At 43.2% G+C, this 57,671-nt stretch carries 54 protein-coding genes and 5 tRNA genes (1 of these 59 only partly in view); 39 read left to right on the top strand and 20 right to left on the bottom strand.

Annotated elements, in window-relative coordinates:
* The first annotated feature begins 173 nt into the window (after positions 1 to 173).
* Genes JEY82_RS06940 through JEY82_RS06970 form a run of 7 tightly spaced genes read left to right on the top strand, consistent with a single transcriptional unit; the run spans position 174 to position 7,383 of the window.
* Positions 174 to 767, top strand: a complete 594-nt coding sequence (locus JEY82_RS06940; RefSeq protein WP_092160366.1) for a TetR/AcrR family transcriptional regulator — start codon at positions 174 to 176, stop codon at positions 765 to 767.
* 13 nt (positions 768 to 780) lie between these two features.
* Entirely contained in the window at positions 781 to 2,916 is a 2,136-nt protein-coding gene (locus tag JEY82_RS06945) for a SulP family inorganic anion transporter (RefSeq protein WP_304084192.1), read from the top strand.
* Between the two features lie 12 nt (positions 2,917 to 2,928).
* Positions 2,929 to 4,143 carry a response regulator gene (locus JEY82_RS06950; RefSeq protein WP_304084193.1) on the top strand — a complete coding sequence of 405 codons (1,215 nt, stop codon included), beginning with the start codon at positions 2,929 to 2,931 and terminating at the stop codon, positions 4,141 to 4,143.
* Between the two features lie 22 nt (positions 4,144 to 4,165).
* Entirely contained in the window at positions 4,166 to 5,899 is a 1,734-nt protein-coding gene (locus tag JEY82_RS06955; RefSeq protein WP_304084196.1) for a PAS domain-containing sensor histidine kinase, read from the top strand.
* Positions 5,900 to 5,901: 2 nt separating this feature from the next.
* Complete coding sequence (locus JEY82_RS06960; RefSeq protein ID WP_092159703.1) at positions 5,902 to 6,255, top strand: response regulator; 354 nt, start codon at positions 5,902 to 5,904, stop codon at positions 6,253 to 6,255.
* A 21-nt stretch (positions 6,256 to 6,276) separates the two neighbouring features.
* Positions 6,277 to 6,909 carry a sensor histidine kinase gene (locus JEY82_RS06965; protein ID WP_304084200.1) on the top strand — a complete coding sequence of 211 codons (633 nt, stop codon included), beginning with the start codon at positions 6,277 to 6,279 and terminating at the stop codon, positions 6,907 to 6,909.
* Positions 6,910 to 6,954: 45 nt separating this feature from the next.
* On the top strand, positions 6,955 to 7,383 hold the full coding sequence (locus JEY82_RS06970) for a response regulator (RefSeq protein ID WP_304084203.1): 429 nt from the start codon (positions 6,955 to 6,957) through the stop codon (positions 7,381 to 7,383).
* 100 nt (positions 7,384 to 7,483) lie between these two features.
* Here the strand turns inward: JEY82_RS06970 and hypF are convergent, their stop codons facing one another.
* From hypF to JEY82_RS06990, 4 genes are all read right to left on the bottom strand, one after another.
* Positions 7,484 to 9,883 carry a carbamoyltransferase HypF gene (gene hypF, locus JEY82_RS06975; RefSeq protein WP_304084206.1) on the bottom strand — a complete coding sequence of 800 codons (2,400 nt, stop codon included), beginning with the start codon at positions 9,881 to 9,883 and terminating at the stop codon, positions 7,484 to 7,486.
* A gap of 49 nt (positions 9,884 to 9,932) precedes the next feature.
* Entirely contained in the window at positions 9,933 to 10,859 is a 927-nt protein-coding gene (locus JEY82_RS06980) for a DUF362 domain-containing protein (RefSeq protein WP_304084208.1), read from the bottom strand.
* A gap of 31 nt (positions 10,860 to 10,890) precedes the next feature.
* Positions 10,891 to 11,664 carry a hypothetical protein gene (locus tag JEY82_RS06985; RefSeq protein WP_304084211.1) on the bottom strand — a complete coding sequence of 258 codons (774 nt, stop codon included), beginning with the start codon at positions 11,662 to 11,664 and terminating at the stop codon, positions 10,891 to 10,893.
* 419 nt (positions 11,665 to 12,083) lie between these two features.
* The gene (locus tag JEY82_RS06990) at positions 12,084 to 13,541 is read right to left on the bottom strand and encodes a TSUP family transporter (RefSeq protein WP_304084214.1); all 1,458 of its coding nucleotides are present in this window, start codon (positions 13,539 to 13,541) and stop codon (positions 12,084 to 12,086) included.
* 187 nt (positions 13,542 to 13,728) lie between these two features.
* Between JEY82_RS06990 and JEY82_RS06995 the strand changes: the two genes are divergently transcribed.
* A complete protein-coding gene (locus tag JEY82_RS06995; RefSeq protein ID WP_304084217.1) occupies positions 13,729 to 15,210 on the top strand; it encodes an ATP-binding cassette domain-containing protein in 1,482 nt (493 codons plus the stop codon).
* Positions 15,211 to 15,323: 113 nt separating this feature from the next.
* On the opposite strand, the gene JEY82_RS07000 is transcribed toward JEY82_RS06995, so the two are convergent.
* Together JEY82_RS07000 and cysQ are read right to left on the bottom strand one after the other, a co-directional pair.
* Positions 15,324 to 15,590 carry a hypothetical protein gene (locus JEY82_RS07000; protein WP_304084220.1) on the bottom strand — a complete coding sequence of 89 codons (267 nt, stop codon included), beginning with the start codon at positions 15,588 to 15,590 and terminating at the stop codon, positions 15,324 to 15,326.
* Positions 15,591 to 15,602: 12 nt separating this feature from the next.
* Entirely contained in the window at positions 15,603 to 16,370 is a 768-nt protein-coding gene (gene cysQ / locus JEY82_RS07005; RefSeq protein WP_369681152.1) for a 3'(2'),5'-bisphosphate nucleotidase CysQ, read from the bottom strand.
* A gap of 89 nt (positions 16,371 to 16,459) precedes the next feature.
* Here cysQ and JEY82_RS07010 point away from each other — a divergent pair, with 89 nt between their 5' ends.
* The 4 genes from JEY82_RS07010 (at position 16,460) to JEY82_RS07025 (ending at position 19,602) form a co-directional block, all read left to right on the top strand.
* On the top strand, positions 16,460 to 16,684 hold the full coding sequence (locus JEY82_RS07010; RefSeq protein ID WP_304084226.1) for a MoaD/ThiS family protein: 225 nt from the start codon (positions 16,460 to 16,462) through the stop codon (positions 16,682 to 16,684).
* A 3-nt stretch (positions 16,685 to 16,687) separates the two neighbouring features.
* Positions 16,688 to 17,533 (top strand): HesA/MoeB/ThiF family protein, encoded by an 846-nt coding sequence (locus JEY82_RS07015; RefSeq protein WP_304084228.1) that lies wholly within the window; start codon positions 16,688 to 16,690, stop codon positions 17,531 to 17,533.
* A gap of 532 nt (positions 17,534 to 18,065) precedes the next feature.
* A complete protein-coding gene (locus JEY82_RS07020) occupies positions 18,066 to 18,299 on the top strand; it encodes a hypothetical protein (protein ID WP_304084231.1) in 234 nt (77 codons plus the stop codon).
* Positions 18,300 to 18,408: 109 nt separating this feature from the next.
* Positions 18,409 to 19,602, top strand: coding sequence for a PP2C family protein-serine/threonine phosphatase (locus JEY82_RS07025; RefSeq protein ID WP_304084233.1), 1,194 nt, complete (start codon positions 18,409 to 18,411; stop codon positions 19,600 to 19,602).
* Positions 19,603 to 19,606: 4 nt separating this feature from the next.
* Here JEY82_RS07025 and JEY82_RS07030 read toward each other — a convergent pair whose 3' ends face one another.
* The 9 genes from JEY82_RS07030 to flgB form a co-directional block, all read right to left on the bottom strand.
* Positions 19,607 to 19,909: a hypothetical protein gene (locus JEY82_RS07030; RefSeq protein ID WP_304084236.1), complete on the bottom strand. Its 303-nt coding sequence runs from the start codon at positions 19,907 to 19,909 to the stop codon at positions 19,607 to 19,609.
* Positions 19,902 to 20,447 carry a transporter substrate-binding domain-containing protein gene (locus tag JEY82_RS07035; protein WP_304084238.1) on the bottom strand — a complete coding sequence of 182 codons (546 nt, stop codon included), beginning with the start codon at positions 20,445 to 20,447 and terminating at the stop codon, positions 19,902 to 19,904. Before JEY82_RS07035 ends, JEY82_RS07030 begins: the two co-directional genes overlap by 8 nt.
* A 285-nt stretch (positions 20,448 to 20,732) precedes the next feature.
* Positions 20,733 to 22,058: a FliI/YscN family ATPase gene (locus JEY82_RS07040; protein WP_304084241.1), complete on the bottom strand. Its 1,326-nt coding sequence runs from the start codon at positions 22,056 to 22,058 to the stop codon at positions 20,733 to 20,735.
* The gene (locus JEY82_RS07045) at positions 22,051 to 22,800 is read right to left on the bottom strand and encodes a FliH/SctL family protein (protein ID WP_304084244.1); all 750 of its coding nucleotides are present in this window, start codon (positions 22,798 to 22,800) and stop codon (positions 22,051 to 22,053) included. The genes JEY82_RS07040 and JEY82_RS07045 overlap by 8 nt, the downstream gene beginning before the upstream one ends.
* Positions 22,787 to 23,788: a flagellar motor switch protein FliG gene (gene fliG / locus JEY82_RS07050; protein ID WP_304084246.1), complete on the bottom strand. Its 1,002-nt coding sequence runs from the start codon at positions 23,786 to 23,788 to the stop codon at positions 22,787 to 22,789. The genes JEY82_RS07045 and fliG overlap by 14 nt, the downstream gene beginning before the upstream one ends.
* A 1-nt stretch (position 23,789) precedes the next feature.
* Complete coding sequence (gene fliF, locus JEY82_RS07055; RefSeq protein ID WP_304084249.1) at positions 23,790 to 25,394, bottom strand: flagellar basal-body MS-ring/collar protein FliF; 1,605 nt, start codon at positions 25,392 to 25,394, stop codon at positions 23,790 to 23,792.
* 125 nt (positions 25,395 to 25,519) lie between these two features.
* Positions 25,520 to 25,846 (bottom strand): flagellar hook-basal body complex protein FliE, encoded by a 327-nt coding sequence (fliE, locus tag JEY82_RS07060; protein WP_092159648.1) that lies wholly within the window; start codon positions 25,844 to 25,846, stop codon positions 25,520 to 25,522.
* A gap of 66 nt (positions 25,847 to 25,912) precedes the next feature.
* Positions 25,913 to 26,353 (bottom strand): flagellar basal body rod protein FlgC, encoded by a 441-nt coding sequence (flgC, locus tag JEY82_RS07065; RefSeq protein WP_304084254.1) that lies wholly within the window; start codon positions 26,351 to 26,353, stop codon positions 25,913 to 25,915.
* Positions 26,353 to 26,763 (bottom strand): flagellar basal body rod protein FlgB, encoded by a 411-nt coding sequence (gene flgB, locus JEY82_RS07070; RefSeq protein ID WP_304084257.1) that lies wholly within the window; start codon positions 26,761 to 26,763, stop codon positions 26,353 to 26,355. Before flgB ends, flgC begins: the two co-directional genes overlap by 1 nt.
* A 311-nt stretch (positions 26,764 to 27,074) precedes the next feature.
* Between flgB and JEY82_RS07075 the strand changes: the two genes are divergently transcribed.
* The 5 genes from JEY82_RS07075 (at position 27,075) to JEY82_RS07095 (ending at position 30,845) form a co-directional block, all read left to right on the top strand.
* A complete protein-coding gene (locus tag JEY82_RS07075; RefSeq protein WP_304084259.1) occupies positions 27,075 to 27,629 on the top strand; it encodes a lipopolysaccharide assembly protein LapB in 555 nt (184 codons plus the stop codon).
* A gap of 169 nt (positions 27,630 to 27,798) precedes the next feature.
* On the top strand, positions 27,799 to 28,398 hold the full coding sequence (locus JEY82_RS07080) for an IMP cyclohydrolase (protein WP_304084261.1): 600 nt from the start codon (positions 27,799 to 27,801) through the stop codon (positions 28,396 to 28,398).
* Positions 28,399 to 28,525: 127 nt separating this feature from the next.
* Positions 28,526 to 30,124: a GTPase HflX gene (gene hflX / locus JEY82_RS07085; protein ID WP_304084562.1), complete on the top strand. Its 1,599-nt coding sequence runs from the start codon at positions 28,526 to 28,528 to the stop codon at positions 30,122 to 30,124.
* Between the two features lie 239 nt (positions 30,125 to 30,363).
* A complete protein-coding gene (gene infA / locus JEY82_RS07090) occupies positions 30,364 to 30,582 on the top strand; it encodes a translation initiation factor IF-1 (protein ID WP_304084263.1) in 219 nt (72 codons plus the stop codon).
* A gap of 53 nt (positions 30,583 to 30,635) precedes the next feature.
* Complete coding sequence (locus JEY82_RS07095) at positions 30,636 to 30,845, top strand: cold-shock protein (protein ID WP_304084266.1); 210 nt, start codon at positions 30,636 to 30,638, stop codon at positions 30,843 to 30,845.
* 70 nt (positions 30,846 to 30,915) lie between these two features.
* Here JEY82_RS07095 and JEY82_RS07100 read toward each other — a convergent pair whose 3' ends face one another.
* Both JEY82_RS07100 and JEY82_RS07105 read right to left on the bottom strand, forming a co-directional pair.
* Positions 30,916 to 31,245: a hypothetical protein gene (locus tag JEY82_RS07100; RefSeq protein WP_304084269.1), complete on the bottom strand. Its 330-nt coding sequence runs from the start codon at positions 31,243 to 31,245 to the stop codon at positions 30,916 to 30,918.
* A gap of 88 nt (positions 31,246 to 31,333) precedes the next feature.
* The gene (locus JEY82_RS07105; protein WP_304084272.1) at positions 31,334 to 32,281 is read right to left on the bottom strand and encodes a chemotaxis protein; all 948 of its coding nucleotides are present in this window, start codon (positions 32,279 to 32,281) and stop codon (positions 31,334 to 31,336) included.
* Between the two features lie 202 nt (positions 32,282 to 32,483).
* Here JEY82_RS07105 and JEY82_RS07110 point away from each other — a divergent pair, with 202 nt between their 5' ends.
* From JEY82_RS07110 to JEY82_RS07125, 4 genes are all read left to right on the top strand, one after another.
* Entirely contained in the window at positions 32,484 to 32,849 is a 366-nt protein-coding gene (locus tag JEY82_RS07110; protein WP_304084274.1) for a response regulator, read from the top strand.
* Between the two features lie 317 nt (positions 32,850 to 33,166).
* Positions 33,167 to 34,261, top strand: a complete 1,095-nt coding sequence (gene hypD / locus JEY82_RS07115) for a hydrogenase formation protein HypD (RefSeq protein ID WP_304084275.1) — start codon at positions 33,167 to 33,169, stop codon at positions 34,259 to 34,261.
* Between the two features lies 1 nt (position 34,262).
* A complete protein-coding gene (gene hypE, locus JEY82_RS07120; RefSeq protein ID WP_304084277.1) occupies positions 34,263 to 35,270 on the top strand; it encodes a hydrogenase expression/formation protein HypE in 1,008 nt (335 codons plus the stop codon).
* A gap of 131 nt (positions 35,271 to 35,401) precedes the next feature.
* Complete coding sequence (locus tag JEY82_RS07125; protein WP_304084279.1) at positions 35,402 to 36,796, top strand: EAL domain-containing protein; 1,395 nt, start codon at positions 35,402 to 35,404, stop codon at positions 36,794 to 36,796.
* A 2-nt stretch (positions 36,797 to 36,798) separates the two neighbouring features.
* Here JEY82_RS07125 and JEY82_RS07130 read toward each other — a convergent pair whose 3' ends face one another.
* The 3 genes from JEY82_RS07130 to JEY82_RS07140 all read right to left on the bottom strand — a co-directional run bounded on the left by JEY82_RS07130 (position 36,799) and on the right by JEY82_RS07140 (position 40,637).
* Positions 36,799 to 38,583, bottom strand: coding sequence for a chloride channel protein (locus tag JEY82_RS07130; RefSeq protein ID WP_304084281.1), 1,785 nt, complete (start codon positions 38,581 to 38,583; stop codon positions 36,799 to 36,801).
* Positions 38,584 to 38,605: 22 nt separating this feature from the next.
* Complete coding sequence (locus JEY82_RS07135) at positions 38,606 to 39,556, bottom strand: chemotaxis protein (protein ID WP_304084283.1); 951 nt, start codon at positions 39,554 to 39,556, stop codon at positions 38,606 to 38,608.
* A gap of 115 nt (positions 39,557 to 39,671) precedes the next feature.
* Positions 39,672 to 40,637 (bottom strand): tRNA-dihydrouridine synthase, encoded by a 966-nt coding sequence (locus JEY82_RS07140; RefSeq protein WP_304084286.1) that lies wholly within the window; start codon positions 40,635 to 40,637, stop codon positions 39,672 to 39,674.
* A 340-nt stretch (positions 40,638 to 40,977) separates the two neighbouring features.
* Between JEY82_RS07140 and JEY82_RS07145 the strand changes: the two genes are divergently transcribed.
* The 18 genes from JEY82_RS07145 to fusA all read left to right on the top strand — a co-directional run.
* Positions 40,978 to 41,053 (top strand) — tRNA-Thr (locus JEY82_RS07145).
* Between the two features lie 24 nt (positions 41,054 to 41,077).
* A tRNA-Tyr gene (locus tag JEY82_RS07150) sits at positions 41,078 to 41,162 on the top strand.
* 59 nt (positions 41,163 to 41,221) lie between these two features.
* A tRNA-Gly gene (locus JEY82_RS07155) sits at positions 41,222 to 41,297 on the top strand.
* 44 nt (positions 41,298 to 41,341) lie between these two features.
* Positions 41,342 to 41,417: transfer RNA gene (locus JEY82_RS07160), tRNA-Thr, on the top strand.
* Between the two features lie 71 nt (positions 41,418 to 41,488).
* Positions 41,489 to 42,682 (top strand): elongation factor Tu, encoded by a 1,194-nt coding sequence (gene tuf / locus JEY82_RS07165; RefSeq protein WP_304084289.1) that lies wholly within the window; start codon positions 41,489 to 41,491, stop codon positions 42,680 to 42,682.
* Between the two features lie 3 nt (positions 42,683 to 42,685).
* Positions 42,686 to 42,835 carry a 50S ribosomal protein L33 gene (rpmG, locus tag JEY82_RS07170; protein ID WP_092159631.1) on the top strand — a complete coding sequence of 50 codons (150 nt, stop codon included), beginning with the start codon at positions 42,686 to 42,688 and terminating at the stop codon, positions 42,833 to 42,835.
* 14 nt (positions 42,836 to 42,849) lie between these two features.
* Positions 42,850 to 42,926: transfer RNA gene (locus JEY82_RS07175), tRNA-Trp, on the top strand.
* 19 nt (positions 42,927 to 42,945) lie between these two features.
* A complete protein-coding gene (gene secE / locus JEY82_RS07180) occupies positions 42,946 to 43,200 on the top strand; it encodes a preprotein translocase subunit SecE (protein ID WP_304084293.1) in 255 nt (84 codons plus the stop codon).
* A gap of 25 nt (positions 43,201 to 43,225) precedes the next feature.
* On the top strand, positions 43,226 to 43,786 hold the full coding sequence (gene nusG / locus JEY82_RS07185) for a transcription termination/antitermination protein NusG (protein ID WP_304084296.1): 561 nt from the start codon (positions 43,226 to 43,228) through the stop codon (positions 43,784 to 43,786).
* Positions 43,787 to 43,859: 73 nt separating this feature from the next.
* A complete protein-coding gene (gene rplK, locus JEY82_RS07190; RefSeq protein ID WP_092159628.1) occupies positions 43,860 to 44,285 on the top strand; it encodes a 50S ribosomal protein L11 in 426 nt (141 codons plus the stop codon).
* Between the two features lie 16 nt (positions 44,286 to 44,301).
* Positions 44,302 to 45,006 carry a 50S ribosomal protein L1 gene (gene rplA, locus JEY82_RS07195; RefSeq protein WP_304084301.1) on the top strand — a complete coding sequence of 235 codons (705 nt, stop codon included), beginning with the start codon at positions 44,302 to 44,304 and terminating at the stop codon, positions 45,004 to 45,006.
* A gap of 144 nt (positions 45,007 to 45,150) precedes the next feature.
* Positions 45,151 to 45,672 carry a 50S ribosomal protein L10 gene (gene rplJ, locus JEY82_RS07200; RefSeq protein WP_304084304.1) on the top strand — a complete coding sequence of 174 codons (522 nt, stop codon included), beginning with the start codon at positions 45,151 to 45,153 and terminating at the stop codon, positions 45,670 to 45,672.
* A gap of 44 nt (positions 45,673 to 45,716) precedes the next feature.
* Positions 45,717 to 46,103: a 50S ribosomal protein L7/L12 gene (gene rplL / locus JEY82_RS07205; protein WP_304084307.1), complete on the top strand. Its 387-nt coding sequence runs from the start codon at positions 45,717 to 45,719 to the stop codon at positions 46,101 to 46,103.
* 300 nt (positions 46,104 to 46,403) lie between these two features.
* Positions 46,404 to 50,507, top strand: a complete 4,104-nt coding sequence (gene rpoB / locus JEY82_RS07210; RefSeq protein WP_304084309.1) for a DNA-directed RNA polymerase subunit beta — start codon at positions 46,404 to 46,406, stop codon at positions 50,505 to 50,507.
* Between the two features lie 60 nt (positions 50,508 to 50,567).
* Positions 50,568 to 54,725: a DNA-directed RNA polymerase subunit beta' gene (gene rpoC / locus JEY82_RS07215; protein ID WP_304084311.1), complete on the top strand. Its 4,158-nt coding sequence runs from the start codon at positions 50,568 to 50,570 to the stop codon at positions 54,723 to 54,725.
* A 159-nt stretch (positions 54,726 to 54,884) separates the two neighbouring features.
* Positions 54,885 to 55,256, top strand: a complete 372-nt coding sequence (gene rpsL, locus JEY82_RS07220; protein ID WP_085100839.1) for a 30S ribosomal protein S12 — start codon at positions 54,885 to 54,887, stop codon at positions 55,254 to 55,256.
* Between the two features lie 23 nt (positions 55,257 to 55,279).
* Positions 55,280 to 55,750, top strand: coding sequence for a 30S ribosomal protein S7 (rpsG, locus tag JEY82_RS07225; protein ID WP_092159622.1), 471 nt, complete (start codon positions 55,280 to 55,282; stop codon positions 55,748 to 55,750).
* 12 nt (positions 55,751 to 55,762) lie between these two features.
* Positions 55,763 to 57,671: the 5' portion of an elongation factor G gene (fusA, locus tag JEY82_RS07230; RefSeq protein ID WP_304084314.1), read on the top strand. Its footprint extends 161 nt past the window's final position; the window shows 1,909 of its 2,070 coding nt (coding positions 1–1,909); the start codon lies at positions 55,763 to 55,765; its stop codon lies off the right edge, out of view.

The following is a 57,671-nucleotide window of genomic DNA, read 5'->3' on the forward strand; positions in this document are numbered from 1 at the left end:
AAACTCTCATAAGGTAAAAAAGCTTAGTATGCCTTGCAAACCCCGTATCTATGGTGTTTGTGGGAGATGTAGCGGTGGAAAAAAATGGTTGTAGCGTATTGACACGAGATTGGATGGGTAATAACGTTTTTTTCCGACTGAGTGCTCAGTCAGTTTTTCTATCCGGAGGGATGATGACCAAAATGTCTAAAAAGAAGGCCGCGATTTTGGAAGCGGCTACTGTGCTTTTCGCTAACAAGGGTTTTGCTGATACTTCTATGAATGAACTTGCCAGCATGACCGGAGTAGCGGAAGGGACAATCTTTTATCATTTTACGAACAAGGAACAGCTTCTTCTTACTATTTTGTCTGCTACCAGAGACAGCATTCTGGAAGAATTCAATGCGCATATGGAAGAGCGCGAATTCAAAACCGGAATGGAAATGATGGAAGAGGTCGTTGTTTTTTATCTTCTTCTTGCAGGACGTATGGAATACCAGTTTCTTCTTTTGCATCGGCTTTTTATATATCAGCTGGCAGAAAGCAGAACTGAATTCAGAGAGAACTTGGAGGCTATCTATAATTGTCTTGTTACACTTTTTGAACAGGCAATTTTTATGGGTCAGGAAGATGGTTCCATTGGTGATGTGAATCCGAGAAAAAGTGCACTTATTGTTTTTACGATGGTCGATGGGTTGGTGAGATTTAAAAATTTTAATCTCTACGACGCGGGAGCTCTGTTTAATGAGCTTATTGAGTCTGTTCGTAGGATGTTGAAACCAAACTAGAGGTGTTTATCTGATGCTTACTCGAATTTTTCCTTTTCTGGGCTGGTTCAAAAAGTACAACAGTGCAGCTTTAAGGGCCGATGTTCTTTCCGGTCTGACTGTTGCTTTGGTACTTATTCCTCAGTCTATGGCGTATGCACAGCTTGCAGGAATGCCGGCGTATTATGGTTTGTACGCTTCCTTGCTGCCTCCTATGGTAGCGGCTCTTTTCGGTTCCAGTCGTCAGTTGGCAACTGGTCCTGTTGCTGTTGTTTCTCTTATGACTGCGGCTTCGCTGGAACCTTTGGCTACTGCCGGTAGTCCGGGGTTTATCGCCTACGCATTGCTTCTTGCTCTGCTTGTCGGTGGATTCCAGTTCCTTTTAGGAGTTCTCCGTCTTGGACTTGTTGTTAACTTCCTTTCTCATCCGGTTGTTAACGGCTTTACCAACGCTGCGGCGATCATCATCGCATCTTCACAGCTTTCAAAAATGTTCGGTGTTTATGTAGATAAAGCTGAATTGCATTTTGAAACTATCATGCGTGTTGTCACCAGTGCTATCCATTATACCCATTTGCCGACACTCGGTATGGGGGTATTGGCTTTTGCCATTATGATGGGGCTGAAAAAGGTCAATCCTAAAATACCTAACGTGCTGTGTGCGGTTGTTATAACAACTGTGATTTCCTGGGCAACTGGTTTTAACCATGATGCAATGGTTGATATCTCCGCAATTCAGGATAAAAAAGCACAGACCCTGATTGCTGATTTCAATGAAACAGTGACAGGTATTGATCAGTTGGCAACAAAGCGTACAGGTATTTCCGAAATCGAAGATGAGGCGAAAGCTTCTAAAAACGTTATCGGATATTATGATGCTGAACATGATTTGAGCGTTGTTGCTTATGAAGCAAAACTTCTTAAGCATAAATCTCATATCTACCGTGAAACTCTTAGAAATATGCTTTTCAACGGAGTTGAGCAGGCTGACGGTACTATTCTTTTTTATCTTCAGGACGCAGTTCCTGCCGGCATGACAGCTGATGGGCGTACTTGGCGTATCAAGGTCGGCAACAAGCTTCTGAAAACCGAATCCCTTAAAATGATGGGTGGCGGTGCTGTTGTCGGTAATGTCCCTTCCGGTTTCCCGGAAGTCAGCATTCCTGAGCTTGATATCAAAGTTATACTCAAGCTTCTTCCTTTTGCTATTATCATTTCCCTGCTTGGTTTTATGGAAGCTATCTCTATTGCTAAAGCAATGGCTGCAAAAACAGGGCAGAGACTTGATCCTAATCAGGAACTTATCGGACAGGGACTTGCCAACATGCTTGGTGCCTGCACAAGCAGTTATCCGGCATCAGGCTCTTTCTCCCGTTCTGCTGTTAATCTGCAATCCGGCGCTGTAACTGGACTTTCTAGTGTATTCACTACGGTTGTTGTTGCAATTACTCTTTTATTCTTTACACCATTGTTGTATAATTTGCCTCAGGCGGTTCTTGCTGCGGTTATTATGATGGCTGTTATCGGGCTTATTAATGCTTCCGGTTTCCTGCACGCATGGAAAGCTCAGAAGTATGATGGAGCTATCTCCATCATTTCTTTTGTGGCAACTCTTGCTTTTGCTCCTCACTTGGACAAGGGTATTATTATAGGAGTGGCACTCTCATTATGTGTATTCCTGTATAAGAGTATGCGCCCCCGTGTTGTTGCTCTTACTAAAAGTGATGATGATATTCTTCGCGATGCGAGTTTGCACGGACTCAGAGAATGCGACCATATGGCCGTTGTGCGTTTTGACGGACCTCTGTTTTTTGCTAACGCAAGTTTCCTTGAAGAGCAGATTTCCAGACGTTTGAGGGAAAAGAAGAATCTCAAACAACTCATATTGGTTTGTAACGGAATCAATGATATTGACGCATCTGGCGAAGAAGCTCTTTCTCTTGTGGTGGAAACTGTGCGCAGTGCCGGAGTTGATATATCTCTTTCCGGATTAAACGAAGCCGTGTTGGCAGTGATTAAGCGCACTCATCTTTACGAAAAAATAGGAAAGCAAAACATCTATTCAAATACCGAAGAAGCGCTTTGTCAGACCCATGATAAAGCTCACAGAGACGGAACTGAATTAGATTGTCCTCTTTCAACTTATTGTCGCATACACAGCAACTCCTAGTGGAGGTTAATGATGTCTGATATCCTTATATTCAGCGGCCTGTTCTGTCAGGCTGAATCAGTTGTTAAGCGCTTGCTTGATGATACAGGCTGTAGTCTGGTTACTGATTCGGACTTGGTTTCAGAAGCTGCAAAGCTCAGTGGAATGACTGAAAAAACAATTTTGAAAGCTTTCTCCCCGAAGGCTTCGATCTTTAATAAATTCAGTCACGAAAAAGAAAGATCAGTGGCATGGCTTAGACTCGCTTTGGCCGAAAAGCTGGTTAAGGGCGAAGCTCTTCTTGTTTCAGGCTTTGTTTCTCAACTGCTTTCTCAGCCGATTTCTCATGTTCTCAAAGTCTGCATTATCGATGATGTCCAGAAGAGAATTGAAATCGCACGCAATGAAGAAGGCACTTCCGAAAAAGAAGCTGTAAAATTAATGCAGCACAACGATGAAGAAAAAACTGTATGGGTCAGAGAGCTTACCGGGAAAAAAGATCCTTGGACAAGCGCTCTATATGATATGGTTATCCCTGTCGGAAAAACCGGCGTTGATGAATCTGTCGCTCTTATTAAAGAGCAGCTTGGTAATGTAGCCGTTCAGGTTACAGATGAATCCAAGCTGGCTGCACAGGACTTCCTGCTTGCTGCTAAAGTTGAAACCGCACTTGTTTCTAAGGGGCATAATGTCGAGGTTTCTGCCAAGGGCGGAACGGTTGTTCTCGCTATCAATAAAAAGGTGCTGCTTGTTGATCGTCTTGAAAAAGAGTTGCGTGAAATAGCCGAGCCGCTTGATGGTGTTAACAGTGTTGAAGTTAAGTTCGGTAAGGAGTTTTATGCGGCTGATATTTATCGTCGCATGGATTTTGAACTGCCTTCAAGAGTTTTGCTTGTTGATGACGAGCGTGAATTTGTACAAACTTTATCTGAAAGACTTCTTATGCGTGATCTCGGTTCTCACGTTGTTTATGACGGTGAAGCCGCACTTGATCTCGTTAAGGATGATGAGCCTGAAGTTATGATTCTTGACCTCAAAATGCCCGGCATTGACGGTATTGAGGTTTTGCGCAGAGTTAAAACTACCAGACCTAATATTGAAGTTATTATCCTTACCGGACATGGTTCTGATCAGGATAAGAAAGTTTGTATGGAACTCGGAGCTTTTGCCTATTTGCATAAGCCTGTAGATATTGATGTTCTTAGTACAACACTTAAAGAAGCTTACGCAAAAATTCGCGAAGTATAATTTAGTATATCCGGGGTAGGCCATGTCATTAAAAGGACTTCTTCGACCGGAATTCTGGAAAGCGGATAAAAAATCTGCGGGACCATATAAGAGTTTATTTGATTACCAGCGCATTTGGCGTTTGTGTTTTGTAATTCTTGTTGTGGTCTCTCTGGTTCCGTTGTTCATCTTGGCCTTCATAGATTTTAATGTCACCCGGGTTGCTATTAATTCTGAAAATATGCTCAGGGGGGCGAGGACAACCTCCAATACCCGCCGGGCAGTCGCATACTTTCTGGAGGAGCGGAAATCAGCGTTACAGTTGATTGTACAACTGGACGATTTCCGCTCCTTTCAGCGAAAGGAGCGGCTGGCTGAAATGCTTAAGGCATTAAAGAACAGCTTCGGCGGGTTTATTGATCTGGGTATTATTGATGAAAACGGTAAGCAGCTTGCTTATGTAGGGCCGTATAATCTGGAGGGCAAAGACTACAAAGGACAAGCGTGGTTTAAGCAGGCTACCGATCAGGGAACATACATCAGTGATGTTTTTCTGGGATTTCGTGACAGCCCTCATCTAGTCATTGCCGTAAAACATTATACGGATAATGATCATTACAAAATTTACCGGGCAACTCTGGATACAACCCAGTTCAACGGTATTCTTTCTTCTCTTGATTTATCGGAAGGGGCAGATGCTTTTCTGGTAAATAATGCAGGGATTATGCAGACTCCTTCCAAGTGGAACGGAGATGTTTTTTCAAAAATTTCGTTCTCTTTGCCGGAAAAATCATTCCGCACTAAGGTTGAAGAAATCCAAATTAAAAAAGATTTGTCTGCGATTGTCGGCTATGCGTATATTGAAGGAACTCCTTTCATTCTTATGGTTGTTAAGCCGGAAGCTGAACTCATGGGAGCATGGCAAGGTTCCCGCGATACTCTCACATGGATATCTACTATCAGTGTGGCAGTGATTCTTTTGGTTATGTGGGCTGTTGCCTCTTATATGGTTGAGCGTATGTACATGGCTGACATGACACGTTCAAAGTTGTTGCAGCAGATGGAACATCACAATCGCATGGCTTCAATTGGACGGCTTGCTGCCGGTGTTGCCCATGAAATTAATAATCCTCTTGCCATTATTAATGAGAAAGCAGGGTTATTAAAAGATTTGTTTACCTTCAATAAAGCATACGAGGTTGACGCGCGAGTCCTTGGTCTTGTTGATTCTGTGATAGCTTCAGTTGAACGATGCGGAAGGATTACTAAACGGTTGCTCGGATTTTCAAGGCAGGATGACGTTGAACTCCGGCCCGTTTACCCTAAAAAAATAGTTGAGACCGTGCTTAGTTTTCTCAATAAGGAAGCCGAATATCGCAGTATTAATGTTTCGGTTGATGTCGAGATTGGCATTTATGAAATTGTCACTGATAGAGGAAAACTTGAGCAGGTTCTGTTGAATCTGATAAGCAATGCTTTTCAGGCAATGAAAGATGGTGGGGCTTTGCAGGTAAAAGTTGCTCGTGCCGACAATAATAGAATTAACTTTTCGGTTAAAGATGATGGTTGCGGCATACCTGCAACAGATCTTAAACGGATATTTGAACCTTTCTATTCTACTAAAAAACAAACAGGCGGGACCGGACTGGGGCTTTCTATAACATATGGACTTGTTCAGGATCTCGGTGGGCTGATGGTTGTTGAAAGTGAGCTTGGCATGGGAACTGAATTTCGTTTTTCACTTCCTGTGAATCCTATAGCTAAGGGAGAAAGCTAGAAATGAGAATTTTACTTGTGGATGATGAACTTGAGCTTGTTTCCGCTCTTGCAGAACGCCTTTCGTTTAGAGGTTTTGATGCGGACTGGGTTACTTCCGGCGAAGAAGCTATAGAAAAAGTAACTGAAATTAAATATGACCTTGCAATACTTGATGTGAAAATGCCTCGTATCAGCGGACTTGAACTGCGCAAGGAGCTTGAGCAAATTTGTCCTGATCTTAAGTATATATTCCTTTCCGGGCATGGTTCAGAAGCTGATTATAAAGAAGGGACTTCCGGAGCTGATTCTTATTTGATCAAACCGGTGAAGATTGAAGATCTTGTTGAAAAAATTAACATAGCTTTGGGTATTTAAGATTTTTAGAGGGAGGGTATCATGGGATCATCTGGAAATATTCAAGGTCGGGATGGGCTTTGCTTTTTTGGAAAAGTAAGTGCTACTATTTCCCATGATGTAAAAAATGTTCTGGCTATTATCAATGAAGAAGCAGGACTTTTGCATGATTTATCGCTTATGGCGGCACAAGGAATGGAACTTGAGCCGGAACGTCTTGTCAAATTGGCTGAAAAGATACAGAATCAAATTAAACGCGGTGATTCTATAATAAAAAATATGAACAGGTTCGCTCACAGCGTAGACGTTCCTGAGTGTGAAATAGATTTATCTGAAACAGTCTCTCTGGTAATAGCTCTTTTTACGCGAATGGCAGCAGCAAAGTGTGTTACTGTTACCCTTAAGGAAGGGGAAAAGGTCACAGCGAAATGTGATCCTTTTTCAACTGAAATGCTCATAGCCAGATGTCTTGAAGTGAGCATGGACAGTGCCGGTAAGGATAGTGAAATAACAGTTGAAGTTTTAATGAAAAATAGCGAAAAGGTAATATCTGTACACGGCCTTGAACAGGATGTGGCAGAAAAAGAATTTCAGGCAATAGAAGTCCTCTCAAAGAACGCGAACGCATCTGTTAAGATGAAGACGCAGGATAAAATACTAGAAATTATTTTTTAAGTGTTGAAAGTACAAACTTAACTCTTAATGCAGTTGGAGAAAGCCATGGCTGAAAAAGTACTATTAGTTGATGATGAAAAAGAATTTGTTGAAGGTCTTGCTGAACGCATGGAGCTTCGCGGCATGAATGTAAGTACATGCACAAATCCTCAAGATGCTCTCGAAATGGTAAATAATGATTCATATGATGCTATCATTCTGGATCTGCAAATGCCCGGGGTTGATGGGATTGAAGTTCTTAAACATATCAAAAAAACTAAACCGGAAATGCAGGTGATTCTTCTCAGCGGCCATGCCACTGTAGAAAAAGGAATCGAAGCTATGAAGCTGGGTGCAATGGATTTTGTCGAAAAACCGGCAGATATCAATGTACTTACTGATAAGATCAAAAAAGCTCAGGCTCGCAAAATGATTCTGGTTGAAAAAAAGACTGAAAAAAAAGTGAAGGATATTCTGGAACATAAAGGCTGGTAGTCTTCACTTCCGGTTATTCAAATTAAAAAGTGCGGGAGAAACTTTCTTTAAAAAGTTTCTCCCGCACTTTTTTTATTTTATATATTTTAAAGGTACTTTTTTATTGTTTAGCAAGTTCAAGCATCCGCTGCCCGTAAACTGCCTGCCCTAAGGATATACACGCATCATTTGGCGGTAAAAATCTGTGAACAAGGGGATTTAATCCTCTTTTTTGGAGTTCCAGAGGGAGTTCAACTGCGAGAGTAAGGTTTTGCATTACTCCGCCACTTAATCCTACAGATTTTATTCCTGTTTGTTTTGATATTTTTTCAGCACAATCCGCCAGCCCTGAAATTAATCCTTTGTGAAATTTACGGCTGATTATTCCTGTCGAAACGTTTGCGATATGATCATTAAATGCCTGTCGGAAAAGTTCACCCGTGCAAATTTCGTTTAAGTTGTCTTCATGTTCACTAGAAGAAGTACCGGAGATTTGTTTGACAGGGCAAAAATACTGACCTTGTTCATTATGGTCCTGAATTTTTTCCAGAAGAATTGCGGCTTGTCCTTCGTAGGTAATTGTATCGCAAAGGCCGAGCATTGCAGACACTGCGTCGAAGAGTCTTCCGCAACTACTTGTGACTGGACTGTTAATGTCTTTTTCCAGCATTTGATCGAGCATTTTTGCGCCCGCTTTGAATTTTTCAGGCAGGGGAAGACTATCCACATCAAGCCCAAAATCTAGTGTTGCTCCCCGTGCTATTCTCCAGGGTTCACGCACAGCGGCTTCACCGCCCGGAAGCCTGATATGTGTGAATCTGGCCAGTCTTCGATTAATCAGCTTTTCATTGTCAACGATCAGACATTCACCGCCCCATATGGTCCGGTCATCTCCAAGTCCTGTTCCGTCCAGAGCAAAGCCTATAGCCGGTCCGGTATGTTTATTTTCAGCTAATACAGAATAAATGTGAGCATAATGATGCTGCAAAGATGTGGTCTGAATTCCTTCTGCCTGTCCAATTTCGGAAGCAAGCTCTGTGGTCATGTAATCGGGGTGCAGGTCATGTACAATCAATTCAGGTTTAATCTGTAATATGTTTTGAAGGTGCAAATGGATTTCTTTCCAGAATTGCATGGTTTCAAGATTTTGCATGTCTCCGATATGTTGACTTGAAAATGCCTGATCGCCCTTCGTGATACACAGTGTGTTTTTAAGTTCCGGTCCTGTTCCCATAACGCAGGATGTGCCATGTGCTAAAAAAACGGGTGAGGGCGTGTAGCCTCTGGCTCTGCGCATGAAGACTGTTCTGAAATCTGTTCCGGCAGACGGGGCGTCAATTTTTTCAGCCTGTTCATTGCTGAATTCCGGGACGGATCTAGTTACTGAGTCATCTACACGGATAAGGATATCCCGGTTGTGAAACAGAAAAAAGTCAGCGATTTGCGGCAATCTTTTTAAAGCTTCACGGTTGCCGATGCAGATTGGCGCGGAGCTCATGTTTCCCGAAGTCATTACTAAAGCTGCGGGTGATGCTTTCAGCTTTGAAAAATATTTAATCAAAACTTGATGCAGCGGAGTGTATGGAACCATCAGTCCAATGAAGTCGGTGTCCGGCGCAATTTCCGGTGCAAGCGAGTAGCTTGAACTTTTGGGAGCAAGAACTATCGGGCGTTGCAATCCTTCTAACAATTCATGGTCATTCTCTGAAAGATCAGCAAGTTTACCTGCCTCTGTGATATTTTTGACCATCACCGCCAGTGGTTTGTCCGGACGATGTTTACGTCTTCTAAGAGTTGCGATTGCAATGGGATTTGATGCATCGCAGACGAGATGGAATCCGCCAAGCCCTTTTACCGCGGCAATTTTACCTTCAGCTAAAAGATTTGCCAGTCTGGATATAGCATCCTGTGGACCGGAAATTTCGTTACCTTTGTTATCCGTGAGCCATACTTTGGGGCCGCAATCTTTACACGCATTCGGCTGAGCGTGGAATCTGCGGTCAAGCGGGTTTTTGTACTCTTCTTCGCAGCAATCGCATAGCGGAAAACAGGCCATTGATGTTACAGGGCGATCATAAGGAATTGAGCGGGTGATTGTATAGCGCGGTCCGCAATTTGTGCAGTTAGTGAATGGATATTCATATCTGCGGTCAGAAGGATCGTTCATTTCATTGAAACAATCTGGACATGTCGCCACATCCGGACTGATCAGAACGCAATGTCCTTCTCCGGCAGTACTTGAAAGGATACAAAATTCTTTTTCACCCTCAAGCAGCTCAATATCTTTTTTTTTAAGTGATACTATTTTTGCCAGTCTCGGTAGATCGTCTTTCAGCGCTTTGTCGAAATTTGCGTGGCTAAGAGTATTTCCTTGAATTTCTATGAGCACGCCTTCCGGGCTGTTGCGTACGTTGCCGGACAGTTCACACTTAAGAGCTGTTTTATAGATAAAAGGCCTGAAGCCTACACCTTGAACTTGTCCTGTTATCGTTAGTATTCTGCGAGAAAGACTGTCAGTCATATGCGAAATTCTCTTTGAGTATTGAGTGTTATAGATTGGAGATAAAGTGTTAGCTTATTTTGTTGAAAAGGCTTTTAACTCTACCTTTAACAAGGCGGACAACTTCGAATTCCATGGGGCTCAATATTTCAGGAAGCTGAAAATCGGTCGTGTCGAAATCGTCGGGAGGCTCAATTACATATTTAATATGATCGGGGTCGTAGCCTCGAATTTTTTGATTAGATATTTCTTTCCAGAGCAGTACTTTTTTCGGGCTTAACCCCAGCAACATGTAAATTGCTGTATCAAGAGCATAGGCATTAGGGGAACCTGCAAGCAAGCTCATGGCAAACGGTTTACCGCTTATCGGTCCAGTAACATGCATGGGATAAATGGCGTCCATCAGGTTAAAAGCAACCGGCATTTTTGCGGCAACTTCGAGGACCAGTTTTTCCATAAGTCCCTTTGTTTCGCCGAATCTGGTGTGAGCTAGGGCTTTTCTGAAACCGACAACAGTGCCGAAAAGATTTTTGACAGCTCCGGTAACTAAAAACTGACAGTGAGCTTTAAGTTTAGGGACATTGATAATCATGTCCGTTTCCAGCGCGTCGCGGGAAATTCCGATTGATTTACCGAATGAAAGTTTAAGCGGAACAGGTCGGCCAAGCGTAATGGGTGTAATTCCCAGTTCAGCAAGACCTGACGTCATACCTATGGCTTTAGAGACTTGTGCGGCAGTACCGCAACTGGGAGAGTCTCCTACTGTTACGATGGCTCCACAATTAAGCAGGTAGCGGCATAAGGAAATGGTCACATTTGGATGAGTGCAAGCAAGAGGATTTCGTGCCGAAACTAAATTCGGCTTAACCAGAACTTTTGTGCCCGGATTTATTTTGAATCCGGTTTCCTCAAGAATCAAATCAATTGCAGCGTCCATGAACGTGGATTCATATTCAAGGAGGCGGAAGTAGGCGACTGGTTCTTTGTTCTGATTCATTACTTTTATTTATTTTCTCTTGTGAAGCCACCTACTCTTTAACCTTAACAGTTTTTGGTGCGGGAGCTTTTGTTGGTGCTTCAGGTTTGGCTTTCGGCTTTGCAGGGGCTGTTTTTACAGCTGATTTATTCTTCTCTGCCGGATTAGTTACTTTTTTGTTCGGCTTTTGTGAAGCCTCAGGTGAAGTTCTTTTCTGAGCAACAGCTTTATTCACAGTTTTTTTAGGCGGTTTATCGTTTGTTGCCGGAGCGGCTTTCTTTGAACTCGCAGCAGCAGTTTTTCTGGCCGGTGCTACTTTCTTCTGCCTTTCAACTTGCTTATCGGCTGTAGAGCGTGTTTTTTTTACAGCATTATTTGAATCAGCTACTTTTTTAGCAGATTTCGTTGGCGCAGATTTGGGTTTTCCTTGTTTGGGAGCTTTTTTCGTTTGCGATTCAGCCGCTTTTTTGGGCTCAGCAGGTTTTTTTGCGACTTTTTTCTTTAAATCTGCTTTTTGTTTTGCTGCTGCTCGCTTTTCTCTTTTTTCGATGCCGCTGATTTTTTTTAGGAATGAATGATCTGTTATCGTTCTGAAAAAAAGAAGGTTTGCTAAGTCCCAAAGAGTGGCAATTAGTAAAAGGCTAAAAGTTCCAAGCGCCAGATAGGTGATTCCGGAAGTTTCACTTATTGGCGGCGCACTTCTAAGGTTATATGCTGGAACCAATACTTCTGAACGAATTTTTTTTGTAAGATTTTCCTGCGTAGTCATTTTCTGTGATGCAAGCGAAATTGCTAATTTTTTTAAAATGCGGTCAACAACAAACATGGATTGTGTTGCCGGCATTGAATATTTTTTTTCGAGTTCAATGCTTTTGTTAAAATAAAGCAATCTGATGTCGCTTATAAAAAATTGCAATGTGTATCCTAGATCTCCTTGAACATTGAGAGAACGCCCTTTCGGGGTAACCATCAGTTTGTTTCGGAGCAATATGCGTGTTGCTGCGCGGGTTATTTTAATATCACTGAAGGTAAGATCTGCTATGATATTTTTTCCAAGATTTTTTTTGTTGGCAGCAGTCAGTTCCTCAAAAGGGGGACTTATTCCCTTTCGTAGAGAGTTAAAAGTGGCCTCCATTGCATCAAATCCATTATGCCCATCAACCACCGGAAGGTACATAGCCCCGAGAGTCAATGCGCTCAACAGGAATAAAATAGCCGATAAGATGAGCGTTTTGCCGGAGTATATCATTTGGCTGCTCCTTCTTTTTTAGGCGGTTTTATGGTGCTGATGATGTCTGCTGCCAATGAGTAAAAAAGCCAGCCGCAGAAAATTACCATTCCGATAACCATGATATATAGAGCGCTTTGATCAAGAGTTGTTGTGAGATTATGAGAGATTGATGCCCCGGATTTTCTGAGTTCTCCCGGTAGAGACAGGAGTCTGTTGATAATCACAGAAATTACCAGAAGGGAAACAAGCCCCTTTATCCTGTATGGTTCAATATATCTTATTGCTTTTCCACCTAGATGTATTCCGGTCATAGTTCCGAATATCAGCCCCATTATGCAATAAATATTTATAAATCCTTTAAGGCCGAAAGTTCCAAACGTCAGCACACCGGAAGAGGCTGCTAACCCTAGAAGGTCTGTTCCCGCCACCATTGCGGCAACACATCCGAAGCCTCGGGTTAGGATTGTGAAGCTTAATATTATTCCGCCTGAGCCGGTTAGAGCCATGAAAAAACCACCGAGGGTGGCAAGGATAAGCGCAGGAATTACTGGGATTTTCGAATAAGGCTGTCCATCAGCCAGATCTGCAAGTTGTTTTGCTGCATCTTTAGGATCAGCCTCAGCACCTGTCGGAGCAAGTTCCAGCTCATCTACGTCATCCTTAACTGTTCCAGGGAAGTTTATGTAGGGAGGGAATTTCATGGTTCTGATTGTACGAGCTATTTCCCAAGGCTCTTCATCTGGAAATGAGATCAAAGTAGACTGTTTTATTTCGTTTTTTTCTGAATCCGGTTCTTTCGGTGATAGTTTCGCCGCAAAAACTCCGTCTTCTGTTGCCACCTGCTTAGTATCGGTTTCAGCCGAATTTATTTGCACAGCAGCTTCTTTTTCTTTTTCAGCGTTTTGCTTGCGTAGAAGAGCAAGTGCATATTTATGGGAAGCTTCGCGAAAATCAGGAACGATGATGAATGAATATACAATGAGCCAGAGGATTATCATCGATGAAATAAAGACATCATTTCCGGCGGGGTCAGCAAGAAAGACACTTGAAGACAGTGCGAATCCGGCAAGTCCGCCGATAGTTGTTCCTGCGGTGAGAATCAGAGCAAAAGTGTAGTTGATTCGTTTGTGGAATCCCATCCGCACAGCTTCGATTGTACTGAAAAGGAATAATCTGAATATTTCTGAGCCGACTGCATATATACCGGAAATTCCGGCAGTCATAAGGGCTGGAACAACTATAAATCCTCCTCCGGTACCAATTGAGGAACTCAGCATTCCGGCTACGAGACCGATTGCAGCTGAGATCAAAAATCTAGGTCCGGACCCGTCCGGCAGTATGTAAGGATTATTTGTGTTTCCAATAATATCAGGAGTTTTAAGGACTTCTTCGCAAAGCCCGGAAATAGGGATCAGCAAAGCAAGAAGGATAAAACATAAGATAAGTAGGCGTTTGTCGGAAATGTATTTCATAAGATTCCTGCCTGATCTATTTAATAATTTTGTTAACTATAAGAATAAAATAACTTTTTATCAACTGAATATAAATTTGATCTGTATATTGCTAAAAACTTGCACCGAATGTGCTTAAATAGTAGTTGAATTGCTCCGAAGTATTATAAAAAACAGATTTTTTTATATTTTATAAAGTGGAGTTTTTATGAGCAGTAAGATCGTTTCCATGCGCAATGTTTCCATTGAACTTGAACAGGGGTCAGTACTCCAATCAATTGACTGGAATATCAAACGAGGTGAGCATTGGGCCGTGCTTGGACCTAATGGTGCGGGAAAAACAACCCTGTTCAGAGTTCTTGCCGGGGCTGTTTGGCCTGATGATGACAAATCCCGCGAGTACTATTTCGACGGTAAAAAGACTTACAGTCCTATTGATGCTCAAGAACGTATATATATTGTTTCTCCCGAACAGCAGGATGTTTTTCTTAAAATGGGCTGGGATGTCAGCGGAGAAGAAGCTGTTTTAGCGGGAAAAGATAACACTCCTTTTCTTTATAGACTTGCAGACGAGTGGGAATATGAAGAAGTCAGATCTTTGATGAAAACTCTCGGCATGGAGAGCCTTGCCAAAAGAAGTATTGTTGCAATGTCTCGCGGTGAAGGAAGAAAAATTCTTATTGCCCGTGCGCTCATTGCCCGTGCAGAAGTGATTATTCTTGATGAATTTTTAGAAGGTATAGATCAGAAGTCGCGTGCTCAGTTGATTGAAGCCATTGATGCCGCCGCTGCCGCAGGAATAACAATTGTCTGCTCCGCTCACAGAGACGAAGAACTGCCTACTTGTATAAACAGAACTCTTCACTTAGCTGATGGAAAGATTGATCACTGTGAAGACGGACAGGGCAAAGGGGTTTCCTGTTTTATCGACGGAGCTCAGGAACGTATACCACCAGCCGTTAATCGTATTGAAGCCGGGAAAACACTTTTCAGATTGTGTGATGCAAGTGTGGTCTTTCTCGGTAATACAGTTCTGAAGAACGTCGACTGGGAAATGAACGGTGGACAAAACTGGGCTGTTCTCGGTGATAACGGAGCCGGAAAGTCAACTCTTTTACGTCTTCTTTACGGAGATGCCGCTGCCTATGCAGCTGAGAAACAGATGGAACGACTGCCTGAAAAGGGAGATTCCTTACGTTCTGTTCGCGGGCGGATGGGAATGGTTTCTGCTTCGCTTCAAGCTTCTTTCGGGGAAGCAGTGGGACGACCTATCCGTATACTGGATCTTGTTATTTCCGGTTTTTTTGCTTCAGTGGGACTTTTTGATGAAATAACTGATGAACTTCGTGAAAAAGCTTACGAATGGTTGAAGTTCTTCGGCCTCGAAGATCTGGCAGAACGAACTACAGTGCAGCTTTCATACGGACAATTGCGGAAAGCGTTTATCGCGCGAGCTCTGGTTTCAGAACCGGATGTATTGTTACTCGATGAACCTTTGGCCGGAGTTGATGCCGTTTCCCGTAAAGAAATATACAACTTGCTAGAATCCTTAGCTGCGGCAGGAGTGGCGATGGTTTATGTCACCCATCATAAAGAAGAGTTGATTCCGTCTATTTCACATGTTCTCGAAATTACTGACGGGAAGATTTCTTTCAACGGGGAGAAAGAGGAATATTTGCAAAACAGGTAATTTCGTAAAAATAGAATTTGTTTGTATTTTCAATAAATTAATTATTTGTACAAGTAAAAAGGGAGGAAGCCATAAGTGGTTTCCTCCCTTTCTTCTTAGGTATTTTTTAAATGCTATTTTTTTATCCATCCCCTTCCGGACATACAGCCCTCGTAAGCTCTGTTTTCCCGAGTGTACTCTTTCTGTTCCTGTTCATAGGTTTTAAGGAATCTAAGTTGGTTTCCGGGGGCAGATCCTGTTGCTTTTTTAGCTCTGTCTGTACATTCTTTGCGGTCTTTCGCAAATCTTTCACCCTGATTAACAGAAGGGTCTAAACCGGGGTTTTGATATGAAGTACAGCCTGCGAAAAGTAGTAAAAATATTAATATAAGTGGGCGCATGTCAGTTCCTTATCAGGCTGTTACAAAAAAGCCTTTGTTTTTTAAATTTTCTTTGTTGTAGGGGAAAGGTTTTCCGTCAAGTCCGAGCATTGAGCCTCCGGCTGATTCTACAATGGCCTGTCCTGCGGCGGTATCCCATTCCATAGTGGGGTTGAATCTAGGGTAAATATGTGCCTTTCCTTCAGCAACAAGGCAAAATTTAATTGCGCTTCCTGCTGGAGTCATTTTTGCAACTTTTTTTGTGCTGAGATATGTTTCCAGATCAGGAGAAGGGTGCGACCTGCTGCCTACAACAATCAAGCCTTCATTTTCATTAGCAGGTTTGGTTATAATTCGTTCTGGATCTTTATCGGTTCTGCTCACATAAGCACCGGTTTCTATACTGCCGGTATACAATGTGTCGCTGGTAGGTGCGTAAATAACGCCGAGAACGGGGCGGTTGTTACGCATTAACGCTATGCAGACGCAAAATTCACCGTTATCTTTGATGAATTCTTTTGTTCCGTCCAGCGGGTCAACCAGAAAGAATTCTTTCCATGTTTGCCTTATAGAGAAAGGAATGTCGGTTCCTTCTTCAGATAGAACGGGTATATCAGGATAAAGATTTGAAAGGGCAGCCATAATAACTTCGTTAGAGGCTAAGTCCGCTTGAGTGACGGGCGAGTCATCTTTTTTACTGGTGACTTCGAATCCCTTTTTTTTTACTTTCATTATAGCATCTCCCGCATCACGGGCGATTTGCGAGAGATTTATTATCATGTTTTTCATATAAACAAACATTATCAGCCTTTTTTAAGCATGTCATCCGCTCTTGCTGTGAATCCGCTGTAGGTTTTGACATAAATTTCATAGCGGACTAACTATAAACGATGAAAATTAATGTAACCTGCTTTGGTCACCTTGCCGTATTTCATGTCATCGGACAGTCTCTTGAAATTGAAAAGGGTACTGTTGCTGATGAATTACCCAATATTTTAGGCTTTTCTAAGAAAGATGCGGCCATGTTTTTTGTAGGTGAACGGCGGGTTGATCCTGACTATGTGATTACTAACGGAGATATTATTAAGATATTTCCTCCGATAACAGGCGGGTGAGACATGAGTTTAGAAAAAGATATTTCTGAAAAATTTAAAGGTAAATATACTGAAAAAATCTTTTCACCGGAGCATAGTGTAAAGATAGCTCCTCTTGCTGTTTCTAAATCCATATCAATAGAGCTAGGGCTTGATCAGAATTATGTTGAGTGTGTTGCCTTTAAACAGGGAGCTGTTCCGGAAAGGTACACCCGTAATCTGACAACCTTCAGTCAAAAGGAACAGGAAAAGCTTTTTGCTTCAAAGGTCGCGGTTGTCGGTCTCGGAGGACTTGGCGGTCATTTACTTGAATCTTTAGCCCGGGCCGGAGTGGGGCATATTGTTGCATGTGACGGTGATGTTTTTGAAGCATCAAATTTGAACAGGCAACTTTTAGCTACTGAGAATACTTTGGGACATTCAAAAGCTGATGCCGCTTATGAATTGATAAGAAAAGTTAATCCGGCAGTGTTTTTAGATGTTAAGTCTGAATACCTAGAAGCTGAGCAGTTTGACGGTTTCATAAAAGGTGCGGACGTAGTTGTTGATTGTCTGGGGGGATTGAAACATCGGGGTCAACTTAAAGATGCTGCTGCAAAGCTTGGAATTCCCCTTGTTACCGCAAGTGTTGCCGGTTGGGCAGGAATTGTTTCAACAGTTTATCCGGGTGATCCCTCTCCTTCAGATTTTTTCGGCAACAATAACGGCCTTGAGGAATTGCTTGGAACTCCTGTGTCTGCAATCTCAACTGCGGTAGGCGTTCAGAGTGCTGAAGTTCTTAAAATTCTCAGTGGTAAAGGGGCTGGTCTAACCGGTAAAGCTTTTATGTTTGACCTTGCCGGGTTATATTTTGATGTTGTAACCCTTTAGTTTTGGTAATGTTTCAAATTTACTTTCCTTTTTATCTTTTCTTCTAGATACCTCCTGATCATATTTACATTCTGAATATACTCTTCGTAAACCAATGTTTATTGTCATTCTTTTAGTCTTTTATACTATTTCTTTATTTGGGTAGTAATGGCATTAAATCTGAAATCATAAAATTTAAAAATTAAGTATTTTAAAGTCTTTAATATTAATTATTTGATTTATCGTGTTATTATTTATGTATATTACTTAGGTTTGTATTTTTTTAATTTTTAATTGTCTTTACTCATGCTTGTTGGAGAACTGAATTATATTAATTTTAAATGTAACTGTAAGTAAAATATGAGTTTTACATTAGTGTTTGTATGTAACTTTTTTCTTGTAAATTTTTTAATAATATAAAAATGGTTCAGCATCCGCAAATAGCTGAATCTATTGAAAATTATGCAGAAAAGGGTAGACATAATAGCGTTGTAAATATAGATCATTCTCCAAGTTAGGCACAATGCTGCATAAATATATCTGGAGATAGAATATGAATAAAGACTTTGAAGATGTTGTTACGGAGTTAAATTATATAGCGGCAGCTCTTGATTTTCTCGGAGAAGCCATAGAGTGCTATGAATCGGAAGGCAAAAAGCTAAATAAAGGAGGGGTCTCCTATATAGCCAAGGTCATCGGTCAGCGCTCTTCCAGAGTGGCTGATTTATGTTGGAACATTAAATCAAGTTATAAGAATTTGCCTGTAGCTGACAGTGCTGAATCCTGATATATTAGTTTATTATACTGTAGAATTATTAAAATCTATGGTAAATCCATAGGCAGTTAAAGACTCTTTTTACCTTTTTAGATGTCATAATTGTTTCGGAGGTATGCGGGTGAGCGTTAAAGTTCAAAATGATAAGCGAGAGGATGAATCTCCGATTATATTGGTTGTGGATGATTCCATTACTATGAGAAATTTTCTTACGAGAGTTCTTGAAGATGATTATCAGGTAGTGACCGCTGCTGACGGGCTTGAATGTGTTGATAAATATGTTGATATTCGTCCAAGTGTAATTCTGCTTGATTTACTTATGCCCAAAATGGATGGATTTGATGTAATTGAAAAGATACGTAATTCTCTCGGTGACCCTGAAGTAATTATAATTGTACTGACAGGGCAGGATGAACAGGACATCAAGGCGAAAGCTCTTAATGCCGGTGCAAATGATTATTTGACCAAGCCTTTCCATGTTGTCGAGTTAAAGGCTCGGGTCGGCGTAGCCATTAGGCAGGTCATGCTTACACGTCAATTGCAGTCTGCTAATTCCGATCTGCAAAAAGCCTATGATCTTATTGATGATGAAGTTAGCTTGGTAGCGAGACTTCAGGATAAGCTTTTACCGACTAATGTACCTTTTATTAAAGGGTTAGAGATTAAGAGTTTGTATAGGCCGTCAGGACGAGCCAGTGGTGATTATTTTGATGCGTTTGATCTTGAGGACGGTGTAATCAGAGTTATTATGGCTGATGTTTCAGGGCACGGACCTCAGGCTGCCTTTATTATGGCAATTGTCAGGACTTTGTTTAAAGCTGACGGCTCCGAGACTCGCGATCTGGCTCACAGTCTGTTTCAGATTAATACTCATCTGGTGGACTTGATCGGCAGAGACAGTTATTTTGTTACCCTTTTTGCTGCGGATATTGATTTCAATGCCGGAGTTATGAAATTTCTAAGTGCCGGGCATTGCCCTGCACTTATTATGCAGGATGGCATCATGGGGGAACCTTTAAAGGCCCATGTTCCTCCTTTAGGTTTTTTCCCGGTGGACTGCACTCTTGATGAGCGCCGATTTACCTCTTCACTGGATTTATTTCTTTTCACGGATGGGTGTTATGAATGGCGAATGGGGGATAAATTTTTCAGTCTTGAGCCGTTTATGGATATTGCCGGCAAGTTGATGCACACAGACAGCCTTAATCTTGATGCAATTGAAGACCTCTTGGAAAAAGAAACAGGAGTTCGTCCGGTCTTTGACGATGATGTTACGGCTCTTTCTATACGTTGGAAAAAGGGTGCTAGTGATTAAGTGACTAATTCTTTTTTGATCTAAGACCCCTGAGTATGTCTGTTTTATGAAATAATAAGATCAGGATAAAGGCTATTCCCAAAAGGATAACAGTTGCAGGGGTTGTCCATCCGGGTGAAGTTTTTTCCAGCGTGAGCCATTTATGAATAATTCTTTCCTTTTTTATTTTAGGAATTGAATTTATTCCGGCTACGATAGGTTTAAGCTTATCCATATGTTTTTTGCTTACAGCCGGGCGTATTGATTTTGTGAAAAGGTCATAATAGCAGAAATTATTTTCTGCTCCCAGCTTGTTAAGATTATACATGGCGACTGGAAAATCTGCGATAAATGCTTGAATCCGGTCTTTGGTTGCTGCATGAGTCATAAATGACGAGTGATACGTATGGGAAATTATCCTCCATAAATTTCTTTGAAAAACCTTCTTTTATTACCCCGCAGTTCAAGTTATCAAGATTGTCGATTTTGAAGTCGGTAAGTTTTTTTGAGACGAATAATCCTCCGCTAAAATTAAAGAATTTATCGCTGAAGTGCAGCTTTTCTGCCCGTTCTTTTGTGTAGAAGAGCCCTCCATGTACATCAGTATCTCCATTTGTCACTGAAGTGAGAGCTTGATTCCAGTTGCTAAGTTTAAAAACAACATCAATTCCAGTTTCTTCAGACCATAGTTTCCATATATCTATGATTATTCCTTGAGGGTTTCCTTTTTCATCGAGAAAAGAAAGTGGAGGCATTGAGGCAGAATGGGAGATTGTAAGCTGGGCTGCTGAGGCGAGCAGAGCGTTTTGCGGTATAAAAAATAGTGTAGCAATTATGAGAAATGTTATTTTAGAATGAATATTCACAGCTCTCAACCTCTGTTTAAGGTAGAATAGTCGTTAATCGCAAAGAATAAAAAAAAGACATCCCAATGTAGTCTTAATTTAAAAGTTATGATCAGTTAAATTTCCGTATAAAGCTATTATTATTCTTATATATAAGGTTCGGGGGATAAACAAGCTTTTCAGGTGAAAATATATAATATATTATAAGTGAATAGTAGGACTGTAGTGTCTTTTTTGAGATTAAGGCGGAAAGGGTAAAATTAAGCGAGGCAGAGTGAAAATCGTAAGTGAAGAGTTTAGTTCTATTTATTTAGCCTGACCGGCAGCATTCAAAGTAAGAAGAGCATTAAAGCTTTCTTCAAGAGTTTGTTTCTCGCTAACCAACTGCTGTAAAAACAGGTTTATAGCCGGAACCATTTTAATGGCTGTATCAATTTCTGGATTTGCTCCGGTTTGATAGGCTCCGATATTAACCATGTCTTCAACTTTGTTGAAGGTCGCAAGTTGTCTGAGAACTTGCCTACCGGCAGTAATCACGTCGTTTTGAGTAATATCGCCTCTTACTCGACTTACACTCTTTAATACATCGATGCATGGATAGTGGCCCTGATCGGCCAGTTCACGAGTGAGAACTATGTGTCCGTCAAGAATTGAGCGGGTTGCATCTGCGATAGGTTCCGTGAAATCGTCTCCGTCGACAAGAACAGTATAAATACCTGTTATGGAGCCAAGCTGGCTTTTACCTGCTCTTTCAAGAAGTTTTGGGAGCTGTGCAAAAACTGAAGGAGTGTATCCTCCGCGGGTAGGCGGTTCGCCTGCGGCAAGTCCCACTTCACGTCCAGCCATTGCGAAACGTGTTACAGAATCCATCATCAGGATGACATCATTTTGTTTATCCCGGAAATATTCAGCTATAGCGGTGGCAGTGTAGGCCGCTCTCATGCGTAACAGGGGACTTTTGTCAGATGTAGCGATAACAAGGACTGAGCGGGCCATGCCTTCAGGGCCTAGGTCCCGTTCCATGAATTCCACAACTTCTCGACCACGTTCGCCGACAAGAGCTATGACATTGATGTCTGCCACAGTGTATCTTGCGATCATGCCGAGCAGTGTCGATTTTCCGACACCTGAACCTGCCATGATGCCGACTCGTTGACCTTTTCCGAGTGTCAGCAAGCTGTTTATAGCTTTGACACCGACATCAAGAGGTTCATTGATGCGCGGTCGTTCAAGGGGATTAGGTGGATCACGGTGAAGAGGATTAAAGCTTTCGGGGATAATAGGTCCTTTCCCGTCAATCGGCTGTCCGAATGCGTCAACGGCTCTTCCCAGCAGATTCATCCCGACAGGAATGTGAGGCGGAGCACTTGCGCTTTTGATGAGACATCCCGGGCCGATTCCATGAAGTTCTCCGTAGGGCATGAACAAACAAGCTCCGTCACGAAACCCTACAACTTCAGCAGGAATTGGTTCTACAGAATCTTCTCCAGGCATAAGGTGGCACACTGAACCAAGAGGAGCCTTGATTCCTTTACCTTCTGCAATTAGACCGACAATCTTGGTTATTTTGCCGTAAGTGCGGCAAGGGTCAATGGATGAGAGCAGCTCGGTGCAACCTTTCATGTCAGCCATTGTTCTCTCCGGCTGTTGCGGCAAGTTGTTCCAGTATTTCCTGTACGCCATCCCAGCGGGAAGTGATCGTGTTATCGATCATGGCATCTTCGGCTTCAAGGATAACTCCGCCGTTGTCAATTGCAGGGTCTGCTTTGGTCCGCCACTTAGCAAGGCCTGGGTAATCAGCCTGAGCCTGCTCCAGAAGCTGAGCTATAAGTTGCTGATCCGCAGGTGAAACTTTTACCGTGAGCATGGTTTGCGAATCAATATGAGATAGAGCTTCATCCAGAAGCGAGGCGAGAATTTCCTGCCTGCGTTCTTCCATTTCCACTCCTAGTGTTTTTTCTATAACCATCATAACCAGAGAGATTACATCAGCGGATTGAGTTGCAATTACAGCCTGTGACTGCTCTTGAATTGCGGCCAAAGTCTGCCCTAGTTTCTGGCTGAAACCGATCATGTGTTTTTCAGCTTCCGTTGCAGCCTGAGTTTTTCCTTCGGCATATCCTTCAATCTTGGCATCGGCTTTAAGTTGTTCAGCTTCAGCCATGGCTTTAGTTATGAGACCTTTAGCCATGTCCTGAGCTTTTGCTTTAACCCTTTCAAAATATTCCAGATCGGTGTCTTTATCCCACGTAGGCTTCTTTTTACCTTCCATATCCTGAATAGTCATTTCCTGGGCATTGTTATTCGAATCAAGGCCCATGATGACTCTACCGGTGTAGAATTTATTTTCAGCTTCGGTGTTAGACAAAGACATCTCCGGATCCTCTGCTTATCATTATGCGTCCTTCGTCTTCTAAACGACGGATGCTTTTGACGATATTCTGTTGTGCTGATTCTACATCTGAGAGCTTTACCGGCCCCATGATTTCGAGATCTTCACGGATCATGTTGGAAGCACGTTCAGACATATTCTTGAAGATAAGTTCCTGAAGATCATCAGAAGCACCTTTGAGTGCTGTGGTGAGTTCTTCGTTGGAAACTTCCTTGAGAAGTTCGCGGATTGCTCTGTCGTCGAGTCCCTTGATGTCTTCGAAAACGAACATAAGGTTTCGAATTTCTTCTGCCATCTGTGTGGATTCTTCTTCGATTTCCGAAAGAACTTCTTCTTCTGTTGCACGGTCTACGGCGTTGAGAATTTCTGCTACAGCAGGGATTCCTCCCACCTTTTTACCTTCTTTACCACCCATGGCTATGAGCTGACTTTGAAGAACTCTATCAACTTCCATGAGCATTTCTTCTGCAACGGCTTCAAGTTTAGCAAGTCTCATGAGGACTTCGGCTCTGACACCTCCCGGCAGACTGGAAACTAAATCCGCTGCTTTTTCGGGGTGTAGATGTCCAATAATTAAAGCTAGTGTCTGAGGATGTTCATTCCTGAGAATCTGAGCAAGAATTTTCGGACTTACATTTTGTAATTCCTGGAATGGAGCTGGACCGCTTTCGAGGTCGAGCTTATCCAGAATGTATTTAGCGGTTTCTTCATCAAGAGATTTGCTGAGAAGTCTTCTGACCTGATCAGCTCCACCCATAAGAAGTTCTGCGCCGTAAGCCAGAGTTTCATTGAACTCTTTTAGTACTTCAAGGACTTGTTCCTTGGGGACTGAGTCCATATCAAGCATAGCTCTTGAAACTTCGGCTATTTCCATGCGGTTCATGCGCTTGAATGACTCAGCCGTAAACTTATCCCCGAGGGCAAGAAGTACTATGGCTGTTTTTTGATTCCCAGTGAATGGGGTCGACAATTTATGCTGCCTCCTGCTTCAACCAGGTCTTCAGAACCTGCACCGCCTGATCCATATTCTTTTCTGAAAGTTGCAGAGCCTGAGCCTTGGCGTTCTCCAGCTTACGTGCCGTATCTAGAGCCTCTTCGTCAAGGTCACTTTCATCAAGAGACAGTCTTTCTACACCTTCAGGAAGTCCTGCCATCTCATCAATGTCTTCTTCAGCGATGCGCGGTTTGATGAGAGCCATTACTACCGGGCGTACTACAAGGATCAGGAAGAGGAAGATGAGAAGCCCGTTAAGGAAAGGCTTTCCGAGTCTTTGAGCGTATTCAAGCATGGTGCGCATGAGTCCTTCGTCGCCGAAAGCATCCTGCATACCGAAGGTCATATTCGACACTTCAAGAGCATCTCCGCGGGTGGAATCGTAACCAACCGCCGAGCGAACTAATTCTCTGATGCGTTCCATTTCTTCTTCGGAACGCGGGATATATGTCATTTCACCTGTCTCAGCATTTTTCTCGTATGTGCCGTCGACTACGACTGCAACACTCAATCTTTTGAGTTCACCGACCGGGACAATTATCTGCTGTTCTTCTTTATTTATTTCATAGTTGGTTGTTTTGGTCTCACGGTTTGATTCCTGAGTTGTGGCTGTTCCAGTGAAACCGTCACCTCTGAAATTTGCTTCCGGGACTCCGCCGTCAACGTTGGCAGTACCCTTAGTGGTTTCTCCGCTTGACTGTTCACTGCGGGCAACCTGACTGTCAGGGTCAAATGCTTCTGTCTTGATAGTACGCTGTCTGAAATCGAGTTCTGCGTTAACTTTGGCGATAACTTTTTCTGTACCGACTATCGGCATAAGCAACCGCTGAATGCGTTGCTCTATTTTACTTTCCATTTCAGCTTTATACTGAAGCTGGCTGGAACTGACATTTAAGCCCAGTCCGCCGTCTTCTTCAGGCTGATACAGAACTTGCCCACGCATATCCGTAATAGTGACATGTTGGCCCTTGAGCCCTTCAACAGACATGACAACCAGATTAAGGACACCCTTGATCTGCTTTTCAGAAAGCTTTTCGCCATCCTTGAGCTTCAAGACAACTGAAGCTGATGGTTCAGCCTGTTCTTCAATAAATAGAGATTTAGCGGGAAGTACAAGATGAACTCTGGCTCTTTCTACCTGAGGAAATTCGCTGATTGTTCTTGCAAGTTCACCTTGAAGAGCGCGCTGATAGTTGATGCGCTGGATGAAGTCAGTTTGACCGATCTGCACTTCATCGAAAATTTCATAACCGATTCCCTGTCCGTGCATGGCTCCTTCACCTGCAATCTTGAGGCGCAGGTCATACACTCTGTCTGCAGGAACCAGAATTGTGGCACCGTTGTCCTCAATTTTGTAAGGTTCTTTAGTAGACTGCAAAATGCCTACAACGCGGGAAGCATCTTCAGTATAGAGTTTGGTGTAAAGGACTTTATAGTCTGTCTGGTTGAGCCAGAAGACCATAAGAAGGAAAGCAATTACAACAGAGGCAGCCAAACCTCCGATGAGAATCCGTTGGGATACTGTACGGTCGGACCAAAAATTTGTAAATTTAGCTAAGTACTCATTGAGGAAGTTGGGCATAATCAAACTCCTGACGATTTTTCTGAGAGAAAAGCAATAAGTGGTCCGACTTTATTAATCGTATATATTATAGTAAGTTATAAATTGCTTTTAGGCATATGCAGGAGGCCCTGCCAAAATAATGTCTAGAAAGGCATTTTGAGGACTTCCTGATAAGCCGTCATCACTTTGCTGCGGACAGTGCTGGTCATACTCATAGCCAATCCGGCTTTCTGGAGTGATATCATCAGTTCGTGAACATTCTGATTTTTTCCTGAAGCAAAATCTTCGATCATAGATTTCTTTTGAGTCTGCAGGTCATTAACAGAAGTCAAAGAGGTTTTAAGCGTTTCGGTGAAGGAGTTTTCTTCAGGTTTGCCAAGCTTCATGACCGAGTCGAACTTTTTATCAAATTTGTTCTGGGTCTGAAGTGCGTTGGAGTAAGCTTGCATTGCTACGTTTTTAATGGACATTTTCTCTCTCCTTGATTTCCGAAATTCTATCTGCTGCGTTCTGTCTTTGACGGCTGTTAAGGTTTATCAGCCCTGACCAATTCTAAGAGCGCGGTTGAACATTTTTTTGGCAGCGTCTACGGACTGTGCGTTAGCTTCGTACGATCTGCTGACTGTGATCATGTTAACCATTTCTTCCACCACGTTGATGTCAGGGTATCTGACTATGCCCTTGGCATCGGCATCCGGGTGGTTAGGTTCAAATACTTCTTTAAATGGGCGGGTGTCGGAGACGATACCTCTGACTGTTACGCCGCGTAGCTGCTGATTCATTTCACTGTTCATTGCTGTGTCAAAAGGAGAGAGCAGGGGAGTGGATTCCATGGCAACACTTTTACGGCGGTAAGGTCCGCCATCTGCGGTGCGCGTTGTTCTGGAGTTCGCCATATTCATTGATACGACGTTAAGATACTCTCTCTGCGCCTTGAGCCCGGAGGCTCCCAATTCAAGTGCTGTCATGAAGTTCATTATCTAGCTCCGTCCTGAATGATTTTTTGCATTCCCTGAAAACTTTTACTGACTATCTGAGTCAAGGCATTGTAGGCTAAAGTATTTTTGGCCATGGTTACCATTTCTTTATCAATGTCTACGGGATTTTCACCGTGGATAACTCTGGGTTCAAAATTTGAAAGAGTTCTGCCGCTGAATTTGTTCGCATCAAAAGTGGCAGGAATATGCATTTTACTGGTTTTGGTCATTTTGCCTCTGGCGTCTTTACCGATAGCTTTTTGGAGGCTGTCTTCAAATTCCAGTGTCTTCGCTTTGTAACCAGGGGTGTTAACGTTTGCGAGGTTGGATGCGACAAGATTTTGACGCTGGAGTCTTAAGTCCAAAACCTTACCTGTCAAAGCTACGTTACCTTCGAAAAGTCCTTTCATTTCTCAATCCTCCTGCAAAAATTTCCTGTTCTTCCATGATGCGGAAGCCACTTGGGGTAGTAAGTGATTATTGAATAGCAAGACTTGTTCCAAGTTTGTAAGAGTCTGTTGTTTAAGCTTATTTTGTGAAAAGAAGCGTTGCTGTAATAGATGTGCGTCGTAAAACGGGCGGTCTTTAAAAACCTATATATAATGAAGGAGGTGGTAGTTTTTGTCTTGGCATAGCAGTTGCATTATTTTTAGCAGGCCAATAATGGTCGAAAAAAATGCCACCTATTTATTAAAGGCGGTAAATATTTTCGGAGGGGATTATGAGTCATTTAGATTATGAAATTAACAAGGAACTCGGTGAGTGTTATCTGTTTATGGGTGAACTGGATAAAGCTGAAGATTACTACAAGAAGGCTGCCGGATCTAACGGTGTGCATCCCGATCCTTATATCGGGCTTGCTACCATCGCGATTCAACGCGGTGAGTATGATTCTGCCATGGCTCTTTACAAGAAGGCACATTCTGTAGAAGTTACTGATAAGAGCTTCGCAGGAATGGGACTCATTCTGATGGAAACCGCCAAAAAGAATGAAGCCTTTGAAAGTTTTTCCGATGCCTTGAAGATTAATCCGAGCAACATGGTTGCACTTTTCGGTATAATCAGAATCGGACACGAAGCTGAAATTGTTGATCAGGCAGTTCCATTTTTGGAAAATTTCCTAGCCATTGAACCTGAAAAGCACGAAGTCCGTTATTCTTTAGCCGGTTGTTTCATTTGCATGGACAAGAAAGCTGAAGCTGTAGAACAACTCGAAATGATCCTTGAAATGGATCCCGCAAATGCTGCGGCAAAGGAACTGCTCGAGCAGATTTAAGCTCCGCGGAACCTTTATATAAAGTCGACTCCCCTCCAGGTTGGTCCCGTCCTTTAATTAATGTTAATTAAAGGACGGGGGCCGATACTGGCAAAATGTAAGAGCGGGAGCTTGCCTTTGGCGGATAATTCCGGCACAACTCCACAAAAACAATAGTGGGAGAAGTGTTATGGATATGTTGCCTATAAAGCGCGGTGTTCTCAGTGTTACTGATAAATCCGGACTCGCTGCATTTGCGTCTGATTTGGCTGGTTTCGGTGTAGAACTTATAAGCACCGGTGGAACCAGAAAAGCTCTTAAAGATGCAGGTCTTACTGTTAAGTCAGTAAGCGACGTTACCGGTTTCCCTGAAATAATGGGCGGACGTGTCAAAACTTTGCACCCTAATGTGCATGGTGGAGTGCTCGCGGATAAGGATAACCCTGAACACATGTCGACTCTTGATGAACATGGAATCAAGACGATCGATATGGTTTGTGTAAACTTGTATAATTTTGCCAAGGCTGTCAGCGAAGGGCAGGATCTCAGGAGCGCTGTTGAGCAAATCGACATCGGTGGTCCTACTATGCTTCGTGCTGCCGCAAAGAATTTTCATTCCGTTCTGGTTGTCCCCAGTCCTGTACATTATCCCCGTATTCTGAAAGAAATGAAGAATAATGACGGCAAGATCTCTCTAGCACTTAGAAAAGAACTTGCCGCAGAAACTTTTGCGCTTGTTTCAGAGTACGATTCCATGATAGCCAAGTATTTGGCAGAACACGACGCGTAAATATTTAAGCGGGACGACAGATTTCTGACGTTCCGCTTTCACTGTTCAAATATCCTGCGGGATAAAGGAAGATGCAGCCATCGCTCTGAAAGTAAAAGGAAATACGCAAGGGCTTAAGCCCAGAGAAATCAAACGGATCAACCGTCTTGCGGAGCGCAGTTATAGCGATCCGTGCGGATATTCTAATGAACAGGCCCGTGAGCTTTCAATTCTCAGTAATGAGATAGGAAGGCAGATCGGTTTGCTTGTAAATCGACAGGGCCGTCCTGAGATGATTCTTGTCGGCGATCCCACATCGATTTATATTCCTGAATTGCCCAGAGCCCGACAGTCTGAAGGACGGTTGCGAGGACTCAGGCTGCTGCATACTCATATTTCAGGGGAAAATCTTTCAGAAGAAGATCTTATGGATATGGTTTTCCTGCGGCTGGACAATGTGACAGTCATCGTTTCCGATTCTCATGGTGATCCTGAGTTTGTTCAATATGGCTACCTTCTCCCTCCGGGGTCAGGAGAAAAAGCATATGAGCAGTTACCTCCGGTTCGCTGGGACACTTCGGACATGGATCTGCCGGCACAAGTCAAAGCTCTTGAAGAAGAATTTAGCCGCGCGGATAAAACCAGAGATATGGCGGATAAGCGTGAACGGGCGATTGTGGTCAGCGTATCTCAGGATTCTAAGACGATTCAGGATCGTTCTCTCGATGAGTTGGTGGATCTTGCTGATACTGCAGGTCTCAAAGTCGAAGGGCGGATGATTCAGCGGATTCGTCAGATTAATCCCAAATTTATTATGGGTAAGGGAAAGCTTGCAGAGCTTGAAATTCTGGCATTGCAGGCGGATGCAGAAGTTGTTCTGTTTGATCAGGAAATTTCTGCTGCTCAGATGCGAAACCTTGCTACTATCACCGAACGTAAAGTTCTGGACCGCACACAGCTGATTCTTGATATTTTTGCTCAGCATGCCACAACAAAAGCCGGCAGGCTGCAAGTTGAAATGGCGCAGCTCAAGTATATGATGCCCCGTCTTGTCGGAAAGAATGATGCCATGTCACGTTTGATGGGTGGTATCGGCGGTCGAGGTCCGGGTGAAACTAAGCTGGAAATTGACCGCAGACGAGTTAAAGATAAACTAACTAAGCTTGGCAATGAGCTGAAAAAAGTTAGCAAACAGAGGGGCTTTACACGGGATCGTCGCGCTCGGGCCGGTGTTCCGGTTGTTTCTCTTGTCGGTTATACAAATGCCGGAAAATCCACCTTGCTCAATACTTTGACAAACAGTGTGGTACTTGCTGAAGATAAGCTTTTTGCAACTCTTGATCCGACCAGCAGGCGCATTCGCTTTCCTAATGATCAGGAACTAATTCTTACTGACACTGTCGGTTTCATTCGTCAGTTACCTAAGGAATTGAAAGAAGCTTTCAGGGCTACTCTTGAAGAACTTGAGGCCGCAGATATTATGGTACATGTTGCTGATGTATCTCATCCTGAAGTGGAAGAGCAGATCGAAGCGGTTGAAAAGATTATTGAAGAAATGGAAATGAATGAGGTTCCCATAATTCTTGTTTTAAATAAATGGGATAGGATAAATGAAGATCAACGTGAAATGATGCAGAATTATTTTCCTCAAGGAATTCCAGCAAGCGCGCGGGACCGTAAGTCTTTAAGGCCCTTGGTTGAACTTATTCTTGAGAAGCTTGGAAAACTGTCAAAAAAAGTTAGATAGATTCTTTACTGACAGTTTGCTGATATTTTATTTATAGTTGGTAAAGGCCCATCACGGAATTTCCGTGGTGGGCCTTTTTATTTTTATATGATATAATTATAGAACTCGTTGAGATGTTTTTGACCGGGAGTGCTAAAACATTGTTGCAAGTGTTATATGAATTTTGCTAAAGCTATCTGGTTCCTGATGGAATATAAAAAAATATCGAGGGCCGTAAAGGCTGTGTGATGGAGGAAGCTGTGGCTAAAGAAGAAGCCATTGAGGTTGAAGGTCTAGTGCAGGAAGCTCTGCCTAACGCCATGTTCCGTGTTGAACTTGAGAACGGGCATATTATTCTTGGGCATATCTCGGGCAAATTACGTAAATATTATATTCGCATTCTTCCGGGAGACAGGGTCAAAGTTGAACTTTCCCCTTATGATTTAACTCGCGGACGTATAACTTTCCGAATACGATAAGTTTTTGATTATCATTTTGATCATTTTTCTAAATCCTGAGTATAGGGAGTAATATGAGCTCGAAAGGCGTTGTCAGCTGGTTTAACGAGCAAAAAGGGTTCGGTTTCATTACAGATGAAACCGGTCAGGATATATACGTACATTACTCCGAAGTTATTCGTGATGGGTTCAAAACTCTTGAGGTAGGAGAAAAAGTTGTTTTTGAGCTGGTTGATGAGAGTCTCGCCCCGAAAGCTGTATCTGTAAGGGTTATAAATTATTAGATTAAAATGCGCAAGGCCCGTTTGTTGTTACAACAGACGGGCCTTGCCTTTTTTATAAATTATGAGCTGGTTATCTTTGGCCTGCTTCATTTTTTGTAGGCTCCAGAACCGCGTCGATATTTATTTGGCGCGATGATAGTTTTCCTTCTATGATCTCATGTCTTGTCATCTGCCAATCCACATGATCGATAAAATCAACTTTTGCCCATGCTGTTTTGGGAAGTCTTTTGACCAGTTCCTCTAAAAAATCATCAATATCGATATAATGGCCTTCATAGTCTACACTTAACAGCTCATCTTTATATACGATTTTATTAAATGGAATCTCATCTTTCATTTCATCAAAATCTTTTTGTGAAAGCCCGTGGACATCTCCGTAGACTCTAACATCATCCATCATATAAGCTCCCGAATTTTTATTGCTAAGATTGAAATTGTGATTGTAAAAATTTTCATTTGGTCAGATCGGAATATTACGTGAGTTATAATTAAGGTCTGACTCCCTCAATGAGCTTAATAGCCTTGGCCGGGAGCAGGTGGAGATCTGGTTTTGATACTTGCTCGTTGGCTCCTACTGATTCGCCTTTGTGCTTAAGTTCCTTGGTAATGATCGAGGAATATAAAATAACGGGAGTATCTTTAAAATCTTCATCTTTTCTAATCCATTTAGTAAGGCTGAAGCCGTCCATTCGGGGCATTTCAATGTCTGAGATTATAATTTCGACGTAATCTTTTACAGGGCGTTTTTCCTGCTGAGCCATTTCTTTAATTTTTATAAGAGTGTTCAGGGCTTCTTCACCGTTCTGTACGATCGTATGTCTGAAATTCGCTGAAGTAAGAATTTTTTCCAACATTGCCCGAATAGTCGGTGAATCATCACAAACCAGTGCCGTATAAGCTTCAGAAGCAACAGCAGATGGTTCCGACAGATTGCCTCCGAGAGTTGGATCAAGGTCTGCTAAAATGCTTTCCAGATCTAAGAGTTGGATGAATCTGTCTTCGCGTTCTACTATTCCGATAATGCAACTATCCTTAAAACTGCTCATAAATTTGTCAGGAGAAAGCACTTGCTGCCAGCCGACCCGGTGAATTTCGGTAACTCCGCTTACCTGAAAACCGGAAACAGTCTGGCTGAATTCTGTTACGATAACAATATCATATTTTTGGTTATTTCTTTCAAGTCCCAGCCAGACGGCAAGATCAAGCACTGGTAATATATGATTTCTCAGTGGGATGGTCCCCATGAAACAGGGGTGCTCAGCTGATTCCGGATGTTCAAGATTAGGGCTTTCAATGACCTGCATTACCTTGGCAACGTTAACGCCGAAATGACATCTTTCTGCCGGACCTGCATCAGATGCTGGTATATCAATATAGAACTCTAATATCTCAAGTTCATTCGTTCCGGTTTCCAGTAAAATATCAGTTTTTGCCATTACAAAGGCTCCAGCTTTTTAAGTGTGATCTGAAATATGCTAAATAATAAATATATTAAGCATCTCATTACGCTAAATTACATGAATAGAGTAGACAGGTCTATAAAATTTGAAATAAAGGTGGTAATGATGTTAAGAATAAATTCTTTACAAATTCAAATTATTGAGTTTATTTTAACTCATAAGGAAGGGCGTAAAAAATATGTATAAAATTTTGATAGCTGAAGATGATAGAATATCACAAAAACTTGCAGCCAGATTTGTTGAAGATATGGGGCACATTCCATTCGTCAGCCCGCATGGCAAACATGCTTATGAAGCTTTAAAAGCTGAAAATAATTTTGATATGTTGATCACAGATATTATGATGCCTGAGATGGATGGCCGGCAGCTCGTTCAAACGCTCCGGGGAGATTCTCAGTTTATGGAATTGCCGATAGTGATTATGTCAGCGGTTGTCGGGGTTTCAGATATCTCAAATCTGCTTGCTCTCGGCGCTACATACTTTTTAACAAAGCCGATTGATAAAGCTGAATTTGAAGAAGTTGTTAATCGCTGCCTCCGATAGCTGTCTATTTTTGTATGTTTTTGAAATTTTTAGGTTTTAAGTACTTTTTTAAACGGATTCCGATACTCAATCGGGGTCCGTTTTTTTATTCATGAAATTATCATAGCTTTACGGGGTTGTTACGAATCGTGATTGGGTATAATGAACCCGTAAGCTTTTTTAAAAACTAAGGTTATATTTTAATTATGTTTAATAATAGCTTTGGTGGCAAAGGGGCAGATCTATTTTAAATATACGGGGTTATTTTGACCAAATGGCCTTTTTTGTCTTGAAGTTGTGATCTTAGAGCCTGAAAACGTTAATATGGGGGGTGTGCCTTGTCCCTGAAAGTTTTAGAGCAATTTAAAAATCCTGAACTCTGTAAAAAATTGCTTGATTGCTTGAACAAAGAAATCGAGAAAGAAATACGGTTCATGGAAGTCTGCGGAACTCACACTGTTGCGATTTTTCGTAGTGGGTTACATTCTGTTTTACCTGAAAAGGTGATTCATTTGAGTGGCCCGGGGTGTCCTGTGTGCGTAACTCATGAGTCCGAAGTTAATGCCTTTTTAGACCTTGCCGGCAAAGACGGTGTTATTATTGCCACCTTCGGAGATTTGATAAAGGTGCCGGGTAAAAAAGGGCATTGTCTTAAAAATGCTCAGGCGGACGGTGCAAGGGTGGAAATTATCTACTCTCCTTTTGACGCCCTCGAAATTGCACGCAAAAATCCTAATGATACGGTTGTTTTTCTGGGAGTAGGTTTTGAAACAACAGCTCCGGCCATAGCCGCAACGGTTATGATGGCAAAAGAGCAGAAGATTGATAATTTCAAGGTTCTGTCTTTTCATAAGCTTGTTCCGCCTGCTCTTGATGTTTTGATATCCGATCCTGAAACAATGATTGATGGTTTTCTTTTGCCCGGTCATGTTTCAACCGTTATCGGTATCCATCCCTACGATTTTATCGGCGCTAAATATGGTACACCTGCGGTAGTTACCGGGTTTGAACCGGTCGACATTCTACAAGCTCTGTTGCAGATGGTCCGGTCTATGAAAGAAGAGCATCCTAAGGTTATCAATCAGTACCAGCGTGGTGTGTCTGAATACGGTAATCCTAAGGCTGTCGAAGTCATGTATCAGGTTTTCGAATCTTCAGATGCGCTGTGGCGCGGGATAGGTTTGATCCCGAATAGCGGACTCGAGTTTTCAGATAAATATGAAAGTTTTGATGCTAAAAAAGTTTTTGACCTTAAAATCGGGGAGTGTCCTTCTTTGCCGGGTTGTAAATGCGGAGATGTTTTGAAAGGGAAAATGACTCCTGAGAAATGTCCTCTGTTTGGGAAAGCCTGTACCCCGGCATCTCCTGTAGGTCCTTGTATGGTTTCAACCGAAGGCAGTTGCGCCGCATACTTCAAATATAAAGTAGATTAATATGTCCTCAGATAAAGTTTTACTTGATTACGGTTCTGGCGGAAGAGCTTCCCAGAGACTTATTTCGGAACTCTTTATTAAGCATTTTGCTAATCCTGAGCTTGAAAGACTCAATGATGCTGCCGCATTTAATATAGACGGCAAAATTTCCATGAGTACTGACAGCTTTACGGTTGACCCTATTTTCTTCCCCGGTGGAGATATCGGTTCTCTGGCTGTCCACGGCACAGTCAATGATGTTGCCATGCTCGGTGCTATTCCTAAGTATCTGACTTGTGCTTATATCATCGAAGAAGGCTTTCCTATGGCTGACCTTGAAAAGGTTGTTATTTCCATGAGTGAAGCTGTCAAAGATGCCGGAGTGGCAATCGTTACCGGAGATACTAAGGTTGTTCCGAAAGGCGCTATTGATAAAATTTTTATCAATACAACAGGAGTAGGTCAGATTGTGGCTGATCCTATGCCTAGCGGAGACAGAGCTACTGTCGGTGATGCTGTTTTAATCAGCGGAACAATGGGTGATCACGGCTTGACTGTTCTTGGAACGCGCGGAGGAATTTCTCTTGAATCAAACGTTATGAGTGACAGTGCGGCTTTGAATCATCTTTTGGTTAAGCTGGTGCAAGAAATTCCTGACGTTCATGTTTTTCGCGATCCTACTCGCGGCGGGCTTGCCACAACTTTGAACGAGATTACGACTGCTTCAAATGTATGTTGTGAACTTGAAGAGTCCTCCATTCCGGTTAAACCGGAAGTTGTCGGAGGCTGTTCTATCCTTGGACTTGATCCTCTTTATCTCGCGAATGAGGGTAAATTCTTATGTATTCTGCCTCAGAAATACGCAGAACAGGCTCTTGAGATTATGCGTGCGGATAAACATGGAAAGGATGCTTGTCAGATTGGAAATATTACCGATGCAAATCCTGGAAAAGTTATCCTCGTAACTCCGCTTGGAGGAAGACGTCTTTTGAATATGCTCGAAGGTGAGCAGCTACCTAGAATTTGTTAATGTTCTAAGTTGATATACACGTGATGCGAGAGCTCCGTTTCTGAAAAGAAGCGGAGCTCTTTTTTGTGGTGGAGAAAATGGTGAAACATAAAGGAAAACATGTTAGGAATTAAATAAGAAAGGAGTATGCCGTGGAAAATTTTTCTAACGAATGCCAAACTGCTGTAGGTCAAATATTAGAAGGTAAAGGTGTTGAGGTCTTTTATCAGCCGGTGCTTTCCCTTGAGTCAAAAGGAGTTATCGGTTTTGAAGCCTTTTCCCGTGGTGTCGATGAGCTTGGAAAGACAATAGTTGAACCTGCTTGCCTGTTTAGCTCCTCGTTACCTCCGGATACGCAATTTAAGGTTGAAATGCTTTGTCTTAATAAGAGTTTGGACTCGTTTCGGGATATTCACCGTAAATATAAAAATATGATTTTGTTTTTGAACGTAAACAGCAATGTTTATAATTTGCCTGAGAATGGAAAGCTTTCTCCGTTTAAGGCTGTAGAGTCCTTTAAGTTTAACCCCCGTACAATCGCGTTTGAATTTGAGGTTTCTCAACTTGAAAAAAAGATACCACTTCGTTTGATAAAATCTTTGCAGGAAAATGGGTACAGAATTTCGTTGGATAATACCCGGGTAAGTTTGGCTGGATTAGAAGTTGTTTTTAAGATTCGCCCTGATTTTGTTAAGCTTGACCGTTTCTTTTTTAAAGGACTTGATAAATCGAACTACAAAAAAGATATGGTTAAGGCTGCAGCATTCACTTTTAAACTTGCCGGGGCAATGCCTATTGCCAAAGGGGTTGAAACAGAAGGAGAAGCCCTTGCACTTGCTGAAGCAGGTTTTTATATTCAACAGGGTTTTTTTTATACCAATGAGGAGGAAGGTGAAAGCAGCACATCCACTTTTGGTGAGAAAATGGCGAATCTCGGTGCTGACTTTAGAGGTGTAAAAATATTAAAATTTGATGAGTCACGTGAAGTGTTTGCTCATTATCATCTTGTTTTAAAGAGTACTGTGTTGAAATTGCAACAGGAAGAGTTTGCGGGGGTGAATGATGTTCTTAAAGAGTTGATAAAAAAAGAGCATGGTATTGTTTCGGTTTTTGTTTTGGATGCATCTGGTAAGCAGGTTTCGCAGCGTTTTGTGGGTAAATCTGGAGATGTTATCGGAAAGAGTGTCGAAGTATCACTTACAGGTAGAGATCATAGCCATGAAGATTATTTTATTTACTTAAATTCAGGGCTTGAGAAAGTTGCGGGAAGGCTGCGGCGTTCTGCTTTTTGCAGGGAAGACTCAAGATATATTGCAAGTTTTTTTTACAGACAGGAAACTCGAAGAGGATTAATTCTGGTTCTTGAATATTTAGATAAGTCTCAGAAACCGGAGCAGAAACCGGAATCGCAGAAGGAACAAGAACAGAAAAAGGAACCTAAGCAGGAATCAGTGCCTGAACAAGAACAGGGATTGGAGCCGCCGCAGGAGTTAGTTTCTGAAAAGGAACAGGATCAAAAACCGGAGCAGAAACAGAAACCGGAATAGAGTTAGTCTCTGGCGGAAAGAGACAGAATTCTGTTTCTTTGCCTCCTTTCACGAAATATTTTGAAGGCCTCGATCGATTTAATAATTCCGATGACTTTGTTCTGACTGTCTGTAACCGGGAGAAAAGAGACTCCTGTCCGTTCGAAAAGCATTAATGCTTCTTTCAGATTAGAATCCAGCGGAACTGAAACAATGGTTCTGTTCATGAGAGAATCGACAATTGCAGGAAGTTCTTTCAGGTAGTCTGGATCCTTGAAGTAGGCGCGCATGTCTCGCAGCGTTAAAATCCCTTCTAAGGTCTCCTCCTTGTTTATTACCGGAAAGTGCGGAAAAGGGGAACTCAGGACCATTTCCATTGCTTTGTGCAGGGAATCTGACGAATTGAGTGTGTCGAAATCTGTTTCCATCACTTCTGCTACAGCGACATTCACCAGCACAGACTCATCGTGCCCTCTGATTATATTTACACCTTGGCGCAGTAATTTGGATTCGTAAATTGAGTACCCGTTGAGAAGTCTGACTACGAGTGTACTGGTGATGCAGCCGACCATCATGGGCAATATAATTTTGTATGAGTAAGTAAGCTCGAAAACCGTCAGAACAGCAGTGATAGGGGCAAGTGTCGTTCCAGCAACCACTGTTCCCATTCCTACCAGAGCATATTGACTGTGAGTCAATGCCAAATCCGGCAGCAGCATGTTAATACCCGTACTGACGGAAACGCCCAGAGTTGCCCCAAGCACCAGTGACGGAGCAAAAATACCTCCGCTCATGCCTGAACCAAGGCAAAGCGACGTTGCAACCATTTTGGCGACTAGAAGGAGCAAGGCTAGGTCAAGAGGCAGTATTCCAGTAAGACCCAGATTGATGGTTTCGTACCCAACACCCATTACTCCGGGAATTTTAAGAGCAATTAAACCAAGGATGAGTCCTCCAAGTCCCGGCTTCATCCAGTTTTTAATCGGAATTTTGTCGAAGATGTTTTCAGAAGTTCTGATCATTGCAACAAATGTCAGTGAAACAAATCCCGCAAGAATACCCAGAATGAAAAATATGATAAGTTCTTCGAAGTTATTGAAAGTGAAATGAGGAGCGTCGAAGGTTGGAAAATCTCCCCAGAAAAATTTTGAAAGAGCGGAAGCCGTTACCGAGGCTACTATTATATGGCTGATATAAGATATTTCGGTGTCGAGCAGCAGTATTTCGATAGCAAAGAGAGTTCCGGTCAGCGGAGCATTGAATGTCGCGGATATTCCGGCAGCCGCTCCGGCTGCTACGCAAACAGGGAGCATGCTTTTATCTAATTTGAATAGTCTAGATACTGAGGAGCCTAGTGATGCTCCTATCTGTACGATAGGTCCTTCCCGGCCTACTGATGCTCCGCAACCTATCAGAAGACTGGTTACGATTGCTTTTAAAAAAGTGATTCTGTGCCGGATTACGCCGCCGCGGACAGCGATAGCTTTGATTACCTCCGGTACTCCCGGACCTCGGGCTTCTGGAGCCCAGCGGGTGATGATCACTCCAGCAATAAGTCCGCCTGCACAGGGGAGTAGCATTATAAGCCACCATGGCGAATTTGTTACGCTTTCGAGGAAATTGTGCCCTTTATTCCAGAATGTTGACTGGAACAACTCTATCAGCCATCTAAAAAAAAAGGCTCCCATCGCAGCAGCAAGGCCGATGACAACGGAAAAGGTCATTAACAGCAAGTATTGAGTTCGCGGGCTGTTAAATCTTGATTCAGGCCTTTTTCCGTTGTTGCCTAGTCCGTCGCGGGAAACCATAGTAAGTGGATTTCCATTCTGGTTATTTTCTTATAAGGGCAATGGCTCTTTTCGCAAGTTCTGTTACTTCCGGTTTTGATATCTGGTCATCAGCTCCGACTGATACCCCTTTATGGCGCAGCTTATCGGTAATAATAGAGGAGAAAAGGATAACAGGAAGTTCTTTGAGAATTGGATCGGCCTTAATGCGTACAGTCAGATTGTGTCCGTCCATGACCGGCATTTCGATGTCGGAGACGACCACATTGATAAAATCTGTGATGGGTCTGTCTTCCTCGATGGATTGATTTTTCAGTATCAGCAGCTTGTCCCAGCATTCACGTCCTGTCTTGGCTGTTTCAACCAAAAATTTAGCTCTGGTCATAAGCTCGAACAGCATTTCGCGTATAAGTGTGGAGTCATCAGCGATCAGAGCTTTGTATCCACCTGTAACGTCCCAGTCTATGGAATCGTCAAGGTGAAGACCCAGCGCAGGGTTGAGCTCTGCGACAATCTTTTCCAGATCAAGGATAAGAGAAATACGGTCATCAAACTTTACAACACCGGTAATTGAATCTTGAGAGAGGGTAGATACGTAAGTTGAGGGAGCCTCAACCTTTTCCCAGCTGATTCGGTGAATTCTAGTTACGCCTGAGACTAGGAAAGCGGAAGATACGTTGTTGAACTCTGTAACGATTACTTTAGGAGGTTCAGTTTCAACACGTTTTTTATTGAGCCAATAGCTTAAGTCGACAAGTGGAATAACCTTGTTACGAAGATTGAATGTACCCATTATTGCAGGGTGGGCAACTTTAGGCAGATGAGTAACCTTTTCAGGCATTCTTATAATTTCGAGAACTTTTGCTACGTTTACACCGTAAAACCCACGGTAGTTTTCTTCCCCGTCTTCCTGGGGAGGTTCTTCAAGCCAGAATTCAACGATTTCAAGTTCGTTGGTACCTGCTTCAAGTAAGATGTCGGTCTGGGATGACATAGTGGTCTCCGGTAATGTTCTGGTCATATGTATGATTACAAAATATATATTACCCTTAGATGAGACTAACCGTCAACACAGAGGGTAAAAAAATAACAAATAAATATTAAAATAGTTACTCGTTAATCAAAAGCGATATTTTTCGGACTGCATCCAGAAGTTCATCCCAGTTTTGACACTTGGAAATACTGCCGCGAACAGCTCTTATCCCGTTGAGTCCTTTAGCATATCTGGGAAGTATGGATCGAATTTTTCTAAAGGAACCGTTGCTTTCATCAAATTCGCGGCTTGATAGAATATGTTCTTCCATTGTTTTGCCTAAATCAAATTCCGGAAGGGAATCGCAATTCGGTTCGTCAATGAGTTTTAAGTAACGCGAAAAGATCGCAGGATCATATAAAGCGCCACGGGCAAACATAATACCGTCAATTCCAGTCTGTCTTATACACTCGATACCATCTTCAGCCGTAAAAAGATCACCGCTTCCTATTACAGGGATTGATACATGCTTTTTAAGAATGGCTAATTTTGACCAGTCTGCGGTGCCGGAAAACATCTGCTTGGCATATCTCGGGTGGAGTGTGATCCAGCCGATGCCTACATCTTCGAGCCTACGAGCCACTTCAAGGTAATTATCTTCCCCGGACATGAATCCAAGTCTGATCTTAACTCCGACACGGCCCTCTCCTGCAACTTTAACCATGTTCGCAGCGGTTTCTATTAACCTGTCAGGTTCAAGCAGCAGGGCGGAGCCTCCGCCGGCCTTAAGCACTTTCTTGACAGGGCATCCCGAGTTTAAATCAAAGAAAGAGTGGCCCTGATCAATCAGTTCAGGCATAGTATCAAGGTAATCTTGCGGATCTCCTCCAAAGAGTTGAACTACAAGCGGATTATCTTCAGGGCAGGTAGTAAGTAAGGACTTGGTTCCGTTACCATTGTATTTAAGCCCTTTTACGCTGATCATTTCAGTGCAGGCGACTGCACAGCCTCTATTTCTGCATAACATACGAAATGGAAGGTCGGAATATCCTGCCAGAGGAGCTAGCCAAGGTTTTTTGGGATGTATAGAAAGTAAATTCATATGGTTATACCTGAAATAAAAAAGTGTTTGAGTAGATAAAGTACAAATTTATTGAGGAGGCATGAAATACACCAAAAAGACATAAAGTCAATGTTTACCTGCCTTGCCGGGGGAGTGGAGGTTTTGAGTAGTGAAAAAAAAATAAAAAAAATAAAAAAAGGGGTTGACTTATAAGTCGATTTCCCTTTAAACCCCGCTTCGTTGCTTCGGCGAAACACAAGTTCATTCAAATTTTTCACTTTGCACTTCGAAGACAAAACTTTCACTTCGGTGAAAAAAAAGTTCAGAAAAAGCTTGCAATTCCGGAAAAGAACTTGTAGTTAAATCGCTCGTTAAATGTGCTGGCGTAGCTCAATTGGTAGAGCAGCTGATTTGTAATCAGCAGGTTGCGGGTTCAAGTCCCATCGCCAGCTCCATTAGTAACGGTTGAAAAATATAGTGGTGGGGTTCCCGAGTGGCCAAAGGGAACAGACTGTAAATCTGTCGGCTTCGCCTTCGGAGGTTCGAATCCTCCCCCCACCACCACTATTAGATAATCGCGCTGTAGGAGACAGGGAGACCTGTTGTGTAACTACGGACAAAGAGCGGGAATAGCTCAACGGCTAGAGCATCAGCCTTCCAAGCTGAGGGTTGCGAGTTCGAATCTCGTTTCCCGCTCCATTTCTGAATTTACCTCCCATAGTCCACCTGCGCGTTTAATAGAAGCCCACGTAGCTCAGTCGGTAGAGCACTTGCTTGGTAAGTAAGAGGTCTCCGGTTCAAGTCCGGACGTGGGCTCCATACATTTATTTAATGACCTTTGAACGCTTTAAATCAGCACGAAGCTGAAAGAAAATTTAGGGGGATTTATCATGGGAAAAGCTAAATTCGAACGGAAGAAGCCTCATGTTAATATCGGTACCATCGGTCACATTGACCATGGTAAGACAACTTTGACCGCTGCTATCACTAAGATGGCTGGTCTCTCAGGAAACGGCACATACGTTGCCTTCGACCAAATTGACAAGGCTCCTGAAGAAAAAGAACGCGGTATCACTATTGCTACTGCTCACGTAGAATACGAAACTGCTAATCGTCACTACGCACACGTTGACTGTCCTGGTCATGCTGATTACATCAAGAATATGATTACTGGTGCAGCACAGATGGACGGAGCAATTCTTGTTGTGGCTGCAACTGATGGTCCTATGCCTCAGACTCGTGAGCACATCCTGCTTGCTCGTCAGGTTGGTGTTCCTTTCGTTGTTGTTTTCATGAACAAGTGCGACATGGTTGACGACGAAGAGTTGCTTGAACTCGTAGAAATGGAAATTCGCGAACTTCTTTCCGCCTACGACTTCCCTGGTGATGATCTTCCAATCATCATGGGTTCAGCTCTTAAAGCTCTCGAAACTGAAGATATCAAAAGCGACGATGCAAAGCCTATCTTTGAACTTCTCGAAGCTTGCGATACTTACATCGAAGAGCCTGTACGTGATATCGATAAACCTTTCCTTATGCCAATCGAAGACGTTTTCTCCATCTCAGGTCGCGGTACTGTTGTAACAGGTCGTGTTGAGCGTGGAGTCGTTAAAGTTGGTGAAGAAGTTGAAATCGTAGGTATCAAAGACACCGTCAAGACTACTTGTACTGGTGTTGAAATGTTCCGCAAGCTCCTCGATCAGGGGCAGGCTGGCGACAACGTTGGTGTACTCCTTCGTGGTACCAAGCGCGAAGATGTTGAACGTGGACAGGTTCTTGCCGCTCCAGGTTCCATTCATCCTCACACAAAATTCAAGGCAGAAGTCTACATCTTGAATAAAGATGAAGGCGGACGTCACACTCCATTCTTCTCCGGATACCGTCCTCAGTTCTACTTCCGTACTACCGATATCACTGGTATCGTAACACTGGAAGAAGGCGTAGAAATGGTAATGCCTGGTGACAACGCAACATTTATTGTTGAGATGATCAACCCAATCGGCATGGATCCGGGACTTCGCTTCGCTATTCGCGAAGGTGGCCGCACCGTAGGTGCTGGGGTTGTAACTGAGATTATGGAGTAAGACATGCGTGTCAAAGTTCTGATGCAGTGCACCGAGTGTAAACGTCGTAACTATTCGACGATGAAGAATAAAAAGAACACTACTGGTCGTATTGAATTGAAAAAGTATTGCCCTTTCGATAAGAAGCATACTCTTCATAAAGAAACCAAGTAGATTCTATAAAACGCAGGCCAGTAGTTCCAACGGCTAGAACGCCGGTCTCCAAAACCGGATGCTGGGGGTTCGAATCCCTCCTGGCCTGCCACTTCATTTTGGGAATCAATATGGCCAAGAAAAAAAATAAAAGTGCGGGATCTCAGCTGACCAATACTGAACCTCGTGGAATTGGTGCTAAATTCAAAGAATTTGCCGAATTTCTAGAGCAGTCAAAGGTCGAGATGAAGAAGGTCGTATGGCCTACTCAGAAAGAGACTATTCAGACCTGTACCGCTGTCTTGGTCCTTGTCGTAGTCATGTCTATATTTCTGGGTGTTGTTGACCTAGGCCTCTCAAAATTTGTTGAGGCTATTTTATCTTAAATCAACTCAAACAACAGAAAGCCTCATGAACGAAGACGCTGAAAAACCTCAGGGAAGGAAAGCCCGTTGGTATATAGTTCATGTCTATTCAGGATATGAACAGCGGGTTGAGCAGACTGTCCGTGAAATGATGAGAATTGGTCAGGACAATGGTCTGATCGAAGAAGTCGTTGTTCCCACGGAAAAAGTGGTCGAGTTGGTCAAAGGGGAAAAGAGAACGTCTACTCGGAAATTTTATCCGGGTTACGTCATGATCAAAATGATCATGGAAGATGAGTCCTGGCATCTCATCCAATCTATCCCACGCGTAACTGGATTCATCGGTGGTAAAAACCGCCCGACTCCAATGCGTGACAGCGAAGCAGCTAAAATCCTGAGTCTGATGGAAGACCGTCAGGAACAGCCGAGACCCAAGTTCAACTTTGATCGGGGCGACGATGTCCGGGTCATTGACGGACCTTTCAGTGGTTTCAACGGACTCGTAGAGGATGTCAACTACGATAAAGGTAAGCTTCGCGTGTCAGTTTCCATATTCGGTCGCCAGACTCCGGTGGAACTGGACTTTGTTCAGGTTACCAAAGGGTAATTCTGACCGCACTGCATTATATTCATTCCGACAGTGAGCACCCTCACTGAATTTTTATATAGGACATAAAGCGATGGCCAAGAAAGAAATAGGCAAAATTAAGCTTCAGATTCCAGCTGGATCAGCTAATCCGTCCCCACCGGTCGGACCTGCGTTAGGTCAGCATGGTGTCAATATAATGGAATTCTGCAAAGCGTTTAACGCTAAAACGCAGGACCAAAAGGGCATGATCACTCCGGTCATTATTACTGTCTATCATGACAGGTCCTTTTCCTTCATTACTAAGACTCCTCCGGCTTCCACATTATTGCTTAAAGCTGCAAAGTTAGCAAAAGGTTCCGGAGAGCCAAACAAGAACAAAGTCGGTAAGGTTTCCAAAGCCCAGGTTGAAGAAATCGCTAAGCTTAAAGCTCCCGACTTGACCTCTGCAAATACTGAAGCTGCTATGAAAAGCATCATGGGCACAGCCCGCAGTATGGGCATTGAAGTCACAGACTAGGTGAGGGGAAAAGATCATGCCTAAGCACGGAAAAAAATACAGAAATGCAACTGAAGGGACAGATTCATACGGTTTAACCGTAGAAAATGCTGTTAAACTTGCAGTTGAAAAGGCGTATGCAAAGTTCGACGAGACCGTTGATGTAGCCATCAACCTTGGAGTCGACCCCAAGTATTCCGATCAGATGATTCGTGGAGCAGTAACCCTGCCTAACGGACTCGGAAAAGAAGTAAGAGTAGCTTGCTTCTGTAGTGGGGAAAAAGAAGCGGAAGCCAAAGCTGCCGGTGCCGACTTTGTCGGTGGCGAAGATTTGGTTGAAAAAGTTAAAGAAGGATGGCTTGATTTCGATAAAGCCATTGCTACACCTGATATGATGGCGAAAGTCGGTCTTATCGGTAGAGTACTTGGACCTCGCGGTCTGATGCCTAATGCTAAAACTGGAACCGTTACTTTTGACGTAGCTAAAGCCGTTAGCGAAGTTAAAGCTGGACGCGTAGAATTCAAGGTCGACAAGGCTGGTGTTCTTCATGCTCCTATCGGGAAAGTTTCTTTCGGTGCTGAAAAGCTCCTTGAGAATCTTAAATCCCTTCTTGATACTGTCAACAAACTTAAACCTTCAACGGTTAAAGGGACTTACATGAAAGCAGTTGCCGTGGCTACCACCATGGGTCCTGGTTTCAGAGTAGATCCATTGGCAGCAAGAAAGTACGTAGAGTCCTAAATCATCAGATGCCGCTTTTGGCGGCTTTTGATGTTTAAATACACGGGAAGTTTAGTCGAAGAAAGCAGGAGGGATGGTCCCTTAATTTCCTGCCGAGACATTACTTTGACTTGCTTTCCGGGTCAAATCATTAGGAGTGTTAAGGTGAAAAGGCAACAAAAAGCCCAGATTATCGAGCAGCTCAAAGAAGTAGCTGAAAGGGCGAGCATTGCCATCGTTACTGACTTCAAAGGTCTCGGCGTTGAAGAATTTACTGATCTTCGCGCTAAACTAAGAGAAGTCGGTGTCGATTGCCAAGTCGTTAAGAACACTCTGGCCCGGTTGGCGTTTGAGGGTACCGATCACGGTATTCTGGCCGATAAATTCAAGGAAAACTGTGCAATTGTAACTGGATATGAAGATCCTGTTGCGGCAGCAAAAGCAGTTGCAGATTTCGCTAAGGGAAGCAAAAAATTCTCTATGCGTTTTGCCAGCCTTGAGGGTAAGTATCTTGACGAATCTGGCGTACAGGCGCTCTCCAAGCTTCCGAGCAAGGAAGAGCTCTTAGGCAAGGCTCTTGGCACAATGAATGCTGTGCCCACTAACTTTGTGAGAGTTCTCGCAAATGTACCACGCGGACTTCTGAATGTTCTTACAGCTGTTAAGGACCAGAAGGAAGCTGCATAACTGCCAAGTCAAGGCAATTCAAAGAATCCCAGGAGGAAATTTCCATGTCAGATATTACTAAAGACCAGGTTGTAGAATTCATTTCCAGCATGACAGTTCTTGAACTTTCCGAGTTCATCAAAGAACTTGAAGAAAAATTCGGTGTTTCTGCAGCAGCTCCAGTAGCAGCATTTGCAGCAGCACCTGCTGGCGCTGACGCTGGCGCAGCTGAAGAAGAGCAGACTGAATTCGACGTTATCCTTAAGGGTGCCGGCGGAAACAAGATTGCTGTTATCAAAGCTGTCCGCGCTCTCACAGGCCTTGGTCTGAAAGAAGCTAAAGCTAAAGTAGACGAAGCTCCTGCAGCTATCAAAGAAGGCGTAGAAAAATCAGAAGCAGAAGAAGCTCTTAAGCAGCTTACTGAAGCTGGTGCTGACGCTGAAATGAAATAGCTCAAGCAAATTCATTGTCAATGCAAGAGGAGCGCACGCCCCCGCACAGGGGTTGCGCTCTTCTCGCTGTTAAAAAGATTGACAAAATTGCCTGATGAACTATTTAGATTAGATTCAGACTCGCGCAGATGGTTCTTCATTGCGTAATCTAAATGGTTAAAAAATTTCTCGTTGTAGGCAAAATTGTTCTGCCGCACTATGTTCGTCTTGCACTTTTTGGCGTACCAATGATTTATTATTGGTTGATGTTCGTCAAATCGCTTCTTCCCAACCCTAACCTTCTCACTTGATGAGGATACGATGGGTCAGCTCAGAAAAATATTTGGAAAGATCAAAGTCACACTGCCGGTACCTCACCTGCTTGAATTGCAGGTTGATTCCTTTGTAAAGTTCCTTCAGGAAGGCGTTGCGCCGGCCAGTAGGGCAGACATTGGTTTAGAAGGGGTATTTCGTTCGGTTTTTCCTATTGAAGACTTCAACAAAACTGCAAGTCTTGAATATGTTAGCTACGATATCGGTGAGCCTAAATATGATATGGACGAGTGTATCTCGAAGGGACTTACTTATGAAGCCCCTATCCGTATTAAGGTTCGTCTCGTAGTCTTTGATGTTGATGAAGAATCCGAAAGCAGGACTATTCGCGACATTAAAGAGCAGGACATTTATTTCGGAACCGTACCGCTCATGAGTGAGCAGGGTACGTTTATCATAAACGGTACTGAACGCGTAATTGTTAACCAGTTGCAACGTTCTCCCGGTATCATTTTTGAACATGATTCGGGTAAAACACATACCAGCCGAAAAGTTCTTTATAGTTGCAGGGTCATTCCCATGCGCGGTTCATGGCTGGATTTTGATTTTGACCATAAAGATATTCTTTATGTTCGTATTGACAGGCGTCGTAAAATGCCTGCGACTGTTCTTCTCAAAGCTATGGGGCTGTCTAAGCAGGATATTCTCGACTTTTTCTATGAAGTTGAAGAATACAAGCTTGATAGACACATTGCACGACGTAAAGTTGTGGAGAATCAGTACCGTAAAGAAACTGCATGGGTTGATCTCTCACTCGAAGATGGCAAAGTCATCGTAGAGCGTGATAAACCTATTACTAAGTTCGGCTGGCGTAAGCTTGTCCGCGGCGGCGTTGAATATATCGAAGTTGATCCTAAATGCATTATAGGACAATTTGCTGCTGTAGATATTACTGATCCTGATACAGGTGAAGTTCTTGCTGAGTCTGCTGACGAAATTACTGAAGAAGTTTTTGAAAGAATACAGGAAGTCGGCCTTAAAGAAGTGAAAGTACTTCTTACTCTGGGCGCGGATACCTCCTCTTCTTTGCGTGATACGCTCATGTTGGATAAGAGTGCTGACGTCGAAAGTGCGCAGATCGAGATCTACCGCAGACTTCGTCCAAGTTCTCCTCCGACTGCAGAAATTGCTGCAAACTTCTTTGAGAATTTATTCCGCAGTTCAGACTACTATGACCTTTCATCCGTTGGTCGTTACAAATTAAATGCACGTCTTGCAGTTGATACTCCTCTTGAATTGAGGACTCTCACTAACGGCGACATTTTAAAGGCTGTTCTGCTTCTTTGTAAACTTAAAGACAGTCATGGTCCTGCTGATGATATCGATAACCTTGGTAACAGACGTGTACGTCCTGTTGGCGAGCTTGTCGAAAATCAATACAGAATTGGTCTAGTTCGTATGGAAAGAGCTATCAAGGAGCGCATGAGCCTCCAGGAAGTAGCAACTCTTATGCCGCATGACTTGATCAATCCTAAGCCTGTAGCAGCTGTTCTTAAAGAGTTCTTCGGAACCTCTCAGTTGTCACAGTTTATGGATCAGACGAATCCGCTTTCCGAGGTAACTCATAAGCGTAGATTGTCTGCTCTTGGACCCGGCGGTCTTACCCGTGAACGTGCAGGATTTGAAGTCCGTGACGTTCACGTAAGTCATTACGGCAGAATCTGCCCTATTGAAACTCCTGAAGGACCAAACATCGGTCTTATCGTTTCCTTGACAACTTATTCCAAGGTTAACGAATTCGGTTTCATTGAAAGTCCTTACCGGACAATCAAAGATTCCACTATGACTGATGAAATATTATATTATGACGCGACTAGAGAAGTTGGTCACGTTGTTGCTCAGGCAAACGCGCCTATTTCTGCTGAGGGATCATTCGTTAATCCGCTTGTAACCTCACGCCGTAACGGTGATGTTTCCATGATGCCTCGTGAAGACGTAACTCTCATGGACATCAGCCCGAGTCAGACAGTTTCTGTTTCAGCTGCACTTATTCCGTTCCTTGAACATGATGATGCTAACCGAGCACTCATGGGATCGAATATGCAGCGTCAGGCTGTTCCACTTCTTAAAACAGCTCAGCCTTTAGTCGGAACCGGAATGGAAGCAAACGTTGCGCAGGATTCCGGTAGTTGTCTACTTGCTGAATTTGACGGATATATTGATTACGTTGATGCAGAACGTCTCGTACTTAGATACGATGACGGGATTTATCCTGATACCGGCGGTATAAAACATTATGAGCTTCAGAAATGGCACAAGTCCAATCAGAACTCATGTTATGGTGCCCGTCCGAGACTTCAGGTTGGAACCCGCGTTTCTAAGGGTGAAGTTCTAGCTGACGGACCTGGAATCAAGGACGGAGAACTTGCTCTTGGTAAAAACCTTCTCGTGGCATTTATGCCTTGGTGTGGTTTTAACTTTGAGGATGCCATTCTTATTTCAGAACGTGTTGTAAAAGAAGACGTTTACACCTCAGTTCATATTGAGGAATTCGAACTCGTAGCACGTGATACCAAGCTTGGACCCGAAGAAGTTACTCGCGATATTCCTAACGTCAGTGAAGATATGCTCAGCAATCTTGACGAATGTGGTATTATCCGCCTTGGAGCCCGTATTACTCCCGATGATATTCTCGTCGGAAAGATCACTCCTAAAGGTGAAACACAGCTGACACCTGAAGAAAAACTCCTCAGAGCTATCTTCGGTGATAAAGCTCGCGATGTAAAAAATACATCTCTCAAGGTTCCACCGGGAATCGAGGGAACTGTTATTGACGTTAAGGTGTTTAACCGCAGATCCGGTGAGAAAGATGACCGTACTAAGGCCATCGAAGATTTTGAGCTTTCTAAGCATGATATGAAAGAAAGCAAACACATCGATTCTCTCACTATTAAGACTCGCGAAAAAATTAACGCCGTCGTTAGTAACAAGCAGATCAACCAGACTCTTATGGGACGCAGAAAGGGTGAAGTTCTTGCAGAAGCAGGACACACTATTACTGATGCTATCCTTAGTGAAATACCACTTAAGAAACTGGGCGGTCTTTTCTCAGACAAAGACACCAATGAAGCTGTTAAATATCTTCTTGGTGAATATGATAAGCAGATACGCGTTATTAAGGGCATTTATGACGTTAAGCGCGAAAAAGTCACCGAAGGTGATGATTTGCCTCCTGGCGTTATCAAAATGGTCAAGGTCTACATTGCGGTTAAGCGTAAGCTTTCCGTAGGTGATAAAATGGCTGGACGCCATGGTAACAAGGGTGTTGTTTCCTGTATCCTTCCTGAACAGGATATGCCGTTCTTTGCAGATGGTACTCCGATGGACATCGTTTTGAACCCTCTTGGGGTTCCTTCTCGAATGAATATCGGTCAGATTATGGAAACACATCTTGGTTGGGCAGCTCTTGAACTTGGACATAAGTTCGCAAGAATGTTTGATGCCGGTACCGCCCTTGATGAAATACGTAAAGAGGTCAAGAGCACCTTCGATTCAGAAGATGTTTTTGAGCTTGTTGACAGCCTTGATGATGATGAATTCAAAGATGCTCTTAATAAAGCACGTGAAGGTATTGTCACTAAGACCCCTGTTTTCGACGGTGCTACAGAGAAAGAAATCTGGGATCTGGTTGTAAAAACCGGGATTCCTGACGACGGTAAAGTCACCCTTTGGGATGGACGTACCGGAGAACCTTTCCACAACCGCGTAACAGTCGGGGTTATGTACATTCTTAAGCTTCATCATTTAGTTGATGAAAAGATTCACGCCCGTTCAACCGGACCTTACTCGCTGGTAACTCAGCAGCCTCTGGGCGGTAAAGCTCAGTTTGGTGGACAGAGACTCGGGGAAATGGAAGTTTGGGCACTTGAAGCATACGGTGCAGCCTACCTGCTTCAGGAATTCCTGACTGTCAAATCCGATGATGTTACCGGTCGTGTAAAAATGTATGAAAAAATCGTCAAGGGTGATAACTTCCTTGAAGCTGGACTCCCTGAATCGTTTAACGTTCTGATTAAAGAGCTTATGTCTCTTGGTCTTGATGTTACTTTGCTTCAGGATGACGAAGAAGAAACTTCCGCTATAACGAAATAATGAGCGCGGGGCCGCAAGGCCCCGCGACTAGATAAACCTTTTCACGAAAGGGGTATATTAATGAGTCTGGACGAATTGTTCACTATGCGTAGAACATCCGGCGCAGGCGACGCAGGGCGTGGCCTCAAAGGAATTCAGATTTCCATTGCTTCTCCTGAAAAGATCAGAGAATGGTCTTTCGGTGAAGTTAAGAAGCCCGAGACAATTAACTATAGAACTTTTAAGCCTGAAAGAGATGGACTCTTTTGTGCTAAAATTTTCGGACCTGTTAAGGACTACGAGTGTAACTGCGGTAAGTATAAGCGCATGAAGCATCGCGGCATTGTCTGCGAAAAATGCGGTGTTGAAGTTATTGCTTCCAAGGTTAGACGTGAACGTATGGGGCATATTGAACTTGCTGCTCCTGTTGCTCACATCTGGTTCCTTAAAACACTTCCTTCTAAGATCGGCACGCTTTTAGATATTACTATGGCTGATCTTGAGAAAGTTCTATATTTTGATTCATATATAGTCCTTGAGCCGGGTGAGACACCTCTTAAGGCACATCAGATTATTTCTGAAGACCAGTACTTTCAGGTTATAGATCATTACGGTGAAGATGCCATCAAAGTCGGAATGGGAGCTGAGACAATCAAGGGTCTGCTTGCAGAAATTGATATGCTTACTCTCCGGACTGAGTTGCGCGAAGAATCTTTGACAACACGTTCGCAGACCAAGAAAAAGAAGCTTACTAAACGCCTTAAAATCGTTGAAGCCTTCCTTGAGTCTGGCAATAATTGTCAGTGGATGATCATGGATGTAATTCCGGTCATTCCTCCAGAACTTCGTCCTCTTGTTCCTCTTGACGGTGGACGTTTTGCAACTTCTGATCTTAATGATCTTTATCGTCGTGTTATTAACAGAAATAATCGTCTTAAAAGACTGATTGAGCTCGGGGCTCCTGATATTATCATCCGTAATGAAAAAAGGATGCTTCAGGAATCTGTTGATGCTCTCTTTGATAACGGTCGCCGTGGCCGCGCAATTACCGGAACTAATGGTCGTCCTTTGAAATCCTTGTCTGATATGATTAAGGGTAAGCAGGGACGTTTCCGTCAGAACCTTCTCGGTAAACGTGTCGACTATTCCGGTCGTTCTGTTATTGTTGTTGGGCCTAAGCTCAAACTGCATCAGTGTGGTCTTCCTAAGAAGATGGCTTTGGAACTTTTCAAGCCGTTTATTTATGCAGAGCTTGAACGCAGAGAAATTGCAACTACCATCAAAAGTGCAAAGAAAATGGTAGAGCGTGAAGATTTAGTTGTATGGGATATTCTTGACGACGTTGTTCGTGAATACCCTATTATGCTTAACCGTGCTCCTACTTTGCATAGACTTGGTATTCAGTCTTTTGAACCGACTTTGATCGAAGGTAAAGCTATTCAGCTTCACCCGCTTGTATGTTCTGCATATAACGCTGACTTTGACGGTGACCAGATGGCTGTTCACGTACCTCTTTCTGTTGAAGCACAGATTGAGTGCCGTGTTTTGATGATGTCTTCAAATAATATCCTTTCGCCTGCGAATGGACAGCCGATCATCAACCCGAGTCAGGATATCGTTCTTGGACTCTACTATTTAACTGTTGATCGTTCTTTTGCCAAAGGTGAAGGCATGATCTTCGCCGGTCCTTGGGAAGTTATTACTGCCCTTGATGCAGATGTTGTAAGTCTGCATGCTCGCGTTAAAGTAAGAATTGACGGCAAACTTGTAGATACTACTTGTGGTCGTATTCTTGTTGGTGAACTGGTTCCTGAAGGCATGAGCTATGATCAGGTTAACATGGTTATGACCAAGAAGAATATTGCACGCCTCGTTTCCGATGCTTACCGCACAGCGGGTAGTAAGGCGACAGTTATTCTTTGTGACAGACTTAAAGACCTTGGTTATGAGCACGCAACAAGAGCCGCTATTACTATCGGCGTTAAAGACCTCACAATTCCTAAAAAGAAAGCCGGTCTTCTTGAAGATGCTTATATCGAAGTTGAAAATATTGAAGCTCAGTACCGTGAAGGTATCATTACCCGTACTGAAAAGTACAACAAGGTAGTCGACGTTTGGACGAAAGTTACTAATGATGTTTCAAGTGAAATGACTCTTGAAATGTCTGCTGATATTCTGACTGATCCAGTGACAGGAAAACAGGAGTCTAACTCCAGTTTCAACCCTGTCTTTATGATGGCTCACTCAGGTGCAAGAGGTAACCAGGACCAGATGAGACAGCTTGCAGGTATGCGTGGTCTGATGGCCAAGCCTTCTGGAGAAATTATTGAAACACCGATTACTTCTTCATTCCGTGAAGGTCTTTCGGTTCTTCAGTACTTTATTTCCACTCATGGTGCTCGTAAAGGTCTCGCGGATACTGCACTTAAAACTGCAAACTCCGGTTATCTTACTCGTCGTCTGGTTGATGTTGTTCAGGACGTTACTGTTGCTGAAAATGATTGTAGAACAGTTGACGGTCTTGAACTTACTCATTACATCAAGGGCGGAGAAATAAAAGAACGCCTCTCCGAAAAAGTACTTGGTCGTGTGACAATCCATCCCATAACCAAGGAAGGAACTGATGAAATTTTAGTTCCTGCTAATACTTTAATTGATGAACGCTTTGCGAAACTTATTGATGATAACGGCATCAACTCGATGATCGTTCGTTCACCTCTGACTTGCAGAAGCAAGCAGGGTGTATGCGCTATGTGTTACGGTCGTGACCTTGCAAGAGGACATATCGTTAACGTTGGTGAAACTGTCGGTATTATCGCAGCACAGTCAATCGGTGAGCCGGGAACTCAGCTCACAATGCGTACCTTCCATATCGGTGGTACGGCTAGTCGTGAGATTCAGCAGTCATCTTTTGAAGCTCAGCATAACGGTTCAGTAGTACTTAACCGTATGCGCTCAGTTCGCAATGTCGAAGGACATCAAATGGTTCTTGGTAAGAGTTGCCAGGTTGCTATTGTGGATGAGCAGGGTAGAGAACGTGAAAAATACGTTCTGCCTCTGGGTGCTAAACTTTACGTGGAGGACGGGCAGGAAGTTACCCATAATACGGTCTTGGCCGAATGGGATCCGCTTGCAGAACCGTTCATCACTGATGTTGCAGGTACGGTTAAATTTACCGACTTAGTTGAAGGTAAAACATTCCAGGAAAGGATTGATGAAGCCACTAACAGGGCAACATATACGATTACTGAATACCGTACCACGAACTTCAAACCGTCAATGTCTATTTGCGGCGAAGATGGAGAGCCTTTGACTCGTCCAGGGTCAACCTTAAAAGCTACTTATCCTCTTCCTGTAGGTGCTCTTTTGATGGTAAAAGATGGTGACACCGTCACCGGTGGTGAAATTATTGCACGTAAACTTCGCGAAACTTCGAAGACCAAAGATATTGTTGGTGGTCTTCCTAGAGTTGCGGAACTGTTTGAAGTGCGCAAACCAAAGGAACTTGGAATCATTACGGAGATTGATGGTGTGGTCTCCTACGGACCCGAATCCAAAGGCAAGCGCAAAATCATTGTTACACCTGAAGTTGGAGTTACCAAGGAATACTTGGTACCAAAAGGACGTCATATTACTGCTCAGGAAGGAGACTTCGTTGAAGCTGGTGATTTGATGACTGAAGGACTTCCGGAACTTCATGATATCTTGAAAGTTAAGGGCGAAAAATATCTCGCACGCTTTCTGGTGGAAGAAATTCAGGACGTTTACCGCTTCCAGGGTGTTGGAATTAACGATAAGCATATCGAAGTTATTGTCCGTCAGATGCTCAAGAAAGTTTCCATCGTTGATCCCGGTGAAACTCACTTCCTTGTTGCAGAACAGGTGGATAAGCAGCGGTTTATGGAGAAAAATGAGGAAGCTGTCAAAAACGGGCTTAAGCCTGCTACAGCTCAGACTCATGTTCTCGGAATTACTCAAGCTTCACTTTCAACTGCGTCATTTATTTCTGCTGCATCATTCCAGGAGACGACAAAGGTTCTTACCGAGTCATCCCTGCGCGGCAAGAAAGATTATCTGCGCGGCTTGAAAGAGAACGTAATCGTCGGTCGCTTGATTCCTGCCGGAACCGGCTTCCGTAGATATGCGCAGACTGCAGTGATCGTTCCTGATCAGCCGGAACGTGCCGATAAGTTTCTTGAGGAATTAGAAGACGAGCCGTTGCTCATTAATGAAAGATAATGCTAGCGCCAGTACGCAGTTAAACATGATTTTAGAACAGGTCGTTGCAGCCTGATTCTAATCTGAATTTATATTTAGATTGGATTTGTTCTTGACAAATCTCGAAAATTTAGTCTAACTGCGTCGGTCTTTGCATAACGAAATAAATTTGGAGGGTTCATGCCAACCATTAATCAGCTCATTAGAAAAGGGCGTGAAAAGCAGCTTAAGCGTAAGAAGACTCCTGCTCTTCAAGCTTGCCCCCAGCGTCGTGGAGTATGCACTAGAGTGTATACAACCACCCCTAAAAAGCCTAACTCCGCACTGCGTAAAGTCGCACGTGTGCGTTTGACTAATAGCATCGAAGTAACCGCTTACATTGGTGGTGAAGGTCATAACCTTCAGGAACACTCCGTGGTACTAATCCGCGGTGGTAGAGTAAAAGATTTACCTGGTGTTCGTTACCATATTGTTCGCGGATCACTCGATACCGCTGGTGTCGCAGATCGTCGTAAGGGTCGTTCTAAGTACGGCGCTAAACGTCCTAAATAGTTTTTATTCTAAGGAGTATTAATATGCCTCGTAAAGGTCCAGTACCCAAGAGACAAATTCTTCCTGACCCAGTTTATGGTAGTCAGCTTGCAACTAAGTTCATGAATAGACTCATGTTCGACGGCAAGAAGAGTGTTTCTGAAAAAATATTTTATGAAGCTCTTGCATTCCTCGGTGAAAAAACCCAGGAAGATCCAATCAAAGCTTTTGAAAAAGCAATTGAAAATGTTAAACCTCACGCGGAAGTTAAATCACGCCGTGTCGGTGGTGCGACTTATCAGGTTCCAGTTGAAGTCCGTCCTGAGCGTCAGGGTTCTTTGGCTATCAGGTGGCTGATAAATCAGGCACGTTCCAGAGGTGAGAAAGGTATGGTCGCTCGTCTTAGTGGTGAATTCCTCGACGCTTACAACAAGCGTGGTGGTGCTGTTAAGAAGAAAGAAGACGTTCATCGCATGGCTGAAGCCAACAAGGCTTTTGCTCATTACCGTTGGTAATCGGAGTTTATCGTGTCTAAGAAGGTTACAAGTGATAAACAGCGTAATATTGGTATTATGGCCCACATTGATGCGGGTAAAACTACCACTACTGAACGCATATTATACTATACCGGTGTTTCACACAAAATAGGCGAAGTTCATGACGGCGAAGCCACCATGGACTGGATGGTTCAGGAACAAGAGCGCGGCATCACTATCACTAGTGCTGCTACCACATGTTTCTGGAAAGATTACCGTATTAATATTATTGATACACCAGGTCACGTTGACTTCACAATGGAAGTTGAACGTGCTCTGCGTGTGCTCGATGGAGCTGTAGCAGTATTTGATGCTGTTGCAGGCGTTGAGCCTCAGTCTGAAACCGTATGGCGTCAGGCTGATAGATATAATGTTCCACGTATCGCTTTCATTAATAAAATGGACCGTACTGGAGCAGATTTCTTCCGTTGTGTTGATATGCTGCGTGATCGTCTCGGTGCTAAAGCAGTACCGCTTCAGATCCCAATCGGCAATGAAGATGCATATCTCGGTTCTGTTTGTCTCGTAACAGGTAAAGCTTACACATATCATGATGATACAATGGGTAAGGATTATAGCGTTGAAGAGATTCCAGCCGATATGGTTGAACAGTACGAGTCAATGCGTCTTGAAATGATTGAAGCTATCGCAGAAGAAAATGAAGAACTTCTTGATAAATATCTCGGTGGTGACGAACTTACCCCTGAAGAAATTATCAAAGGTATTCGTGCAGCTACAATCAGCTTGAAAATATGCCCAGTTCTGTGCGGTACCGCATTTAAGAACAAAGGTGTACAGCCACTGCTTGATGCTGTTATTGATTATCTTCCTTCTCCGCTTGATATTCCTGCAATGGTAGGGATTGATCCGGACAATGGCGAAAGCATTGTATGTCCTTGTGACATTGACAAGCCGCTTGCAGCTCTTTCATTCAAACTGATGACAGACCCCTTTGTCGGTCATCTTACATTCCTTCGTCTTTACTCCGGTAAAATTGTCAGTGGTGATACTTTCATCAACGCTGCCAGCGGTAAAAAGGAACGTATTGGTCGTCTTCTTAAGATGCATGCTAACAAGCGTGAAGAAATCAAAGAAGCGTATGCAGGGGATATCGTCGCAGCTGTTGGTCTTAAGACTATGGCTACCGGTGACACTCTTGCAGAAATGAAAAAAGCTGTAGTTCTTGAATCTCTTGATATTCCAGAACCAGTTATTGAAGTTGCAATTGAGCCTAAAACCAAAGCTGATAGAGACCTCCTTAGTGCTGGTCTTGCTAAGCTTGCAAAAGAAGATCCTTCTTTCCGCGTCAAAGGGGACGAAGAAACAGGGCAGACTCTTATTGCCGGTATGGGTGAACTTCATCTTGAAATCATCGTTGACCGTCTGCTTCGTGAATTCAATGTTAATGCTAACGTTGGAGCACCAAGGGTTTCTTATCGTGAAACCATTACTAAGCAGGTTGAGTCAAACCTTAAATATGCTAAACAGTCTGGTGGTCGTGGTCAGTACGGACATGTTGTCATTACCATTGAGCCTAATCCAGAGAAAGAATACGAGTTTGTTGATGAAATTAAGGGCGGAATTATTCCTAAAGAATACATTCCAGCAGTTGACCGTGGTATTCATGACGCCATGAAAAACGGAGTAATCGCAGGATTCCCCTTAGTTGATATCAAAGCAACACTGACCTACGGTTCTTATCATGACGTTGACTCCTCTGAGCAGGCTTTCTACATTGCCGGTTCAATGGCTCTCAAAGACGCAGTTAAGAAGGCTGGTCCACAACTTCTCGAGCCTATTATGGCTGTTGAAGTCGTTACTCCTGATGATTACCTCGGTGATGTCATGGGTGACCTTAACGGTCGTCGTGGTAAGGTCAGCAACATGGAAGGCCGTGCTA

Source organism: Maridesulfovibrio ferrireducens (assembly GCF_016342405.1).
Classification (GTDB): domain Bacteria; phylum Desulfobacterota; class Desulfovibrionia; order Desulfovibrionales; family Desulfovibrionaceae; genus Maridesulfovibrio; species Maridesulfovibrio ferrireducens_A.

What these genes read in the sequence shown, in the direction of transcription:
- JEY82_RS06940 (WP_092160366.1), top strand. Translation starts at nt 174, where the DNA reads ATGACCAAAATGTCTAAAAAGAAGGCCGCGATTTTGGAAGCGGCTACT.
- JEY82_RS06945 (WP_304084192.1), top strand. Translation starts at nt 781, where the DNA reads ATGCTTACTCGAATTTTTCCTTTTCTGGGCTGGTTCAAAAAGTACAAC.
- JEY82_RS06950 (WP_304084193.1), top strand. Translation starts at nt 2,929, where the DNA reads ATGTCTGATATCCTTATATTCAGCGGCCTGTTCTGTCAGGCTGAATCA.
- JEY82_RS06955 (WP_304084196.1), top strand. Translation starts at nt 4,166, where the DNA reads ATGTCATTAAAAGGACTTCTTCGACCGGAATTCTGGAAAGCGGATAAA.
- JEY82_RS06960 (WP_092159703.1), top strand. Translation starts at nt 5,902, where the DNA reads ATGAGAATTTTACTTGTGGATGATGAACTTGAGCTTGTTTCCGCTCTT.
- JEY82_RS06965 (WP_304084200.1), top strand. Translation starts at nt 6,277, where the DNA reads ATGGGATCATCTGGAAATATTCAAGGTCGGGATGGGCTTTGCTTTTTT.
- JEY82_RS06970 (WP_304084203.1), top strand. Translation starts at nt 6,955, where the DNA reads ATGGCTGAAAAAGTACTATTAGTTGATGATGAAAAAGAATTTGTTGAA.
- hypF (WP_304084206.1), bottom strand. Translation starts at nt 9,883, where the DNA reads ATGACTGACAGTCTTTCTCGCAGAATACTAACGATAACAGGACAAGTT.
- JEY82_RS06980 (WP_304084208.1), bottom strand. Translation starts at nt 10,859, where the DNA reads ATGAATCAGAACAAAGAACCAGTCGCCTACTTCCGCCTCCTTGAATAT.
- JEY82_RS06985 (WP_304084211.1), bottom strand. Translation starts at nt 11,664, where the DNA reads ATGTTTGTTGTTGACCGCATTTTAAAAAAATTAGCAATTTCGCTTGCA.
- JEY82_RS06990 (WP_304084214.1), bottom strand. Translation starts at nt 13,541, where the DNA reads ATGAAATACATTTCCGACAAACGCCTACTTATCTTATGTTTTATCCTT.
- JEY82_RS06995 (WP_304084217.1), top strand. Translation starts at nt 13,729, where the DNA reads ATGAGCAGTAAGATCGTTTCCATGCGCAATGTTTCCATTGAACTTGAA.
- JEY82_RS07000 (WP_304084220.1), bottom strand. Translation starts at nt 15,590, where the DNA reads ATGCGCCCACTTATATTAATATTTTTACTACTTTTCGCAGGCTGTACT.
- cysQ (WP_369681152.1), bottom strand. Translation starts at nt 16,370, where the DNA reads ATGTTTGTTTATATGAAAAACATGATAATAAATCTCTCGCAAATCGCC.
- JEY82_RS07010 (WP_304084226.1), top strand. Translation starts at nt 16,460, where the DNA reads ATGAAAATTAATGTAACCTGCTTTGGTCACCTTGCCGTATTTCATGTC.
- JEY82_RS07015 (WP_304084228.1), top strand. Translation starts at nt 16,688, where the DNA reads ATGAGTTTAGAAAAAGATATTTCTGAAAAATTTAAAGGTAAATATACT.
- JEY82_RS07020 (WP_304084231.1), top strand. Translation starts at nt 18,066, where the DNA reads ATGAATAAAGACTTTGAAGATGTTGTTACGGAGTTAAATTATATAGCG.
- JEY82_RS07030 (WP_304084236.1), bottom strand. Translation starts at nt 19,909, where the DNA reads ATGTATAATCTTAACAAGCTGGGAGCAGAAAATAATTTCTGCTATTAT.
- JEY82_RS07040 (WP_304084241.1), bottom strand. Translation starts at nt 22,058, where the DNA reads ATGGCTGACATGAAAGGTTGCACCGAGCTGCTCTCATCCATTGACCCT.
- JEY82_RS07045 (WP_304084244.1), bottom strand. Translation starts at nt 22,800, where the DNA reads ATGTCTTTGTCTAACACCGAAGCTGAAAATAAATTCTACACCGGTAGA.
- fliF (WP_304084249.1), bottom strand. Translation starts at nt 25,394, where the DNA reads ATGCCCAACTTCCTCAATGAGTACTTAGCTAAATTTACAAATTTTTGG.
- fliE (WP_092159648.1), bottom strand. Translation starts at nt 25,846, where the DNA reads ATGTCCATTAAAAACGTAGCAATGCAAGCTTACTCCAACGCACTTCAG.
- flgC (WP_304084254.1), bottom strand. Translation starts at nt 26,353, where the DNA reads ATGAACTTCATGACAGCACTTGAATTGGGAGCCTCCGGGCTCAAGGCG.
- flgB (WP_304084257.1), bottom strand. Translation starts at nt 26,763, where the DNA reads ATGAAAGGACTTTTCGAAGGTAACGTAGCTTTGACAGGTAAGGTTTTG.
- JEY82_RS07075 (WP_304084259.1), top strand. Translation starts at nt 27,075, where the DNA reads ATGAGTCATTTAGATTATGAAATTAACAAGGAACTCGGTGAGTGTTAT.
- JEY82_RS07080 (WP_304084261.1), top strand. Translation starts at nt 27,799, where the DNA reads ATGGATATGTTGCCTATAAAGCGCGGTGTTCTCAGTGTTACTGATAAA.
- JEY82_RS07095 (WP_304084266.1), top strand. Translation starts at nt 30,636, where the DNA reads ATGAGCTCGAAAGGCGTTGTCAGCTGGTTTAACGAGCAAAAAGGGTTC.
- JEY82_RS07100 (WP_304084269.1), bottom strand. Translation starts at nt 31,245, where the DNA reads ATGATGGATGATGTTAGAGTCTACGGAGATGTCCACGGGCTTTCACAA.
- JEY82_RS07105 (WP_304084272.1), bottom strand. Translation starts at nt 32,281, where the DNA reads ATGGCAAAAACTGATATTTTACTGGAAACCGGAACGAATGAACTTGAG.
- JEY82_RS07110 (WP_304084274.1), top strand. Translation starts at nt 32,484, where the DNA reads ATGTATAAAATTTTGATAGCTGAAGATGATAGAATATCACAAAAACTT.
- hypE (WP_304084277.1), top strand. Translation starts at nt 34,263, where the DNA reads ATGTCCTCAGATAAAGTTTTACTTGATTACGGTTCTGGCGGAAGAGCT.
- JEY82_RS07130 (WP_304084281.1), bottom strand. Translation starts at nt 38,583, where the DNA reads ATGGTTTCCCGCGACGGACTAGGCAACAACGGAAAAAGGCCTGAATCA.
- JEY82_RS07135 (WP_304084283.1), bottom strand. Translation starts at nt 39,556, where the DNA reads ATGTCATCCCAGACCGACATCTTACTTGAAGCAGGTACCAACGAACTT.
- JEY82_RS07140 (WP_304084286.1), bottom strand. Translation starts at nt 40,637, where the DNA reads ATGAATTTACTTTCTATACATCCCAAAAAACCTTGGCTAGCTCCTCTG.
- tuf (WP_304084289.1), top strand. Translation starts at nt 41,489, where the DNA reads ATGGGAAAAGCTAAATTCGAACGGAAGAAGCCTCATGTTAATATCGGT.
- rpmG (WP_092159631.1), top strand. Translation starts at nt 42,686, where the DNA reads ATGCGTGTCAAAGTTCTGATGCAGTGCACCGAGTGTAAACGTCGTAAC.
- secE (WP_304084293.1), top strand. Translation starts at nt 42,946, where the DNA reads ATGGCCAAGAAAAAAAATAAAAGTGCGGGATCTCAGCTGACCAATACT.
- nusG (WP_304084296.1), top strand. Translation starts at nt 43,226, where the DNA reads ATGAACGAAGACGCTGAAAAACCTCAGGGAAGGAAAGCCCGTTGGTAT.
- rplK (WP_092159628.1), top strand. Translation starts at nt 43,860, where the DNA reads ATGGCCAAGAAAGAAATAGGCAAAATTAAGCTTCAGATTCCAGCTGGA.
- rplA (WP_304084301.1), top strand. Translation starts at nt 44,302, where the DNA reads ATGCCTAAGCACGGAAAAAAATACAGAAATGCAACTGAAGGGACAGAT.
- rplL (WP_304084307.1), top strand. Translation starts at nt 45,717, where the DNA reads ATGTCAGATATTACTAAAGACCAGGTTGTAGAATTCATTTCCAGCATG.
- rpoB (WP_304084309.1), top strand. Translation starts at nt 46,404, where the DNA reads ATGGGTCAGCTCAGAAAAATATTTGGAAAGATCAAAGTCACACTGCCG.
- rpoC (WP_304084311.1), top strand. Translation starts at nt 50,568, where the DNA reads ATGAGTCTGGACGAATTGTTCACTATGCGTAGAACATCCGGCGCAGGC.
- rpsL (WP_085100839.1), top strand. Translation starts at nt 54,885, where the DNA reads ATGCCAACCATTAATCAGCTCATTAGAAAAGGGCGTGAAAAGCAGCTT.
- rpsG (WP_092159622.1), top strand. Translation starts at nt 55,280, where the DNA reads ATGCCTCGTAAAGGTCCAGTACCCAAGAGACAAATTCTTCCTGACCCA.